The sequence below is a fragment of the Microbacterium trichothecenolyticum genome (assembly GCF_000956465.1).
In the GTDB taxonomy this organism is placed as follows: domain Bacteria; phylum Actinomycetota; class Actinomycetes; order Actinomycetales; family Microbacteriaceae; genus Microbacterium; species Microbacterium trichothecenolyticum.
Map to the genome: position 1 here is coordinate 1 of NZ_JYJA01000024.1, position 57,671 is coordinate 57,671.

At 71.6% G+C, this 57,671-nt stretch carries 49 protein-coding genes, 1 tRNA gene and 1 pseudogene (1 of these 51 running past the window's edge); 26 read left to right on the plus strand and 25 right to left on the minus strand.

What is annotated here, in order from left to right:
• Positions 1-247: pseudogene (locus tag RS82_RS21630) on the plus strand (hypothetical protein); the annotation flags it as partial.
• Positions 244-942, plus strand: a complete 699-nt coding sequence (locus RS82_RS03010; protein ID WP_045296823.1) for an alpha/beta hydrolase family protein — start codon at positions 244-246, stop codon at positions 940-942. The pseudogene RS82_RS21630 and the gene RS82_RS03010, both read left to right, overlap by 4 nt.
• Here RS82_RS03010 and RS82_RS03015 read toward each other — a convergent pair.
• Positions 918-2,117 (minus strand): citrate/2-methylcitrate synthase, encoded by a 1,200-nt coding sequence (locus RS82_RS03015; protein WP_045296824.1) that lies wholly within the window; start codon positions 2,115-2,117, stop codon positions 918-920. The genes RS82_RS03010 and RS82_RS03015 overlap by 25 nt on opposite strands.
• Before the next feature lie 115 nt (positions 2,118-2,232).
• On the opposite strand from RS82_RS03015, the gene RS82_RS03020 reads away from it, so the two are divergent.
• Entirely contained in the window at positions 2,233-3,381 is a 1,149-nt protein-coding gene (locus RS82_RS03020; protein ID WP_045296825.1) for a citrate/2-methylcitrate synthase, read from the plus strand.
• 6 nt (positions 3,382-3,387) lie between these two features.
• On the opposite strand, the gene RS82_RS03025 is transcribed toward RS82_RS03020, so the two are convergent.
• The 3 genes from RS82_RS03025 to RS82_RS03035 all read right to left on the minus strand — a co-directional run bounded on the left by RS82_RS03025 (position 3,388) and on the right by RS82_RS03035 (position 7,707).
• Complete coding sequence (locus tag RS82_RS03025; RefSeq protein WP_045296924.1) at positions 3,388-5,127, minus strand: gamma-glutamyltransferase family protein; 1,740 nt, start codon at positions 5,125-5,127, stop codon at positions 3,388-3,390.
• Between the two features lie 85 nt (positions 5,128-5,212).
• Entirely contained in the window at positions 5,213-6,646 is a 1,434-nt protein-coding gene (locus tag RS82_RS03030) for an aminopeptidase P family protein (protein ID WP_045296826.1), read from the minus strand.
• 38 nt (positions 6,647-6,684) lie between these two features.
• Positions 6,685-7,707 carry an endonuclease/exonuclease/phosphatase family protein gene (locus RS82_RS03035; protein WP_045296827.1) on the minus strand — a complete coding sequence of 341 codons (1,023 nt, stop codon included), beginning with the start codon at positions 7,705-7,707 and terminating at the stop codon, positions 6,685-6,687.
• A gap of 83 nt (positions 7,708-7,790) precedes the next feature.
• Between RS82_RS03035 and RS82_RS03040 the strand changes: the two genes are divergently transcribed.
• Entirely contained in the window at positions 7,791-8,654 is an 864-nt protein-coding gene (locus RS82_RS03040; RefSeq protein ID WP_045296828.1) for a PHP domain-containing protein, read from the plus strand.
• 68 nt (positions 8,655-8,722) lie between these two features.
• On the opposite strand, the gene RS82_RS03045 is transcribed toward RS82_RS03040, so the two are convergent.
• Together RS82_RS03045 and RS82_RS03050 are read right to left on the minus strand one after the other, a co-directional pair.
• Positions 8,723-9,154, minus strand: a complete 432-nt coding sequence (locus tag RS82_RS03045) for an SHOCT domain-containing protein (RefSeq protein ID WP_045296829.1) — start codon at positions 9,152-9,154, stop codon at positions 8,723-8,725.
• 107 nt (positions 9,155-9,261) lie between these two features.
• On the minus strand, positions 9,262-10,797 hold the full coding sequence (locus RS82_RS03050) for a DEAD/DEAH box helicase (RefSeq protein ID WP_045296830.1): 1,536 nt from the start codon (positions 10,795-10,797) through the stop codon (positions 9,262-9,264).
• Positions 10,798-11,008: 211 nt separating this feature from the next.
• Between RS82_RS03050 and RS82_RS03055 the strand changes: the two genes are divergently transcribed.
• The gene (locus RS82_RS03055; RefSeq protein ID WP_045296831.1) at positions 11,009-11,722 is read left to right on the plus strand and encodes a ferritin-like fold-containing protein; all 714 of its coding nucleotides are present in this window, start codon (positions 11,009-11,011) and stop codon (positions 11,720-11,722) included.
• 65 nt (positions 11,723-11,787) lie between these two features.
• Here the strand turns inward: RS82_RS03055 and RS82_RS03060 are convergent, their stop codons facing one another.
• Positions 11,788-12,078, minus strand: a complete 291-nt coding sequence (locus RS82_RS03060) for a hypothetical protein (protein ID WP_045296832.1) — start codon at positions 12,076-12,078, stop codon at positions 11,788-11,790.
• A 13-nt stretch (positions 12,079-12,091) separates the two neighbouring features.
• Positions 12,092-12,316, minus strand: coding sequence for a DUF3107 domain-containing protein (locus RS82_RS03065; RefSeq protein WP_045296833.1), 225 nt, complete (start codon positions 12,314-12,316; stop codon positions 12,092-12,094).
• A 181-nt stretch (positions 12,317-12,497) separates the two neighbouring features.
• Here RS82_RS03065 and RS82_RS03070 point away from each other — a divergent pair, with 181 nt between their 5' ends.
• A complete protein-coding gene (locus RS82_RS03070; RefSeq protein WP_045296835.1) occupies positions 12,498-15,719 on the plus strand; it encodes an ATP-dependent helicase in 3,222 nt (1,073 codons plus the stop codon).
• Positions 15,720-15,748: 29 nt separating this feature from the next.
• A complete protein-coding gene (locus RS82_RS03075; protein ID WP_245619496.1) occupies positions 15,749-19,063 on the plus strand; it encodes an ATP-dependent DNA helicase in 3,315 nt (1,104 codons plus the stop codon).
• Positions 19,064-19,109: 46 nt separating this feature from the next.
• Here RS82_RS03075 and RS82_RS03080 read toward each other — a convergent pair whose 3' ends face one another.
• The gene (locus tag RS82_RS03080) at positions 19,110-20,471 is read right to left on the minus strand and encodes a phosphotransferase (RefSeq protein WP_045296837.1); all 1,362 of its coding nucleotides are present in this window, start codon (positions 20,469-20,471) and stop codon (positions 19,110-19,112) included.
• A gap of 77 nt (positions 20,472-20,548) precedes the next feature.
• Between RS82_RS03080 and nudC the strand changes: the two genes are divergently transcribed.
• Both nudC and RS82_RS03090 read left to right on the plus strand, forming a co-directional pair.
• Positions 20,549-21,463: an NAD(+) diphosphatase gene (gene nudC / locus RS82_RS03085; RefSeq protein WP_045296839.1), complete on the plus strand. Its 915-nt coding sequence runs from the start codon at positions 20,549-20,551 to the stop codon at positions 21,461-21,463.
• Positions 21,460-23,238, plus strand: coding sequence for an ATP-dependent helicase (locus tag RS82_RS03090; RefSeq protein WP_045296841.1), 1,779 nt, complete (start codon positions 21,460-21,462; stop codon positions 23,236-23,238). The genes nudC and RS82_RS03090 overlap by 4 nt, the downstream gene beginning before the upstream one ends.
• Before the next feature lie 783 nt (positions 23,239-24,021).
• Here RS82_RS03090 and RS82_RS03100 read toward each other — a convergent pair.
• Positions 24,022-25,467, minus strand: coding sequence for a zinc-dependent metalloprotease (locus RS82_RS03100; protein WP_045296843.1), 1,446 nt, complete (start codon positions 25,465-25,467; stop codon positions 24,022-24,024).
• 146 nt (positions 25,468-25,613) lie between these two features.
• On the opposite strand from RS82_RS03100, the gene RS82_RS03105 reads away from it, so the two are divergent.
• Positions 25,614-26,741, plus strand: a complete 1,128-nt coding sequence (locus tag RS82_RS03105; RefSeq protein WP_045296844.1) for a YlbL family protein — start codon at positions 25,614-25,616, stop codon at positions 26,739-26,741.
• A gap of 94 nt (positions 26,742-26,835) precedes the next feature.
• Entirely contained in the window at positions 26,836-29,745 is a 2,910-nt protein-coding gene (locus RS82_RS03110; RefSeq protein WP_045296845.1) for a UPF0182 family membrane protein, read from the plus strand.
• A 57-nt stretch (positions 29,746-29,802) separates the two neighbouring features.
• Here RS82_RS03110 and RS82_RS03115 read toward each other — a convergent pair whose 3' ends face one another.
• From RS82_RS03115 to idi, 7 genes are read right to left on the minus strand one after another with little or no spacing between them, the layout of a single operon-like run.
• Positions 29,803-30,696, minus strand: coding sequence for a prenyltransferase (locus RS82_RS03115; RefSeq protein ID WP_045296846.1), 894 nt, complete (start codon positions 30,694-30,696; stop codon positions 29,803-29,805).
• Positions 30,693-31,016 (minus strand): lycopene cyclase domain-containing protein, encoded by a 324-nt coding sequence (locus RS82_RS03120; RefSeq protein WP_045296847.1) that lies wholly within the window; start codon positions 31,014-31,016, stop codon positions 30,693-30,695. Before RS82_RS03120 ends, RS82_RS03115 begins: the two co-directional genes overlap by 4 nt.
• Entirely contained in the window at positions 31,013-31,366 is a 354-nt protein-coding gene (locus tag RS82_RS03125; protein WP_045296926.1) for a lycopene cyclase domain-containing protein, read from the minus strand. Before RS82_RS03125 ends, RS82_RS03120 begins: the two co-directional genes overlap by 4 nt.
• A 2-nt stretch (positions 31,367-31,368) precedes the next feature.
• The gene (gene crtI / locus RS82_RS03130; RefSeq protein WP_045296848.1) at positions 31,369-32,934 is read right to left on the minus strand and encodes a phytoene desaturase family protein; all 1,566 of its coding nucleotides are present in this window, start codon (positions 32,932-32,934) and stop codon (positions 31,369-31,371) included.
• Positions 32,931-33,812: a phytoene/squalene synthase family protein gene (locus tag RS82_RS03135; protein WP_045296849.1), complete on the minus strand. Its 882-nt coding sequence runs from the start codon at positions 33,810-33,812 to the stop codon at positions 32,931-32,933. The genes crtI and RS82_RS03135 overlap by 4 nt, the downstream gene beginning before the upstream one ends.
• Complete coding sequence (locus tag RS82_RS03140) at positions 33,809-34,864, minus strand: polyprenyl synthetase family protein (protein WP_045296850.1); 1,056 nt, start codon at positions 34,862-34,864, stop codon at positions 33,809-33,811. The genes RS82_RS03135 and RS82_RS03140 overlap by 4 nt, the downstream gene beginning before the upstream one ends.
• A complete protein-coding gene (idi, locus tag RS82_RS03145) occupies positions 34,861-35,412 on the minus strand; it encodes an isopentenyl-diphosphate Delta-isomerase (protein ID WP_045296852.1) in 552 nt (183 codons plus the stop codon). The genes RS82_RS03140 and idi overlap by 4 nt, the downstream gene beginning before the upstream one ends.
• Between idi and RS82_RS03150 the strand changes: the two genes are divergently transcribed.
• On the plus strand, positions 35,395-35,967 hold the full coding sequence (locus RS82_RS03150; RefSeq protein WP_342666930.1) for a MarR family winged helix-turn-helix transcriptional regulator: 573 nt from the start codon (positions 35,395-35,397) through the stop codon (positions 35,965-35,967). The two genes, idi and RS82_RS03150, sit on opposite strands and share 18 nt — an antisense overlap.
• A 66-nt stretch (positions 35,968-36,033) precedes the next feature.
• Here RS82_RS03150 and RS82_RS03155 read toward each other — a convergent pair.
• A tRNA-Met gene (locus RS82_RS03155) sits at positions 36,034-36,107 on the minus strand.
• A gap of 93 nt (positions 36,108-36,200) precedes the next feature.
• Between RS82_RS03155 and RS82_RS03160 the strand changes: the two genes are divergently transcribed.
• Both RS82_RS03160 and RS82_RS03165 read left to right on the plus strand, forming a co-directional pair.
• Entirely contained in the window at positions 36,201-36,719 is a 519-nt protein-coding gene (locus RS82_RS03160) for a DUF6328 family protein (RefSeq protein WP_045296855.1), read from the plus strand.
• Positions 36,716-37,519, plus strand: a complete 804-nt coding sequence (locus RS82_RS03165; RefSeq protein WP_045296856.1) for a carbon-nitrogen hydrolase family protein — start codon at positions 36,716-36,718, stop codon at positions 37,517-37,519. The genes RS82_RS03160 and RS82_RS03165 overlap by 4 nt, the downstream gene beginning before the upstream one ends.
• 9 nt (positions 37,520-37,528) lie before the next feature.
• On the opposite strand, the gene RS82_RS03170 is transcribed toward RS82_RS03165, so the two are convergent.
• On the minus strand, positions 37,529-38,728 hold the full coding sequence (locus tag RS82_RS03170; RefSeq protein ID WP_045296857.1) for an aminotransferase class I/II-fold pyridoxal phosphate-dependent enzyme: 1,200 nt from the start codon (positions 38,726-38,728) through the stop codon (positions 37,529-37,531).
• 118 nt (positions 38,729-38,846) lie between these two features.
• On the opposite strand from RS82_RS03170, the gene RS82_RS03175 reads away from it, so the two are divergent.
• Genes RS82_RS03175 through RS82_RS03185 form a run of 3 tightly spaced genes read left to right on the plus strand, consistent with a single transcriptional unit; the run spans position 38,847 to position 43,319 of the window.
• Positions 38,847-40,538: a S1C family serine protease gene (locus RS82_RS03175; RefSeq protein WP_045296858.1), complete on the plus strand. Its 1,692-nt coding sequence runs from the start codon at positions 38,847-38,849 to the stop codon at positions 40,536-40,538.
• Positions 40,539-40,596: 58 nt separating this feature from the next.
• The gene (locus RS82_RS03180; protein ID WP_045296859.1) at positions 40,597-41,871 is read left to right on the plus strand and encodes a CDP-glycerol glycerophosphotransferase family protein; all 1,275 of its coding nucleotides are present in this window, start codon (positions 40,597-40,599) and stop codon (positions 41,869-41,871) included.
• Positions 41,868-43,319 carry a CDP-glycerol glycerophosphotransferase family protein gene (locus RS82_RS03185; protein ID WP_045296860.1) on the plus strand — a complete coding sequence of 484 codons (1,452 nt, stop codon included), beginning with the start codon at positions 41,868-41,870 and terminating at the stop codon, positions 43,317-43,319. Before RS82_RS03180 ends, RS82_RS03185 begins: the two co-directional genes overlap by 4 nt.
• A gap of 21 nt (positions 43,320-43,340) precedes the next feature.
• Here the strand turns inward: RS82_RS03185 and RS82_RS03190 are convergent, their stop codons facing one another.
• Positions 43,341-44,378, minus strand: a complete 1,038-nt coding sequence (locus RS82_RS03190) for a glycosyltransferase family 2 protein (RefSeq protein ID WP_245619497.1) — start codon at positions 44,376-44,378, stop codon at positions 43,341-43,343.
• 97 nt (positions 44,379-44,475) lie between these two features.
• Here RS82_RS03190 and RS82_RS03195 point away from each other — a divergent pair, with 97 nt between their 5' ends.
• Positions 44,476-45,756 (plus strand): CDP-glycerol glycerophosphotransferase family protein, encoded by a 1,281-nt coding sequence (locus RS82_RS03195; RefSeq protein ID WP_045296861.1) that lies wholly within the window; start codon positions 44,476-44,478, stop codon positions 45,754-45,756.
• Positions 45,757-45,779: 23 nt separating this feature from the next.
• On the opposite strand, the gene RS82_RS03200 is transcribed toward RS82_RS03195, so the two are convergent.
• The 4 genes from RS82_RS03200 to RS82_RS03215 form a co-directional block, all read right to left on the minus strand.
• Positions 45,780-47,168 carry a maltokinase N-terminal cap-like domain-containing protein gene (locus RS82_RS03200; RefSeq protein WP_045296862.1) on the minus strand — a complete coding sequence of 463 codons (1,389 nt, stop codon included), beginning with the start codon at positions 47,166-47,168 and terminating at the stop codon, positions 45,780-45,782.
• An 83-nt stretch (positions 47,169-47,251) separates the two neighbouring features.
• Positions 47,252-47,488: a hypothetical protein gene (locus RS82_RS03205; protein WP_045296863.1), complete on the minus strand. Its 237-nt coding sequence runs from the start codon at positions 47,486-47,488 to the stop codon at positions 47,252-47,254.
• 10 nt (positions 47,489-47,498) lie between these two features.
• The gene (locus RS82_RS03210; protein ID WP_045296864.1) at positions 47,499-48,449 is read right to left on the minus strand and encodes a hypothetical protein; all 951 of its coding nucleotides are present in this window, start codon (positions 48,447-48,449) and stop codon (positions 47,499-47,501) included.
• 64 nt (positions 48,450-48,513) lie between these two features.
• The gene (locus RS82_RS03215) at positions 48,514-49,206 is read right to left on the minus strand and encodes a phosphocholine cytidylyltransferase family protein (RefSeq protein ID WP_045296865.1); all 693 of its coding nucleotides are present in this window, start codon (positions 49,204-49,206) and stop codon (positions 48,514-48,516) included.
• Positions 49,207-49,401: 195 nt separating this feature from the next.
• On the opposite strand from RS82_RS03215, the gene RS82_RS03220 reads away from it, so the two are divergent.
• From RS82_RS03220 to RS82_RS03230, 3 genes are read left to right on the plus strand one after another with little or no spacing between them, the layout of a single operon-like run.
• Positions 49,402-51,072 carry an ABC transporter ATP-binding protein gene (locus RS82_RS03220; protein ID WP_342666931.1) on the plus strand — a complete coding sequence of 557 codons (1,671 nt, stop codon included), beginning with the start codon at positions 49,402-49,404 and terminating at the stop codon, positions 51,070-51,072.
• On the plus strand, positions 51,048-52,613 hold the full coding sequence (locus RS82_RS03225; protein ID WP_045296868.1) for a hypothetical protein: 1,566 nt from the start codon (positions 51,048-51,050) through the stop codon (positions 52,611-52,613). Before RS82_RS03220 ends, RS82_RS03225 begins: the two co-directional genes overlap by 25 nt.
• A 50-nt stretch (positions 52,614-52,663) precedes the next feature.
• Entirely contained in the window at positions 52,664-52,930 is a 267-nt protein-coding gene (locus RS82_RS03230; protein ID WP_045296870.1) for a DUF3039 domain-containing protein, read from the plus strand.
• Here RS82_RS03230 and RS82_RS03235 read toward each other — a convergent pair whose 3' ends face one another.
• A complete protein-coding gene (locus RS82_RS03235; RefSeq protein ID WP_045296871.1) occupies positions 52,931-54,256 on the minus strand; it encodes a nicotinate phosphoribosyltransferase in 1,326 nt (441 codons plus the stop codon).
• A gap of 41 nt (positions 54,257-54,297) precedes the next feature.
• On the opposite strand from RS82_RS03235, the gene murI reads away from it, so the two are divergent.
• From murI to RS82_RS03260, 5 genes are all read left to right on the plus strand, one after another.
• Positions 54,298-55,143 (plus strand): glutamate racemase, encoded by an 846-nt coding sequence (gene murI, locus RS82_RS03240; RefSeq protein ID WP_045296872.1) that lies wholly within the window; start codon positions 54,298-54,300, stop codon positions 55,141-55,143.
• A 28-nt stretch (positions 55,144-55,171) separates the two neighbouring features.
• The gene (gene rph, locus RS82_RS03245; protein ID WP_045296874.1) at positions 55,172-55,918 is read left to right on the plus strand and encodes a ribonuclease PH; all 747 of its coding nucleotides are present in this window, start codon (positions 55,172-55,174) and stop codon (positions 55,916-55,918) included.
• A 3-nt stretch (positions 55,919-55,921) separates the two neighbouring features.
• Complete coding sequence (gene rdgB, locus RS82_RS03250) at positions 55,922-56,533, plus strand: RdgB/HAM1 family non-canonical purine NTP pyrophosphatase (protein ID WP_045296876.1); 612 nt, start codon at positions 55,922-55,924, stop codon at positions 56,531-56,533.
• Positions 56,534-56,593: 60 nt separating this feature from the next.
• Positions 56,594-57,208, plus strand: a complete 615-nt coding sequence (locus RS82_RS03255) for a hypothetical protein (RefSeq protein WP_045296878.1) — start codon at positions 56,594-56,596, stop codon at positions 57,206-57,208.
• A 68-nt stretch (positions 57,209-57,276) separates the two neighbouring features.
• On the plus strand, positions 57,277-57,671 hold the 5' end (the start) of the coding sequence (locus RS82_RS03260; protein ID WP_045296880.1) for a cation diffusion facilitator family transporter. It continues 517 nt past the right edge of the window; only the first 395 of its 912 coding nucleotides appear in the window; it begins with the start codon at positions 57,277-57,279; its stop codon lies beyond the right edge, outside the window.

The window sequence follows — 57,671 nt, forward strand, 5'->3', positions numbered from 1 at the left end:
CCCACCGACGGCGCCGGTCGCCCCAGCCCCCGCCGCTCACTCCACCGAGCCGCCCAGATACGGCGAGCGGGTCGCGGCGAAGCCGGGTGCCGAGGGCGAACCCGGCGACGAATCCGCGCCGGATGCGCACGCCGTGGCTCCGGACCCCGGCGCGCACCCCGGGGACGCCGCCGAACCTGAACCGTCGACAGCCGCGGGGCAGGACGAAGCGGACCCGGTACGCGCGGACGACAGCGAGCGCGCATGAACGCAGACGGGGATTCCTCGCGGATCGCCGTCGCGCTCCCGAGCGGGAACGCCGAGGTATCAGCCGACCTGGTCATGCCGTCGTCGGCATGGGCGTTCGCGGCCGTTGCGCACGGTGCGGGCGCGGGGTATCGGCATCCGTTCCTCACCGGCTTCGCCGACGCCCTGGCACGGGAGGGCGTAGCCACCCTGCGGTTCAACTTCCCGTACGCAGAGGCGGGCAGACGGATGCCGGGACCCGCGGCGCACGCGATCGCGACGTGGGCGGCGGTCCATGCCGAGCTGGCGGAGCGCGCCGCGGGCGCCCCCGTGTTCGCGATGGGCAAGTCGTACGGCGGGCGCATGGCGTCGATGGCGGCGGCGGAGGGCGCGATCGATCCGGTCGGCTTGGTGTACCTCGGTTACCCGCTGCATCCGCCGGGCAGCCCCGACAAGGCCCGCACCTCGCACCTGCCCGACGTGCCGCAGCCGCAGCTCTTCGTCGAAGGGACGAACGACCCCTTCATCGACCCCCACGAACAGCTCGAAGCCGCCGTCGCGTCGTGCCGGGTCGCCGCGATCGCCTGGATCGACGGCGGCGGCCACTCGTTCGAAGTGAAGGGGCGCAAACGCCCTCCTGCCGAGATCGCGGCCGATCTCGCACCGGTGGTCGCGGACTGGCTGCGCCGGACTCACTCGGGAGCAGGACCGACGTAACGCCCTCGGGGTCGCAGGCGCATCGGGCGCTCGTCATACTCGTCAACCGCGTGCGAGATCCAGCCGACGATGCGTCCGATCGCGAAGATCACCGATCCGGCGTCGTCGGACATGTCCGCCCAGAGGGTCAGCGCGGCCAATGCGAGGTCGAGGTTCGGCCGCAGGTCGGCGCGGCGAGCCACCTCATCGCAGACGGCGTCGACCGCGGCGAGGATGTCCGCGCTGTCCGTCGCGTCCCTCAGCAGCTCGAGGAGCACGGTCGCGCGCATGTCGCCCGCGGCATAGAGCGGCTGTCCGAACCCCGGGATCCCGCGGCCGCCGTCCCGCACGGCGCGCGCGATGGCGAGCGACGGGCTTCGGCCGTCGCGGACGGCGCGCACGAGCTGCGCGGCCGCGCGGCTCGCCGTGCCGTGCAAGGGTGCATCGAACGCGCCGAGCGCCGCGGTGACGACGGCATATCCGGAGGCGCGGGCCGATGCCGCGACACGCGCGGCGAGTGTCGACACGGCGAGATCGTGGTCGATGACGAGCACCAGTGCCGCATCGAGCAGTCGTGGTCCGCCGGGGAGATCGCGCGGAGCGAGCGCGCGCCACAGCGTCCGCGCGACGCCCGCGGGCTGGTCGGCGGGGGCGAGCGCGGCGGGCAGGCCGGTGACGAGCCGCGCTCCCACGCGCACCAGCTGCGACGGATCGGGGTCGTCGCGCAGGGGATCGCCGGCAGCGAGAGCCGCCACCGCGACGACCAGCCTGTCCACAGGCGGCGCCTCCGGGCCCAGGGCGTCGATCGTGCGTCGCGCGACGGCGAGATCGGCGGGCGACGGGGCGCGCAGTGCCGGTACGTCCCACAGCCACCTCACGACCTCCTCGAACGTCGACTCGCGGGCGAGTCGTGCGGTGGATCGCTCGCGATAGTGCAGCTCGTCGTCCTCGATGTGGGCGAGTCTCGTGTCGAGCACCATGAGCGGGGTGCCCGGAGCCGGCGAGCCGGGGACAGCACTCGGAGAGCGTCGGCGCCGGCGCGAGAACGCCTCGACCTCCAGCGGATCGAACGACGAGCCCGCGGCATCGCGCTCCCGCGACAGCAGTCCCCGTGAGACGTATGCGTACAGGGATTCCGGCTTGACGCCGAGACGGGCCGCGGCCTCAGCCGCGGTGAGCCGGGGAAGGTCGCTCACGATGTTGATCCGATCAAGATTGACGAAAGCAGGATCAAGTTCCGACACTGAGTGTAGCGGGACCGACCGCCCACGGCGCGGTCGACTTCCCGGAACCCTCGAGCAAGGAGCCGACATGACGACGACACGCCTCACCCCGACAGACGCGCCGCGCGGCCTCGCCGGCGTGATCGTCGCCGAGACCACCGTGAGCGACGTCCGCGGGGCGGAGGGCTTCTACCAGTACCGGGATCGGTCGGCGATCGAGCTGGCGGAGACGGGGAGCTTCGAAGACGCCTGGCAGCTCCTCGTCACCGGACAGGACGCGACGGATGCCTCGCGCCCGGGGTTCGCCGCCCGCGTCGCCGATGCCACCATCCGGCGGCGCGGCGACCTCGACCCCGTCGTCGACGCGGTGTCGACGGCGACGCCGGAGGTGCTCGCCGGGCTCGCGGCCGCCTGGCCGCTGCTCGGCGCGAGGCGCGGCATCCGTCCTCTCTACGATCTCGACGAGGACGAACGCCTCGACGATGCGATCGCCCTCGCCGCCGCCACGCCGATGCTCGTCGGTGCCCTCTGGCGGCGCGGTCGCGGAGAGCGCGAGCTGCCCGTGCTGGAGGGCCGCGGCGTCGTCGCGAACTACCTCCGGCAGGTCACCGGACTCGTTCCGGACGAGGCGACCGAGAGCGCTCTGACCGCCTACCTGATCGCGGTCATGGATCACGGCTTCAACGCCTCCACCTTCACCGCCCGGGTCATCGCCTCGACCGGGGCCGACGTCGCCGCCTGCCTCGTCGGCGCCCTCGGAGCGCTCACCGGACCTCTCCACGGGGGCGCGCCGTCCCGTGCCCTCGACGGGCTCGATGCCGTCGGCGCCGACGACCGCATCGACTCGTGGATCCGCGGCGAGCTCGCGGCGGGGCGGCGTCTGATGGGGTTCGGTCATGCGGTGTACCGCACCGCGGACCCGCGCGCCGAGCTGATGAAGCGCGTCGCCCTGCGCACGGGCGGGCCGCGTGTCGAGCTCGCGCTGCGGTTCCAGCAGAGCGCCGAGCGGCTGCTGGCCGATGCGAAGCCCGGCCGTGAGCTGCATGCGAACGTCGAGTTCTGGGCGGCGCTGGTGATGGAGCAGTGCGGGATCCCGCGCTCGATGTTCACGCCGACGTTCGCGGTCGCGCGCACGATCGGGTGGACGGCTCACATCCTCGAACAGGCGCACGACCCGAAGATCATCCGGCCGTCGTCGCGTTACGTGGGACCCGCGGTCCGAGTGGCGGCGGCCTGATCGGGACTATCGTCCGGCGGCGTACCCCTGCATCCCGCGCGGGTTCGCCGCACCCCACAGGACGCCGGTGGCGGCATCCCGTCCGACGGCCGACACGCGGCCGAGCGCCCAGTCGCCCGCTCGTGTGACGCGGTGGCCGCGGCGCTCGAGCCCCTCGATCAGCGAGTCGCCCAGCCGGTTCTCGACGACGGCGCCGGCGGGCGTCCAGGTGCGGGGCCAGAAGGACTCGGGCATCGAAGTGGTGTGCAGCGCGGGCGCATCGATCGCCTGCTGCGGCGTATAGCCGCCGACGATGATGCGCAGCAGGGCAAGCACCTGCCACTGGTCCTGCTGATCGCCGCCGGGGGAGCCGATCGCGAACTCCGGCGTGCCGTCCCGAAGCACCAGCGTGGGTGTGAGGGTCGTCCGCGGGCGCCTCCCTGCGACGAGCGAAGACGGGTGCCCCGGCTCGAGCCATGTCATCTGCAGACGCGTTCCGAGGCAGAACCCCAGCGCCGGGACGGTGGGCGAGGATTGCAGCCACCCGCCCGAGGGAGTCGCCGAGACGATGTTCCCCCATCGGTCGATGACGTCGAGATGGCACGTGTCGCCGCGCGTCTCGCCGGTTCTGGCGACGGTCGGCTCGCCCGTGCCCACCGTGGGAGCGTCGTAGGTCGTGCGCAGCGGGGGACGGAACGGCGTACGCCCCGCCAGCGGACCCGGGCGGAACTCGGCCGAGGCCTGCGACGTGATCTGCGACCTTCTCGCGTCGAGGTAGTCGGCCGACAGCAGCGCGTCGAGGTCGACGTCGTCGTCCCCGAACCAGGCGTCGCGGTCGGCGTAGGCCAGCTTCTGCGCCTCGAGGATCGTGTGCGCGCCCTCCTCCTGCGACGGGTCGAGCAGGTCGTCGGCGAGGGGCTCGAGCAGGCCCAGCGTCTGCAGCAGCGCGGGGCCCTGCGTCCACGCGCCGGCCTTCGCGATCGTGCGGCCGCGGAACTCCCGCGTGATCGCGGGCTCGTAGCCGGCGTCGAAGCTCGCGAAGTCGTCCGCGGTGATGACCGCCGCGTGCAGGCCGCCGCCGGAGTGCCGGTGCGGCTGCGACAGGAACGCGGACGCCTCGTGCGCGACGATCCCGGTCTTCCAATCGCGCCGCGCGGCGTCGATGCGGGCGGCCCGTCCGACGGGCCCGTCGTCGCGCACGGTGCACGACGCGTGGACCAGCGAGTCGAGCACCTCGGCGTAGGCCGGGTTCCGCATGATCTGACCGGCGACCGGAATCTCGCCCCCGGGCATCCACAGGTCGGCGGATGTCGTCCAGCCTTCGCGGAAGAGCTCGGCGACGCGCGCGATCGTGGCGGCCGCGCCCGCCACGAGCGGGTGCCCGTCGCGCGCATAGCCGATGGCGTACGCGAGGACGTCGGTGAGCTCCCATGTCCCGTGGTCGCGCAGCAGCAGCAGCCATGCGTCCACGGCGCCGGGCACCGCGGACGCGAGGCCTCCGGCGCCGGGCGTGAGCTCGAGACCCTCGCTGCGGTAGTGCTCGATCGTGGCGCCGGCGGGCGCCGGGCCCTGGCCCATCAGCACGGTCGGGGCGGCGGCATCCACCGGCTGGAAGATCGCCACGAGATCGCCGCCGGGCCCGTTGAGGTGGGGCTCGACGACGTGCAGGACGAAGGCCGCGGCGACCGACGCGTCGAAGGCGTTGCCGCCCCGTTCGAGCACGGCCTGCGCGGTCGCGGTCGCGATCCAGTGCGTGGACGCGGCCATACCGAACGTGCCCGTCAGGGTCGGACGCGTCGTGAAGGACGACGGGGCGGTGTACTTCGACACGCTCGATGACCGATGAGGGCGTTCAGCGGCCGCCGCGGGCGATCCAGGCCTCGACCTCGTCGGCGGTGCGCGGGATCGCGGCAGACAGGTTGACCGGTCCGTCGGCGGTCATGAGGATGTCGTCCTCGATGCGCACGCCGATGCCGCGGTACTCCTCGGGAACGGTGATGTCGTCGATCTGGAAGTACAGGCCGGGCTCGATCGTGAAGACCATGCCCGCCTCGAGGATGCCGTCGTAGTACATGTCGCGGCGCGCCTGCGCGCAGTCGTGCACGTCGATGCCGAGGTGGTGGCTCGTGCCGTGCACCATGTAGCGCCGGTGGTGGCCGCCGTTCTCGGCGTCGAGCGCCTCCTCGGCGGTGACGGGAAGGAGACCCCATTCGGCCACACGCGTCGCGATGACCTGCATCGCCGCCTCGTGGATCGAGCGGAACTTCACGCCAGGCTTCGCCACGGCGAACGCGGCGTCGGCCGCCTCGCGCACGGTCTCATACACCTTGCGCTGCACGTCCGTGAAGCGGCCGCTCACCGGCAGCGTGCGTGTGATGTCGGCGGTGTAGAGGCTGTCGACCTCGACGCCGGCGTCGATGAGGATGAGGTCCCCGGGGACGACGGCGCCGTCGTTGCGCGTCCAATGCAGGTAGCACGCGTGGGGGCCGGACGCTGCGATCGTGTCGTAGCCGACGGTGTTGCCGTCGCTGCGCGCACGCTGGTGGAAGACACCTTCCACGACGCGCTCGCCGCGGGGATGCTCGACGATCGCGGGGAGGTTCGCGACGATGTCGTCGAAACCGGACGCGGTGACCTGGACGGCGAGTTCCATCTGACCGATCTCGTAGGCGTCCTTCACGAGCCGCAGCTCCGAGACGAACCGGGTGAGGTCGTCGTCCTCGTCGAGCACGACATCCCCGTCGCCGGCCTCGAAGTCGTCGATGTGCGCCGTCGCGAGGCCGAGGTCGGATGCGACGCCGGCAAGGGCGGGCCGGGGGCCGATCCAGAACTCGCCGATCGAGGCATCCGAGTAGAACTCGCTCGTCGTGCGGTCGGCGCGCTCGCGGAAGTACAGCGTGACGTCGTGGCCGCCTGACGAGCGGGGCTCGAATACCAGCACGGCGCCGGGCTCGGCGTCGGACGCCCAGCCCGTCAGGTGGGAGAAGGCGGAGTGCGCGCGGAACGGGTAGTCGGTGTCATTGCTGCGCTGCTTGAGCTCGCCCGCGGGGATCACGAGGCGCTTGCCCGGGAAGGCGGCAGAAACCGCGTCACGCCGCGCAGCCGTGAAGGCTGCCTGCGGGCGTGCCGGCGGAGCGGACTCCGGGCGTTCGGCCCATCCGGTCGAGATGGTGTCGAGGAAGCCCTGCCCGTACGGCTGACGGCGGTTCGTGCTGGTCGACGTCGGGGTCGAGGTCTCGGTGGTGCTCGTGGCGCCGGGGGACTGCTCGCTGGCTGCGCTGCTCATGCCTCCCAGTCTCGCACGCGCGTGGGAGCGCGGACAGTTCAGCCGGCGGGGTCGTACTGGACGATGAGCGGGCGGTGGTCGGACCCGGAATCGTCGAGCGAGCGCAGGACGAGCGAGCCCGTGGCCCGCCACTGCGGCGTCGCCATCACGTGGTCGATCGGGGCGCCGAGGATGGCAGGCATGTCGGCCGACCAGGTTCCCAGCGCGCCGTTGCCCGTCTCGGCTGCGGCATCGGTGCAGTGGCCCAGCGTGGCACCGTCGAGCCCGAGACCCGACATGTGATCGACCGTGGCGTTGAAGTCGCCGGCCATGATCACGTTGCCGTCGCCGCACTGGTCGGCCAGCCATTGGAGATCGTCGCGCCAGTTCTGCATGTAGCTGGGGCGCGGGGCGACCGCATGCACCGCCACGACGGTGGGTCCGTCGCCCGACACCGGCATCGCCACCGCGCTGGGCACGGTCGAGGTGTTGCTGCTGCCGTCGAGCGAGGACTCGATCACGGCGTAGTCGCCGAGCTCGGGTGAGATCAGGAGCGTCGTCGAGCCGGCGTCCCATTCCGTCGACGGGTCGGAGGCGTGGTGCGCCCACATGCGGTGGCCGAGGTCGCGCATCGCGATGGCGACGCTCTCTCCGGTCTCGATGGTCGTCTCGGGGAGCGCGACGATGTCGGCGTCCATCGCGACGGCGATCTTCGCGATCGTCTCGGGCGGCGTGGCGGCGCCGGCGGTGTTCCACGTCATGATGCGGATGGACGACTCGGTCTTCGCCGGGAGCGGGTCGCTGCCCAGCCCGCCGCGCGACGACAGCACGGCGACATTCGCGACGGTGGCGAGCCCCGCGACCACCGCGATCGAGAACGCGAACGCGCGGATCGGGCGGGCGATCGAGAGGAGGAGCGCCAACAGCGCCGCGCCGGCGAACGCCAGGGCGAGGAGGCCTCGGAACGACACGATCTGGGCGATGGGATAGATGCGCTCGACACGGAAGAAACCCGGGAAGGTCAGCACCGCGGCGGCGATGGCGCACAGCACGGCGAAGAGGATCCCGAGCAGGCGAAGCACGCCCGCGACTCTATGCGAGCAGGCTGTGAGATCCGTCAGCGCGCGCGGGCGTCGCGCGTTTCGCGCCGCGCTACGCTCGGAGGATGCCCAGACTGCAGCGGTTCGAAGGACCGAGCGACCTGCATCTGCACTCGGCGAACTCCGACGGCACGCAGCCACCCGCCGAGGTGATGGCGTCCGCCCACCGGCACGGGGTTCGCACGGCCGCCCTCACGGACCACGACACCACGTCGGGCTGGGCCGAGGCCGCGGAGGCCGCGACATCCCTCGGCATGACGTTCCTTCCCGGAATGGAGCTGTCGGCGCGGCACGAGTGGCGCAGCGTCCACGTGCTGGCGTACCTGCCCGACCCCGACGAGCCGGCGCTGCGAGCCGAGACCGCGCGCATCCGGTCCTCGCGGCTGGATCGGGCCCGCCTGATGGCCGACCGCATCGCGCGCGACTACGACCTGGTGTGGGACGACATCCTCGAGCAGACCACCGATGCCGCGACCGTGGGCCGGCCGCATATCGCCGACGCTCTGGTGGCACGGGGACTCGTCCGCGATCGCGCTGAGGCGTTCGCGGGCATCCTGAGCCCGCGGGGCGACTACTACGTCGCCCTTTACGCGCCCGACCCGGTGACCGCGGTGGGACTCGTCGCGGGCGCCGGGGGAGTGGCGGTCATCGCGCATCCGGCCGGGCGCGCAGGCCTGCTTCCCATGCGCGTGATGGAACGGATGCTGGACGCCGGCCTCGCGGGCTTCGAACTGGGTCACCGCGAGAACCGCGACCCCGCGCTCGCGACCCTGCGCGACCTGTGCCGCGAGCGCGACCTCGTCGTGACGGGCTCCAGCGACTACCACGGGCTGGGAAAGCCCAACCAGCCGGGCGAGAACACCACCACCGACGAGATGGTGGGGCGCATCATCGCCCGCGCGACGGGAAGCGCCCCCGTCTACCCGTGAGGGCGGACGAGGGCGCTCCGTGACCGCGGATGCCGCGGATCAGATCGTGACGATCGGCACGGTGCCGGTCAGCCGAGGGCCTTGGCCTTCAGCGCGTCGTACTCGGCCTGCGTGATCGTGCCGGCGTCGAGGAGACCCTTCGCCTTGGCGATCTCGTCGGCCGGGCTGGGGCCTGCGCCCGCGACGGACTTGATGTAGGCGTCCTGTGCGCTCTGCAGCTCCGAGGCCTCCTTCGCGCTGCGCTTGGCCATGCCGTTCCCGCGCGCGATGAGGTAGACCAGCAGCGTCAGGAAGGGCACGAAGATCAGGAAGATGATCCAGACGGCCTTCCACCAGCCGCTCAGCTTGTGGTCGCGGAACAGGTCGGCGATCACAGCGAACAGCGCGAACAGGTACGCCATGAAGAAGAAGATCCAGAGGAACCACCAGATGATGTCCCAGAAGGAGCCCCAGAAGCCCTGGTACTCATAACCGGTGGTCACGGCCTCGATGATGCGCATCGTGTGCCTTTCGTGAATGCGAGGTACCGGCGCCCTGTGCGCCGTCAGCGCTCACCATAGCGCTGTCGCGGCGCCGGATGACGGCGCCGCGACAGGAGAAGACGGATTCAGGCGCCGACGGCGGCGCCACCCGCGGGGGTCGACCCGCCACCGCTGCCGCCGCGACGGCGGCGACGGCGCCGCGGAGCGGGCTTGCCGTCGTGGTGCTCCTTGCCCCCGCCGTCGTGGGTTCCGCCCCCGTCGGTGGAGCGGTCGCCGTCCGCGCTCCCGGGCGCGCCGTGCTCCTGCGACCCGGCAGCACCCGCCTCGCCGGTCTGGAACGTGGAGCCGACCCGCTCGGTCGAGCCCGACCGGCGACGCCGGCGCCGGCTCCGCGGAGCCTGGCCGTTCGTCTCGACCTCGGCGGCGGCATCCGCCGCGCTCTCGGGCTGGACGCGGACGGCCTGGGTCTTCGGGGCCGTCACGATGCGGCCCTTCGTGCCCGCGGGGATGTCGAGGTCCGAGAACAGGTGCGGGCTCGACGAGTAGGTCTCGACCGGCTCGGGCTGGCCGAACTCGAGGGCGCGGTTGATGAGGGCCCACTTGTGCAGGTCCTCCCAGTCCACGAACGTGACTGCGATGCCGGTCTTGCCGGCGCGGCCGGTGCGGCCGGCGCGGTGCAGGTACGTCTTCTCGTCGTCGGGGATCGTGTGGTTGATGACGTGCGTGACGTCGTCGACGTCGATGCCGCGCGCGGCGACGTCGGTCGCGATCAGCACGTCCTTCTTGCCGGCCTTGAAGCCCGCCATCGAGCGCTCCCGCGACTCCTGGCTCATGTCGCCGTGGACCGCGCCCGCGTTGAAGCCACGGTCGTTCAGCTCGTCCACGAGCTTCTGGGCGGCGCGCTTGGTGCGTGTGAAGATCACGGACTTGCCGCGGCCCTCCGCCTGCAGGATGCGGGCGATGATCTCGTCCTTATCGAGCGAGTGCGCCCGGTAGACGAGGTGCTTGATGTTGGCCTGCGTGAGGCCCTCGTCGGGATCCGTCGCGCGGATGTGGATCGGGTTCGACATGAACCGGCGCGCCAGCGCGACGATCGGCCCGGGCATCGTCGCCGAGAAGAGCTGAGTGTGACGGATGGCGGGCACCTTCGAGAAGATCTTCTCGATGTCGGGGAGGAACCCGAGGTCGAGCATCTTGTCCGCCTCGTCGAGCACGACCTCGGTCGCGTTCGAGAGGTCCAGAAGTCGCTGGTTGTTGAGGTCGATGAGGCGGCCCGGGGTTCCCACGACGATCTGCGCGCCCGCCTTGAGCTGGTCGATCTGGCCCTCGTAGGCCTTGCCGCCGTAGATGGCGACGACGCTCGTGGAGCGGTTCGAGGTGAGCATGTCCATGTCTTCGTAGACCTGGACGCACAGCTCCCGGGTCGGGACCACGATGAGCGCCTTGACCCCGGGGGCCGGGTCGGCGCCGAGACGCTGGACGACGGGGATGCCGAAGCCGAAGGTCTTGCCGGTGCCGGTCTTGGCCTGGCCGATGATGTCCTGGCCGGGAAGGCCGAGGGGGATGGTCTGCTCCTGGATGGGGAACGCGTCCACGATGCCCTTTGCGGAGAGCGCGTCGACGATGTCCTGATCAACGCCGAGTTCGGCGAAGGTCGTCACGATGTGTGCCTGTCCGGCAGTGGGATGCTGCCTGGGTTCATGCCCTGGCGCGTCCGACGACTCAGAGCGGTCGCCGCGCGGGCGGAAGTGCGATCCACGCCCTTCTTTCCCACAGGCGCGGGCGCCCCGATCCGACGCCGGGGACGACACCCACGATACCGGAGGACCCCGGCGCGAGCGTGGAGGCTTGTCCCCTCGTAGGCTTTCGTCCATGGTGAAGTGGTTCTGGCAGCGTCGCGAAACGGGGCGCAGGCTGCAGCTGCGCTCGCGCGACGAGCTGAGCGGTGGCAATCGCGTCGACTTCGAGGAGCTCGCCCCGGACATCGACACCTTCCTCGGCCAGGCGGCTTATCTGCAGCTCAGCTTCTTCGAGACGCTCACCGAGCTGATCCAGTCGACCCCCGAGCTGGGCGAGAAGGAGGCGGTGTCCCGCGCCGCCGGCGCGGCTCTCACCAAGCACGAGGCGCTGGTCGCGCTGATCCGCGAACGCGGCGACGACCCCACCGAGATCATGCGGCCGTTCCGCGAGCCCCTGGACGCCTTCCGGGCGGCCACGCACGGCGTGCGACCGCAGGAGACGATGCTGTCGGTGCACATCACCGCAGGCATGCTCGACGACTTCTACCTGGCGCTGTCGGCGAGCTACGGGGAGACGGGCGACCGCGTGGCGCACATCCTGCAGGCCGATGACGACCGCCAGGCCATCGTCGAGCTGATCTCCCAGGCCATCGCGAGCGACCCGGAATGGAAATCGCTGCTGGCGCTGTGGGGGCGCCGCCTCGTCGGCGACACCCTGCTCATCGCGCGCGCCGCGCTGCGGCCGACCGACCTCGGCCCGGTGGCCGAGGAGAAGGTGGAGCCCGTCTTCACCGAGCTCATGGCCGCGCACTCGCGGCGCATGGACGCCATGGGCCTGGCGGCCTGACACGCCGAACGGATGCTTCGTGCCCCCGATCGCGGCGGGGTTCGGGCGCGCCCGGCCGAGCGCGATCAGCCGATGCCGAGGCGCGCCTTCTCGCGCGCGTCGTGGGCCACGCGCGCGCGAGAGGTGAGGGTGATCGCCGGGTAGGTGACCACCATCGGGACGATGAGCGCCGCGAGCCACGGCCACGGCGTGTCGATCCCCACACCGAGCCACGTCAGGATCGACCACGCCGCACCGGCCGACACGGCGCCGATCATCGGCGCCAGGACGACCCCGCGCGTCAGGCGCTGGTGCAGCTGGAAGTGGATGCCGATGCCGACGACCGCGCCGACGATGAACGCGATGAGGATCTGCATGCCCCGGGTCCGCTCAGGCGACGAAGCCGACGCGGCGGGACTCTTCCGAGCCGAGCTCGATGTACGCGAGGCCCGCGGTGGGGACGATGTACGAGTTCCCCTTCGCGTCGGCGAAGGTGACGTGCGTGGCGCCGGCGTCGAGCGCTGCGGCGACGGACTTCTTCACGTCTGCCGCCGGCTCGTTCGTCTCGAAGTTGAGCTCGCGGCCGGTGTTCGCGATGCCGATGCGGATCTCCACGTGACTGACCTCCTGCGCGGGGCGATAGTTGTGTGCCAGATGGCTGAGGGCTCCTCCTGGCGGAAAGGCTGAGGGTCCCCGGACGCATGGCAACTCTACGACACCGCGCAGGGGCATCCGCCCGCCGCCGGAACGCTCTGGGCGAACGGCCGATGTCGCGCCCTCGCGCTAGCGTCGGAGGGTGACTTCGGGCAGGGCAGATCGTGCGGCGTGGACCCCGGACGCCGCGCAGCGGCACGTGCTGGCGCTGCCTCCGCAGGCTTCGGGCGTCGTGGTGGGCGCACCCGGCACCGGCAAGACCGAGACGCTGATCGCGCGCGTGGCAGCCGTGATCCAGGCCGGCGTCGATCCCGATGCCGTGCTCGTGCTCACCCCGTCGCGGCAGACCGCGACGGCTCTGCGCGACCGCCTCGGTCTCGCGGTCGGGGTGGCGACGACCGGGCCGCTCGCGCGGTCGGTCGCCTCGTACGCGTTCCAGGTCGTTCGAGCGCACGCCGTCGCGGCGGACGCGGATCCGCCGCAGCTTCTCACCGGCGGCGACGAGGACCAGATCATCCGCGATCTGCTCGAGGGCGACGACGAGGATGAGGCGGCCGGCGCCGTCCGCTGGCCGGACTGGCTGGGCCCGGCGATCCGGGGCACGGCCGGGTTCCGGACCGAGGTGCGGACGTTCCTCGCCGAGTGCACCACCCTCGGCATCGAGCCGCGGCGCCTCCGCGAGCTCGGCGAGCGTCACGAGCTGCCGGCCTGGGTGTCGCTGGCGTCGTTCTTCGGCGAATACCTTCAGGTGCGCGCCGCCATGCGGGGGGCACACCGGGACGCGGCGGGTCTGGTCCGCGAAGCCGTCGGGCTGCTTCGCACGGCGCCGGCCGGAAGCCCTGCCGTCGACCGGGTGCGCGTGGTCATGGTCGACGATGCACAGGAGCTCACCCTCGGCGGAATCGAACTGCTCGAGGCCGTCGGCGCCCGGGGCGCCGCGGTGCTCGCGTTCGGCGATCCCGACGTCGGGTCGGGAACGTTCCGCGGTGCGACGCCCGAGAACTTCGCGCGGCTCGCGGCGTCACTGGGTGCCGTCCACGTGCTCACCGAAGGCCATCGCGGGAGTGCGTGGCAGCGCGAGCTGGTAGGTCGGGTCACGCAGCGCATCGGCGCGGTCGGCGTCGTGGCCCACCGCGGTGCGGCATCGGGTGCCGCAGCCGACGAGTCCGTGCGGGTGCTGACTCTGCGCTCCGCGGCCGAGGAGTATGACGCCGTGGCGCGGGTGCTCCGCGAGCGCCACGTGCACGACGGCGTGCCGTGGAGCGGCTGTGCCGTCATCGCCCACGACACCCGGCAGGTCGCGGCGCTCGAGGCGGAGCTGTCGGCGCGAGAGGTGCCGGCGCGCTCGAGCGGCCCGGGGCGCGCCCTCGGCGGGGTGCGGCCGGTCGCCGACCTGCTGAGGCTCATCGAGCTCGCGTCGCGCGACGAGTGGACGTTCGAGGAGGTGTCTGCGGCGCTCGTCGGCACCTACGGACGCCTCGACGTGATCGAGCTCCGCCGGCTGCGCTCGGCACTGCGGCACGCCGAGCTGCGGCGGGTCTTCGAGGGCGAGGCGGAGGCCACGGGCAGCCGGGTCGCCGTGGAGAGCGACGATGGCGCGGGCGTCGCCGAGCGCTCGGGTCGCGACCTCGTGCTCTCGGCGATGCGCCGGCCGCTCGAGTTCGACCTGCTCGACACGCGCGAGGCCCGGCGCGCGGCATCGCTGGCGCGGACGCTCGAGGTGCTGCGCGAGGACCTCGAGCGCGGTGCCACGGCGCACGAGCTGCTCTGGACCGCGTGGGACCGCAGCGGACTCGAGCGCTCGTGGGGCGAGCTCGCGCGCGGCAACGGCCCGCTGGCCGAGCAGGCGCACCGCGACCTCGACGCCCTGGTCGCGCTGTTCCAGGCCGCGAAACGATTCGTCGAGCGCTCGCTCGACGCCGATCCGCGTGTGTTCGCCCGGTCCATCCTCGACAGCGGCGTCGCCGAGGACCGTCTCGAAGCGCCGACGCGCGACGACAGCGTGCGCGTCATGACTCCGGCCGGAGCCCTCGGCCTCGAGTTCGACACGGTGGTCGTGGCCGGCGTGCAGGACGGTGTCTGGCCGAACACGAGACTGCGCGGCAGCCTTCTCGACACGTGGCGGCTCGCGGACGCCGCCACCCGCGCCGACGGCGAGACGCTGGGTGCGTTCGACCGCCGCCGCGGGGCGATGCACGACGAGCTGCGCCTGCTCGCGCGAGCGTTGTCGCGGGCAACGGCCCGCGTGATCGTGACGGCCGTCGATGACGACGACACGGGCCCGAGCGTATTCTTCGAGCTGCTGCCGGATCCGGAGCCCTTCGAGCTCGACCACCCCGTGTCGCTTCGCGGACTCGTGGCTCGGCACCGGCGCACCCTGACTGCCGCAGGCCCGCGCACAGCCGCCGCCCCGGGGCCGCTCGCCGCGCCTGCGGCCCGCGCCGCGGAGCAGCTCGCCCTGCTGGCGGATGCGGGGGTGCCGGGCGCGTCGCCGCGCGAGTGGTACGGCGTCGCCGGGCCGACGTCGACCGGCCCGCTGCGCGATCTCTCGCGAGAGGACATCCGCGTCTCACCCTCCCGGCTGCACGCCCTGGAGGAGTGCGAGCTCAACTGGGTCATCGCCGATCTCGGCGGCGACCCGGGGGGCACCACCGCCGGCCTCGGCACGATCATCCACGCGGCGCTCGAGCACGCGGCCGATCACGATGAAGCGGGACTGTGGGCCGAGGTCGAGTCGCGCTGGGGCGAGCTGACGTTCGAGGCCGCGTGGCGCGACCGCGCCGAGCAGACCCGTGCACGCGACCTGGTGCGGCGCCTGCACCTCTACCTGCGACGCTTCGACGACGCCGGCGGCAGGCTCATCGGCGCCGAGCCGCACTTCGAGGTCGTGATCCCGATGGAGGACCAGCCGCAGGCGGCCGCCCCCGAGGCAACTGAGCACCGCGTCATCCTCTCGGGCTACATCGATCGCGTCGAGCTCACGCCGGAGGGAACCGTCGTCATCATGGATCTCAAGACCGGCAAGCGCGAGCCGCAGACCGACGCCAAGGTGCTCGACAACCCCCAGCTGGGCGCATACCAGCTGGCCTTCGAATCGGGCGCGATCCCGGAGGCGAACGGCCATGCGCCCGGTGGCGCGAAGCTCCTCGTGCTGCGGCCGACCGCGACCAGGTCGGACTACGTCACACCGTGGCAGCCGCCGTTCGACGACGAGCGTCGTGACGCGTTCGTCGGCCGCATCCGCACGGCCGTCGCGGTCATGCGCGGCGAGACCTTCACGGCACCGTACGAGGAGCACTGCCGCGACGAGCACTCGTACGGACTGTGCCGGATCCACACCGTGGGTGCGGTGAGCGCCTCGTGACCATCGCGCAGCCCGTTGACACGCAGGCCGTGTCCCCGCCCCCCATCTTGTCGGCACGCGTGATCGCGTCCGCACTGGGGCAGTTCCCGCCGACCGACGAGCAGATCGCGGTCATCGAGGCGCCCATGGCGCCCGCGCTCGTCGTCGCCGGCGCCGGCAGCGGCAAGACCGAGACGATGGCCGCCCGCGTCGTCTGGCTCGTCGCCAACGGCATCGTCCGCCGCGACGAGGTGCTCGGCCTCACGTTCACCCGCAAGGCCGCCGGCGAGCTCGCGGAGCGCATCCAGAAGCGGCTCGCGCGCCTGGGCGAGTTCGAGCGCCGCGGCCTGCTGCCGTCGCTGCCCGCACTCGCGGACGAGGGACGGCTCGAAGTGTTCGGCGAGCTCGAGCGCTCCGGCGTCGATGGGGCGCGCTCGACGGCGGAGCGACACCGTCTGCTCGACGCGCTCGCGCACGCCGTCGACGCCATCCCGCAGGATTCCGTCGACGACGCGCTGCTGCACCGGCCGAGCGTCGCGACCTACAACAGCTTCGCCGACCAGATCGTGCGCGAGCACGCGCTCCGGATCGGCCGGGATGCCGAGGCCGCCGTCCTCTCGGAGTCCGCGGCCTGGCTGCTCATGCGTCGCGTCGTGTTCGCCTCCGACGACCCGCGCCTCGAGGAGCGGGGCGAGGCGGTGCGCACGATCGTCGACGCAGCGCTGCGGATCGCCCGTGACGGCGTCGACAACCTCGTCGACTTCGACGCTCTCGCCGCATTCCCCGAGCGCTTCGGTGCCGTGCGCGAGCTGCCGTCGACCAATCGGCGCACCACGGTCTACGCCGACGTGGCCGACGCCGCCGACCGCGTCGATGCGCTCGCGCTGCTCGCCGACCTCGCTCGCGAGTACGCCGCCGAGAAGCTCCGTCTCGGGGTCATCGACTTCTCCGATCAGGTGGCGGGCGCGCTCGAGGTGGTCGCCGGCCACCGCGCGGTCGCCGACGAACTGCGCGACCGCTACCGCGTCGTCCTGCTCGACGAGTACCAGGACACCTCCGTCGTGCAGACGGATCTGCTGGCCACGCTCTTCGCCGGCACCGGGGTGATGGCGGTCGGCGATCCGCACCAGGCGATCTACGGCTGGCGTGGCGCCAGCGCGGGCAACCTCGGCGGCTTCGCTGCGGCGTTCGCGCCGGGCGCGGCATGCGCGCAGTTTTCGCTGCTCACGAGCTGGCGCAACAGCGCCGCGGTGCTGACGGCGGCGAACGCGGTGCTCGCGCCGCTCGCGGCGTCGGCTTCCGTCACGGTCGGAGAGCTGCAGCCGCGACCGGGAGCCCCTGTCGGCGTGGTCGAGCTGGGCTTCGACGCCGACCTCGACACCGAGGCCGACCGGGTGGCGGAGTGGTTCGCGCGGGTGCGCGCCGGGCGTGCCGACGGCGGCCGATCGACCACCGGAGCCATCCTCTTCCGCAGCAAGAAGCACATGGTGCGCTTCGGCGATGCGCTCGGGCGCCGCGGCATCCCGCACCGCATCCTCGGACTCGGCGGCCTGCTCTCGACTCCCGAGGTGGTCGACGTCGTCTGCGCGCTGCGTGTCATCAGCGACCCGTCCGCGGGCTCGGCGCTCATCCGGCTGCTGTCGGGCCCACGGTGGGCGATCGGCCTCCCCGACCTGCGCGAGCTCGTGGCGCTGTCCCGCCGCCTCGCACGTCACGACACCGCGCTGCAACCTCTCGCACCCGAGGTGGTCGAGCGCATCCGGGCCAGCGCGGGCGACGATGACGGGTCGCTCGTCGACGCGCTCGACTTCGTGCTGCGCCAGAAGCCGGATCACGGCTGGCTCGAGGGCTTCACACCCGAGGCGCGGGAGCGGCTGCGCGACGCGGCATCCGTCTTCGCGGGACTCCGGCAGGCCGGCGGCATGCCGATCCCCGAGCTGGTGCGACTGATCGAGCTGGAGCTGCGCCTCGACATCGAGCTCGCCGCGAACGAGTCACGCGGGCCCGCGCGCGTCGCATCGGCACAGCTGCGGGCCTTCGTCGACGAGGTGCACGCCTTCCTCGCCGCTGACGAGACCGGGTCGCTGTCGAGCCTGCTCGCGTGGCTCGACCACGCCGAGCAACTGGACGAGTTCGCGCCGCGCACCGAGCCGCCCGAGGACGACGTCGTGCAGCTGCTCACGATCCACGGGTCGAAGGGCCTCGAGTGGGACGCCGTCGCGGTCGTGCGTCTCGTCAAGGACGAGCTGCCGAGCGCTCCGCGCGACACCAAGGCGTGGCTCGGGTTCGGCGTCCTGCCGTACGCATTCCGCGGTGATTCCGCCTGGCTGCCGGCGCTCGGCTGGCAGTCGGCCGACACGCAGCAGGCGCTCAAGGAGGCGATCGAGACGTTCGTCGAGGCGAACCGTGCCCGGCAGCTCGAAGAGGACCGCCGCCTCGCATACGTCGCGGTCACCCGCGCCCGTGATCACCTGCTGCTCACCGGTGCGACCTGGTCGGGCACCAAGCGCCCGCGCACCCGTAGCACGTTCTTCGCCGAGATCGCCGAGGCGCTCGAGGTGCCGTTGCCGGAAGACGAGCCCGGCGACGACCCGTATCAGGGGGAGCGGCGCGTGCTCCAGTGGCCGATCGATCCGCTGGGTGCCCGCCGCACGGCGGTGGCCGTCGCGGCGGGCACCGTCGAGGCAGCGCTCGACGCACCGCGTGCGGGGATCGATCCCCAGGCCGCGCTGCTGCTCGCTGAGCGCGAGGCGCGCCGTGCCCGCCCGGTGCACACGGCGCCGACGCGCATCGCGGCTTCGCGCTACAAGGAATACGTGGCCGACCTTGAGGGCACCCTCGCCGGCATCGCGCGGCCGATGCCGGAGCGACCCTTCCGTCAGACCCGCCTCGGCACGCTGTTCCACGCCTGGGTCGAGCAGCGCTCAGGACACGCGGGGCTCGGCGGCTCGCTCGATGACGCGCTGTGGGAGACGGACGAGGACCTTCCGGGGACGGAGGCCTCGGTCGAGGACGCCGCCGCGCTGGCTGCCCTGCGCGAACGCTTCCTCGCGTCGGAGTGGGCCGCGCTGCAGCCGATCGAGGTCGAGACCGAGATCGACTTCACCACCATCGGCCCTGACGGCCTGCCGCACATCGTGATCTGCAAGCTCGACGCCGTGTACCGGCGCGACGACCGCGGCGGGCGCATCGAGATCGTCGACTGGAAGACAGGCGTCGCGCCGCGCACCTCGGCCGAGAAGGACGAACGGATGCTGCAGCTCGAGCTCTACCGCCAGGCCTATCACTCGAAGCACGGCGTGCCGCTCGACGAGATCGACGTCGCGCTCTACTACGTCGCCGAGGACGTCATCCTGCGGAGCTGAGTCCGCGAGGCGTCGCCCACGCCGCGAACCCTGGCGCGGCGCCGCCTCAGTCGGCCAGCCAGCGGCGCAGCGCCGCCTCGGACGCGCGCTCCGCCTCGGCGGCGGCATCCAGTCCGCCGTCGCGGTCGTCGTCACGCGCACCCGGTGCGTTCGCCGCGGTGCCGGCCGGCAGCGTGATGGGCGCGGTGGAGAGGTCGTCGTCCGGGTGGATCGCGGGCAGCTCCACCGGGGCCGCGTCGAGATCGACGGGCCGGAAGGCGGCGAGCTCATCTGCGGTGATCTCCTGCGTGTCGAAGGACTCCGGCGCACGAGGCACCGGCCCCGTCTCCCGTCGCGCGTCGTCCTCGTCGGCGACCCACTGCGCCAGCTCCTCGGGGTCGTATGCGTCGGTCTGCATCGACGTGTCGATGGTCGGCGCACCGGCGCCGGGCGTGCGCTCGAGCAGGGCGATCGCGTCGTCGACGTCGAGTGAGTCCGCCGAGAGGATGTCGTCGCCGGCGACCCCGCCGGCGAGGGATTCGAGCAGTTCGACGGCGTCGGCGACGATGTCGTCGCGGTCGACGTCGTGGCCGTGCACCAGCCACTTCGCGAATTCGAGCTCGGCGTACAGGCGCGCGCGCTCGCGCGCCCGGGCGTCGGGAGCGCGGCCGCTGTCGGCGACGTAGGCGGCGTAGACGTCGTCAGCGGCGTCGGGGGCCGACGCGAGCCACTGCAGGTCGGTCGCAGGGTCGCCGATCGACAGCCCGTGCCACTCGAGCAGTCCGGTCACGGTCGGCACGCCGTCGAGATCCTCGAAGAGGAACGACGCTGCCCCCGCGCCTCCGAGCACGACGGCGGACTCGAAGCGCCAGAGCTCGTCGGCGTCGGCGGCCCGGTGCCAGCGCTCGGCCAGAGTCACGGGCAGGCGGCGGGTCGCGACAGCGCGTTCGATCAAGCGGGTGACGTCGGCGCGCACCTGCTGCGGGGTGCGCGCAGGCAGACCCTCGCTCTTGACGATCGAGTGGGGCAGTGCGTGCAGTGCTGCGAGCGAGGCTCCCAGCGAGGTCGCCGCGCCGCGTCCGGGCGGAAGGTGGGCCGCATCGACGCGGTAGCCGGGAAGGAAGTCGACGACGACGACACGCGTGTCTCCGAGGCCCGCCTCGCCCAGCAGCTCAGGCGCGCGGAAAGGGAGCAGGCCCCGCACGCCGGGAGTGAGTGCGCGCAGCGCGCGCACCTCCGCGGCGAGTTCGGGAGCGGACGACGCGTCGGCAGGGACACGCACGACCACCCTGCGCCCATCGTCGAGATCCGCGACCGCCGCGTCGAATCGGCCGGCCGCTCTCTCGGTGAGGGCGCCGACTCCGACGACGCCGACCCGCGGGAGAGCCGACGTGACCGACGCGGCTAGAGTGAGGGGTGAGCGTGCCATGTGCCCAGGGTAGGTCGGTCGCGCTCGTCCGTCCCCGCGCCACGCCCGGCCCTGAACGACGAAGGGGAGCATGTTCGATGACGGCGCCCGACAGCACCAGCCTGAATCCGCTGGCGCAGCCCGGACTTGATCGCGCGGCCGATGAGAGGCTGATTCGCGGCCTCCTCGAGACGGCGAAGACGGATGCCGACTCCCGCGTCCTGGTCGTCGTCGGCGACTCCGCGCCGCTCGCCGCACCCGACGCCCTCCAATGGCGCACCCCGGCGAGCGTTCCACACGGAGCCGAGTGGGCCTTCCTCGGGCGTGATGAGGACGGCGCAGCCCTGCTCGCCGCGGTGTTCGCGACGCAGGACGACGAGCTGTTCGCCGCCCCGTCAGGATGGGCGGGCCTGCGCACGGTGGGGGCGTTGCTGACGCCTCTCGACGCCGGCGCGTTCGTCGAGGCGCTGAGCCTTGGACGATGGCTCATCGACGCCCCGTTCTGCCCGGCGTGCGGCACCCGCACGATCCTCGGAGACGCGGGCTGGTCGCGCCGATGCCCGAACTGCGGGCGGCAGCACTTCCCCCGCACCGATCCAGCGGTGATCGTCGCGATCACGAGCATCGCGGACCCCGATCTGCTGCTCCTCGGCTCGAACGCCCTGTGGGGTGCGGACCGGTTCTCCTGCTTCGCCGGGTTCGTCGAAGCCGGCGAGTCGCTCGAGGCGGCCGTGCGCCGCGAGGTGGCCGAGGAGTCCGGCATCGACGTCGGCACGGTGACCTACCGCGGATCCCAGGCTTGGCCGTACCCGCGCTCGCTCATGGTCGGCTTCCTCGCCGAATCCCGCGACGACGCGATGGCGCGCGCGGACGGCGAGGAGATCGCTGCGGTCCGCTGGTTCACGCGCGACGAGATCGGCCGGGCGCTCGCCGGCGACGGCGACGTCGTGCTGCCCGGGCGAGCGTCCATCGCGCACCGGCTCATCGCCGACTGGCACGCGGAGCGAGTGTGAGCGCCGGCGCCCTCGCAGGGCTCGACGAGCATCAGCTCGAAGCGGCGACCGCGTTGCGCGGACCCGTCGCGGTGCTGGCCGGCGCCGGCACGGGTAAGACCCGCGTCATCACCCACCGCATCGCCCACGGCGTCGACACCGGCGCATACTCGCCGGGGCGCGTCATGGCGGTGACCTTCACGACGAAGGCCGCCGGTGAGATGCGAGGGCGTCTGAGGGCGATGGGTGTCGGCGGGGTGTCGGCCCGCACCTTCCACGCGGCCGCTCTGGCACAGCTCAACTTTTTCTGGCCGACGCTCGCGGGTGACAGCGCTCCGGGCATCATCGACAACAAGGTGCGGATGCTCGCCCACGCGGCGGACGGCATCGGGCTCGCGCCCGACGTCGCCACCCTGCGCGACGTCGCGTCCGAGATCGAGTGGCGCAAGGTCTCGATGCTGAGCGTCGACGCGTACGCGGCGGCCCGCCCGAACGGCGTCGGTCGCCTCGGCGTCGAGCGCGTCGTGGCGCTGCAACACGCCTACGAGAAGCTGAAGGACGAACGCCGTCAGCTCGATTTCGAGGACGTGCTGCTCGCCTGCGCCGGCATGCTCGAGGCCGAGCCGCAGGTCGCCAAGGCCGTTCGCGAGCAGTACCGCCACTTCACCGTCGACGAGTTCCAGGACGTCTCGCCGCTCCAGAATCGCCTGCTCGAGTTGTGGCTGGGGGATCGCCGCGACCTCTGCGTCGTCGGCGACGCCAGCCAGACCATCTACTCGTTCGCCGGCGCCGACGCCGCGTACCTGCTCGACTTCCCGTCGCGCTACGAGGGTGCCCGCGTCGTGCGCCTCGAGACGAACTATCGATCGGATGCCCCGATCCTGGCGGTCGCGAACGAGCTGATGCGCGGGCGTCCCGGCGCGCTGCACCTCTCAGCGGCCGCCGATCGCGACGCCGGAGCCGGCTCTGCCCCCGTTCCGACGGTGACCGCGTTCGAGGACGACCGGGACGAAGCGCGCGCGGTGGCGGCGCGGATCGCGGCGCAGATCGCAGACGGCGCGGACCCGCGCCACATCGCCGTGCTGTACCGCGCGCATGCGCAGTCCGCGGAGCTCGTCGCCGCCCTCTCCGACGCGGGGATCGCGACGACGGTCCTCGGCGGCCGCCGCTTCTTCGACATGCCCGAGGTGCGGCAGGCGGTCATGGAACTGCGTGCGGCCTCGGTCGCACCCATCGAGAGCGCGTTCGTCGACACGGTGCGCGACATCCTTCGTTCGCGGGGTCTCACGGACGAGCCGCCCGAAGCGGGCGGCGCCCTCCGTGACGCCTGGGAGGCACGAGCTGCGCTGCTGCGTCTCGCCCAGGAGGCGCCCGAGGGGACCACCCTCCGAGCGTTCGCCGACGAGCTCACCGCCCGGGCCAAGGCGCACGACGAGCCCGCGATGCGGACGGTGACCCTTGCGACGCTGCACGCGGCCAAAGGCCTGGAGTGGGAGCACGTTCACCTCATCGGCGTCGCGGAGGGCCTCCTTCCGATTTCGTACGCCACCACGTTCGAGCACGTCGACGAGGAGCGGCGCCTCGCGTACGTCGGCATCACGCGGGCTGGGCGAACGCTGTCGCTGTCATGGGCTCGAGGCGTACGGGAGCGGCAGCCGTCGCGGTTCCTGCGAGAGATCGGCAACGGCACTCTGCGTGCGGGCGGTGCGACCTCACGTGCCGGTGCAGCGACCCGGCGCGCAGGATCACCGACCGGGTCCGGTCGGCCGAGGGGTTCCGCGCGCGCTCCGCGATGAGGCGTCCGGCCACGATCCCCGCCTCCCAGAGCACCGAAGGCTCGCTCTCGACGGGACGACCGAGCAGCTGCGCCGCGACCACCGGCCACGAGGGGTCACTGTCGCGACGGTGAGCCGCGACGCAGGCGAGACAGGCGCTGCGGCCGGGCTCCACGAACGGTCCGACCTCCGCACCCGAGCCGGTGAGCGCGATCGGCACGTGATCGACGTCGGCGCCCATGAGCGCGGCGGCCGCACCGGGCGCCACGACGCGATGGACGATGAAGACGACGGCTTCGGCATCCGTGCCGGCGCTGCCGATGCCATCGAAGCGGTGGGCCGTGTGGATGTCGACTCCCTCCGCGGCGAGGCCCGCGGCGATCGCGTCGCGATGGCGGTCGGGCACGCCCTCGGCGCACTGGATCGCGACGCGGGGTCTGGTCGCCCGATCCGTCAGGAGTGCGCGGCGGATGCGTGAGAGGAACCGCGACGCGGCGAGGGCGTCCGGAGCTCCGAGCGCCTGTGCGAAGGGGACTGCGGCCCCGTCGGGGATGCCGCGCTCCAGTTCGCGGAGCAGACGCTGCTGCCACGGGAGCGGATCATCGAGGACCGCGACCGGCTCGGCGCCGAACTGGATCGTCGAGTCGGTCCGCCACACCGGGGGATACGCGGGGTCGAGTCGCAGCATGCGCCCGATCCTGTCGCGCCGACGGGGTCCGCAGCGGATATCCACAGGCCGCGAGGTGTCTTCGGGGTGCTCCGGCCGTCTGGGGAGGAACCGGCGATCCGGCCCGGACCCGCCGCCTACACGGGCCGGTGGTCGTCGGGCGCGCCGCTCTCGCCCTCCTCGCCCGATCCGTCGGACTCGGAGGGGGAATCGGATGCCTCGTCCGCGGCCGATCCTCCGGGCTCCTCGCCCGCGAGGAGGCGCGCCAGGGCGTCGTCCATCTCGTCGCGCGCCGGCTCCTCGCCGCGGGCGCGGGCTTCCAGGCGGGCGACGAGTGCTGCGGGGTCGTCGATGTCGGAAGCGCTCGGCATGAGATCGGGGTAGTCCCACAGCGCGTCGCGCGCGGCCGGGCCCACCGCAGCCGTCACGGCGCGCCACATCGCGGCGGCCTCGCGCATGCGGCGCGGCCGGATCTCGAGGCCGACGAGCGAGCCCAGAGCACGCTCGGCGGGACCGCCGACCGCGCGGCGGCGGCGAACGGCCTCCGAGATGCGCTGTGCCGAGGGGAGTCGCGAGGTGGCGTCCTCGGTGACGACTTCGACCCAGCCTTCGACCGTCGCGAGGAGGTTCTCCAGGCGGGCGAGAGCCGCCTCCTGGGCCTCAGAGCGGGCGGGCAGCAGTGCACCGCTCTCGATCGCGCGGCGGAGCTCCTCGGGCTCGGACGGGTCGAAGCGCGTGGCGAGATCCTCGAGGGCGTCGGTGTCGACGTGCACGCCCCGCGCGAAGTCGGTGACCTGCGAGATCACGTGCAGGCGCAGCCAGCGCGCGTGACGGAAGAGGCGGGCATGCGCGAGTTCGCGCGTCGCGACGTACAGCGCGAGCTGGTCTTCGGGCACCTCGAGGTCGCGCCCGAAGTCGGCGAAGTTCTGGGGAAGGATCGCGGCCTGGCCGTCGGGCATCAGCGGGATGCCGACGTCGCCGCCGCTCACCACCTCCTTGGACAGGTTGCCGACCACCTGACCGAGCTGCGACGCGAAGAGCGAGCCGCCCACCGTGCGCATGAGGCGCCCGGCGCCCTGCACGAGTCCCTGCATGTCTTCGGGCGCCTGCTCGCTCAGCGCGGACGTGAGTGCGTCTGCGATGCTCGTGGCCACCGGAGCGGCGAGCTCCTGCCATACGGGCAGCGTCGCCTCGACCCAGGCACCACGCGTGAGCGTCGCGGGGGGAGCCGACAGCTCCGAGATCGTGGTCGCCTCGCTCAGCCACAGCGTCGCCAGCGAGAACGCCTGGTCGAGGTCCGTGCGCTGACCCGCGGTCACACCCAGGCCCTCCTGGTTGGCGATGTGCAGCGCCTGCCGCTTCGCCATGTCCCACGAGATGCCGGTCTCATCGGCGCCCTCGAACGCCCCCTGCAGCTGACGCATGACCGCCTGCATCATCGCGGGGTCGATGTTCATCCCCGACAGCCGCGACAGCTGCTCGGGGTCGAAGTCGCCCGCGGCGCCGCCGAACAGCTGGCGGATGAGTTCCTGGAAGTCGTCCTCGGGGCTGGGGTCGCCCCCGCCAGTGACGTCGTCTGCCACTTCAGCCGCCTTTCAGCCGGTCGATGAGGTTGCGTTCTACGCTAGTCGCAGCATCCGTCGCACTCCCCGGCAAGGACGCCGAACGCCTTACGCCGGTCGCGAACGACCAGGCGCAACACCGACAAGGCACGGAAGAGAGGTCCCGCGTGGCCCTGTTCGACGAGAACACGACGATCGAGCCCGCCCCACGGCCGCGGATGTCCCGCCGCACGCTGGCGGGCGTATGGTCGCTCGCCGTCGCGATGGTGGTGCTCCTCGTCATCACGTTCCTGCCGACCTCCTACGTCATCCAGCGGCCGGGTCCGGTATACAACACGCTCGGCACGGCCCAGAACGCCGACGGCGACGAGGTGCCCCTGATCTCGGTCGAGGGAGCCGAGACCTACCCGACGGACGGATCGCTCGACCTCCTCACCGTGCAGGTGCAGGGCAACCGCGAGCACACGCCGTCGTGGTTCGAGCTCGCCATGGCGTGGTTCGACCCGAGCCGGGCCGTCATGCCGATCGACGCGATCTTCCCCGAGAACCAGACGACCGAGCAGCGCAACGAGGAGAGCGCGCAGATGATGGTCGACTCCCAGCACGAGGCGACGGCGGCCGCGCTGACCGAGCTCGGCTACGACGTCGGCGGGACCCTGTCGGTCTACTCGGTCATCGACGGCGCCGCGGCCGAGGGGATCCTCGAGCAGGGCGACCTGATCCTCGAGGCGAACGGCGAGGAGCTCGCGGATGTCTCGAACCTCCGCTCGGTCATCAACCAGGGGGAGGGCGCTCCGGTCGAGCTCCTCATCGAGCGCGACGGCGAGCAGCAGACGGTGGAGGTCGCGCCGAAGGAGATCACCGACGACGATGGGAAGACGACCTGGATCCTCGGGGTCAACCTCACGACGGACTACGACTTCCCGATCGACGTCACCATCCAGCTGAACAACGTCGGCGGACCCAGCGCCGGCATGATGTTCGCGCTCGGTATCATCGACACGCTCACCCCGGGCGAGCTCAACGGCGGGGAGCAGGTCGCGGGCACGGGCACGATCACCGCCGATGGCGAGGTCGGGCCGATCGGAGGCATCCGTCAGAAGATGTGGGGCGCGCTGGATGCGGGCGCCGAGTGGTTCCTCGCTCCCGAGGCCAACTGCGACGAGGTGGTGGGTCACATCCCGGGCGACCTGCGAGTGTTCTCGGTCGAGGATCTGGACGATGCGCTGGCCGTGCTCGACGCGGTGAGCTCGGGCGGCGATCTCGACGCGCTCCCGACCTGCACTCTCAAGTGAGCGTGCGGATCGTGCCCGAAACGTTGCGAGTTTCTTAGAGTTCGCCCAGGGAGGACAAGGCGGGCGCCGAGAATCGCGCGCCTAGGATGGGAACGTGACCACGACCTCCGCGCCGACTCCGGCCACACCCTCTCGCACCCGACGCGTCATCGCCATCAGCCTGGCGATCATCGCCGCGCTCGTGGTGGCCTTCTTCATCTTCGCCAGCCTCTACGCGGACTGGCTCTGGTACGACCAGCTCGGTTTCTCGGAGGTGCTGCTCACCCAGTGGGTCGCGCGCGTCGTGATGTTCGCGGTCGGCTTCCTGGGGATGGCGGTGCCGGTGTGGCTCTCCATCCAGCTCGCGTACCGGCTGCGCCCCGTCTACGCACGGCTGAGCTCGCAGCTCGACCGCTATCAGGAGGTCGTCGAGCCGCTGCGCCGGCTGGCGATGTGGGGCATCCCGATCTTCTTCGGCTTCTTCGCCGGCTTCGCCGCCTCGGCGCAGTGGGAGACCACGTGGCTGTGGTTCAACGGCGTCGCCACCAAGACGACCGACCCCGAGTTCGGGCTCGACACCGGCTTCTACATGTTCGCGATGCCGTTCTGGAGCTCGCTCATCGGCTTCGCCTCGGCGGTGCTGCTCATCTGCCTGCTCGTCACGGCGCTCGTCTCGTACCTCTACGGCTCGGTGCGGATCGGTCAGCGGGAGCTGCGGATCTCGAAGTCTGCCCGCATCCAGCTCGCGGTGACCGCGGGCCTGTACCTGCTGGTGCAGGGCGCGAGCCTGTGGCTCGACCGGTACAAGACGCTCGTCGAGCCCGGCGACCGCATCACCGGTCCCGGCTACACGGGCGTCAACGCGATCATCCCCGGCCAGACGATCCTCGCCTTCGCCGCCGTCATCGTCGCCATCCTGTTCTTCGTGACCGCGATCATCGGCCGCTGGCGCTACCCGCTCATCGCGACCGCCCTGCTCGTCGTGTCGGCGATCGTCGTCGGCGTCGGCTACCCATGGGTCGTCAACACCTTCCAGGTGCAGCCGAACCGCTTCGCCCTGGAAGAGGATTACTACCAGCGCAACGTCGACATGACCCACGAGGCGTACGGCGTCGCCAGCCTCGACCAGCAGGACTTCACGGCCGTGACCGATGTCGAGGCCGGCCAGCTGCGCGACGACGCGGCGACCACGGCCCAGGTGCGCATCATGGACCCCGCGATCATCTCGCCGAACGTGCGCCAGCTCGAGCAGTACCGGTCCTACTACCAGTTCGCCGACCCGCTCGACGTCGACCGGTACGACATCGACGGAGTCTCGCAGGACACGGTGGTCTCGGTGCGTGAGCTGAACCTCGCGCAGCTCGGCAACGCCGCCGACTGGCAGAACTCCGCCGTCGTCTACACGCACGGCTACGGCCTCGTCGCCGCGAAGGGCAACGACCGCACGAATGAGGGCGACCCCGTGTTCCTCGAGCGCGGCATCCCCGCCGCAGGGTTCCTCTCCGACCAGGAGGACTTCCAGCCGCGGGTGTACTTCGGTGAGTACTCGCCGACGTATTCCATCGTCGGGGCACCCGCCGGGGCGGAGCCGGTCGAGCTCGACTACCCCTCGGGTGAGGACGGCTCCGGCGAGACGAAGACCACGTTCGACGGCGAGGGCGGGCCGAGCCTCGGCAACGTCTTCAACAGGCTCATCTACGCGCTCAAATTCCAGGCCGAGCAGATCCTGTTCTCCGACTACGTCAACGAGGACTCGCAGATCCTCTACGACCGCAATCCGCGCGATCGCGTCCAGAAGGTCGCCCCTTACCTGACGCTCGACAACGACGCCTACCCGAGTGTCGTCGACGGGCGGATCGTGTGGATCATCGACGGCTACACGCTGAGCGCCAACTACCCGTACTCGTCGACCGTGAGCCTGACGTCGGCGATCTCGGATTCGAGCAACCCGGCTCCGCGCTTCGCTCTCGACGACATCAACTACATCCGCAACTCGGTCAAGGCCACCGTCGACGCGTACGACGGCTCGGTCACGCTGTACGCGTGGGACGAGAGCGACCCGGTGCTGGAGTCGTGGCAGAAGGTCTACCCGTCGACGATCAAGCCGATCAGCGACATGTCGGCCGACCTGATCAGCCACGTGCGATACCCGACCGACCTGTTCAAGGTGCAGCGCACGATCCTCGGGGTGTATCACGTCGACGACGCGCGCTCGTTCTACCAGAGCGACAACCGCTGGCAGACGCCGAACGACCCGCAGGAAGAGACGGCGCTGCAGCCGCCGTACTACCTGACGATGCAGATGCCCGACCAGGATGAGCCGACGTACTCGATGTTCACGTCATTCATCCCGGCGGCGACGGCAGGCAACACCAGAAACGTCCTGATGGGCTACCTCGCGGTGGACTCGAACGCCGGAAGTGAAGCGGGCGTCAAGAGCGAGGACTACGGAAAACTCCGGATGCTGGTGATCGACGCCGAGACGACGGTGCCCGGTCCTGGCCAGGTGCAGAACACGTTCAACTCGGATCCGCAGATCTCGGCGCAGATCAACCTGCTGAAACAGGGGCAGTCCGAGGTGCTCAACGGCAACCTGCTCACCCTGCCGGTCGGCGGCGGCCTGCTGTACGTCCAGCCGGTGTTCGTGCAGTCGTCGACGGGCACGAAGCTGCCGAAGCTCCAGAAGGTGCTGGTCTCGTTCGGCGACAAGATCGCCTTCGAAGACACACTGAATGAGGCCCTCGACACTCTGTTCGGCGGCGACTCGGGTGCCGACGCGGGCGACACCGACGTGCAGCCGACCCCGGGTGCCACGCCGGCGCCGACTCCTGAGCCGACTCCGACCGAGCCGACGACCCCGACCGCGCCCACCGACGAGTACCAGGCTGCGCTGCAGGACGCGCAGCAGGCGATGCTCGATCGCCAGGCGGCGCTCGAGAAGGGCGACTGGGCGGCGTACGGCGCGGCCGACGAGCGTCTCACCGCGGCGGTCGAGAAGCTCATCCAGCTCGGCGAGCAGCCGTAACCCGCGCACGCGCGAAGGCCGGTCCCCGAGGGGGCCGGCCTTCGGCGTTTCCGAGAGCTATGCCGTGAGGATCGCGTACCAGATGAGCAGCAGCGTGACGGCGAAGCCCGAGAACTGGTTGAGCCACAGGAACCGGCGCCATCCGGTGGTCGCGGCCGCGGCGTCGGCGTCGGCGATCGAGCGGTAGGGCCAGACCGTCACGAGGTAGGGCACGACGAGCACTGCCGCGAGCGGCCCCGGCCAGGTCGTCGCGAGCATCGCGACCCCCGCCGCGGCGTAGCAGGCGAGGGAGAAGCGCACCGTCCAGCGCGCGCCGCGTGCCGTGGCGATCGATGCGATGCCCGCTTCGCGGTCGGCGACGACGTCCTGCACCGCTCCGTACGCGTGGGAGGCGATGCCCCACAGCGCGAACGCGACGATGAGGGCGACGAGGGCGGGCGTCCACGTCGCTCCGGCCAGGACGATTCCGTACACGGCGGGGGAGAAGAAGTGGATGCTGCTGGTCACGGAGTCGAGGAACGGCCGCTCCTTCAACCGCAGCGGTGGCGCGCTGTAGAACACGACGAAGAACAGGCTCGCGGCGAGGACGACCCACGAGACCGCGGAGCCGACCACCGCAAGATAGGCGACGAACGGCAGGCACAGCAGTGCGGAGGCCCACAGGGTCACGCGGTGCATCCGCCGATCGAGCACGGCGCCGTGGGCGCCGCCCTTGCGAGGGTTGCGGAGGTCCGACTCGTAGTCGAACACGTCGTTGATGCCGTACATCGCGAGGTTGTACGGCACGAGGAAGAACAGTGTGCCGACCACGAGGGTGAGGTCCACCTCGCGCGTGGTCAGGACGTAGGCGGCGGCGAACGGATACGCGGTGTTGATCCAGCTCACCGGCCGCGAGGCGATGAGCAGCTGCCGGGCGACGGTGTTGGCGCGCAGGGGCGCGTCGGTGGTCACGAGGCCGTCTCCTCACGATGCGAGCGCGTCGGCTCCAGCAGCGTGAAGACCGCAGGTACGAGGAATGCCGCGCACACGGGGTAGGCGAAGTCCTCGATGGGGGCGAGACCGATGCGCAGTCCGGAGATCAGCGTCTCGGGGTACGTGAAGAGTCCCGCGGCGATCATGACGTTGTCGAACACGGCGGTGAGCACCACCAGCACGCCGGCGGCGATGGCGGATGCTGTCATCCTGCGCCCGAACGCCGGGCGGCGGGCCGTCAGCAGCGCCACGATCACGGTGATGACGACGAACGGGACGACGATGAGGGAGTAGGTCATCGGCTCGCCTCCGAGCGCGGGGACGCAGCATCCGCTCGTCGTCGTTCCGTCAGGCGCACGGCGCCGGACCACGCGACGAGCGCCAGGTAGCTCAGGAATGCGAGGAACACGGGTTCTTCGAGGGGGAGGTGGGGGGCGAGGTCGACGCCCAGCAACAGGGCGCTGTCGCCCTTGACGAAGACACCCGTGGCGATGCCCACGGCGTCCCACGCGAGGAAGAACGCCGTGCCGATGCCCACCGCGAGGGCTGTGCGTGCGGGCGCCTGCCATGCCGCGAGGCGCCAGCGCCGGTCGATCAGCAGCACGCCTGCGGCGGAGGCGAGGATCGCGATGAGGTAGATCCCCGGCACCGTCACACCCTCGCCGGCTCAGCGACGGGACCGGGGGAGCGATCCCCTCGCAGACGCTTGACGACGAGCTCGGCCGAGATGAGGCACATCGGCAGGCCGATGCCGGGCAGGGTGGAGGCGCCGACGTACGACAGGCCCTCGATCCTGCGCGAGGCGTTGCGTGGGCGGAACACCGCGCTCTGCCCGAGCGTGTGGGCGAGACCGAGCGCGTTGCCGCGCCAGGCGCCGAAGTCGTCGGCGAAGTCGCCGGGCGCGACCGTGCGGCGCACCACGATGCGTCCCGCCAGGTCGGGGATGCCGCACCACTCGGCGATCTGCGCGATCACCTCGTCGGCAGCGGCCTCGATCGAAGCGTCTCCGCCGCCGTCGATGCCCCCGTGCCCCAGCTGGGGGTCTGCGGGCACGGGGACGAGCACGAAGAGATTCTCGTGCTCCGGCGGCGCCACGCTGGGGTCCGTGGCGCTGGGACGGCAGATGTAGAGCGACGCGGGGGCAGGGATGCGCGGGCGGGCGCCGAAGATGTCGGTGAAGTTCGCGCGCCACTCGCGGGCGAACAGCAGCGTGTGATGGGCGAGCTGAGGCAGTCGCCCCTCGACGCCGAGCATCACCAGCAGCGCGCCGGGGCTCGGCGTGCGCGAACGCCACCACTCCTCGGGATACGTCTGTTCGGCGCGAGGGAGCAGACGGGTCTCGGTGTGGTGCAGATCGGCGCCCGACACGACGAGGTCGGCGGGCACTCGGTGTCCGCCGACGAGCTCGACGCCGGTCGCGACGCCTGCCTCGGTGGTGATCGCGGTGACTCGCGCACCGGTCTCGATCGCGACTCCGGATGCCTCGGCCAGGCGCGCGATCGCGCTCACGAGCTCGGTGAATCCACCGCGCGGGTAGAGCACGCGATCGCCGAGATCGAGGTGGCTCATGAGGTGATAGAGGCTCGGCACGCCGTAGGGGGATCCCCCCAGGAAGACCGCGGGGTACTCGAGGATCTGACGCAGCCGTGGATCGGTGAACCGACGCTCGACATGGCTGGCGAGGCTGCGCGTCAACAGGGGCGCGAGCCGCGGCACCCGTCTCAGCACTGCCGGGTCTCGAAGGCCCGCGGTCGTCTCGTACGTGTCGTAGAGGAAGCGCGAGACCGCGAGGTCGTACGCGTCGGCGGCGGAGTCGAGGTAGGCGTCGAGGCGAGCGCCCGCGCCGGCCTCCACGCTCTCGAAGAGGGCGGTGGCCTCGGCGCGGCCGGAGCGCACGTCGAGCGGGGCGAGACCGGTCGAGGGGTCCGAGTACACGCGATACGCCGGGTCGAGCGGGACGAGATCGAGCTCGCGCTCCGCCGTCGTCCCGAGCAGCCGGAAGAAGTGCTCGAACACTTCGGGCATGAGATACCAGCTCGGGCCCGTGTCGAAGCGGAACCCGTCGCGCTCCCAGGAACCTGCGCGGCCCCCGATCTCATCGCGCGCCTCGAACAGCGTCGTGTCCCACCCTTCGCTGCCCAGCAGTGCGGCCGCGGCGAGCCCGCCGACCCCGCCGCCGATGACGACCGCGCGCCGCGGTCCGTCGATGAGAGTCATGCGCGCACCTCCCGTGGTGCGAAGCCCAGCAGCGCGCGGGCCGCGAGACGCGCCTTCACGGCGTCGGGCACGCGCACCCGCTCCTCGGATCCGTCGCACGCGCGCAGGCGCACGGCGAGCTCGGCGAAGAGGTCGTGCGCGGCGGTCACCGCGCGGCGGCAGTCGGCGGGAAGCGCCGGGATGGCGCTCGCCGCGACGGCCAGGTCGCGGTCGATGCGGTCGAGCACTGCAGCACGCTCCCCGTCGGCAGAGGACAGACCGAGGTAGTCGCGGCCGAGCACGGCTTCGTCGTGGTGGAGGTCGCGGAGGAAGTTCACGTCCTGGAAGGCCGCACCGAGGCGCCGGGCTCCGTCGACGAGCTGAGGAGAGGGGGCGACCGGATGCTGCGCCCCGGCGTTGACGAAGACCTGCAGGCACATCAGTCCCACGACTTCCGCCGAGCCGTACACGTAGGCGTCGTGCGAGGCGGCATCGTGGCTGCGCGTGCCGAGGTCGGTGCGCATGGACGCGAAGAAGGGGCGCACGAGATCCTCCCCGATGCCGCACTCGCGCGCCGTGCGGGCGAACGCGTGGACCACGAGGTTCGAACTGAAGCCGCGCTCGATCGCCGACAGTGCCTCCTGCTCGAGCTCGTCGAGGATCTCGCCCGCGACCTCCGGAGGCAGCCCGGCCTCTTCGGCGGGGCCGTCGACGATCTCGTCGGCGACGCGCACCAGCGCGTAGACGTTGCGCACGTGCGGTCGCGGTCGCGGACCGAGCAGCCTGCACGCGAGCCCGAACGACGTCGAGTACCGCGCGATCACGGTTGCCGCGGCATCCGCCGCCGCCTGGTTGTAGAGGGCGAGACCCGTGGGGGTCGCGGTGCGCACGGTGCTCATGGGATCCGTCTTTCGATGCCGTCGGCGAGGGTGCGCAGGAGTGCGCCGGCCCGGTCGGGGAGTGCGGGATCGTGCGATGCCGCCCGCACCGCGGTCAGCGTCTCCTCGACGAGCTGCACCAGGCGCTGGCGTGCTCCGGTCTCCTCCAGCACCGCCTGCGCCTCGCGCACCGCGACAGGGCCGGTACGCGCGAGCGCGAGCGCTTCGTCGACGCGCGGCGCGGCGCCGGACTCCCGCGCCAGCGCAACGAGCGGGGTGCGCTTGTTCTCGCGGAGGTCGGGTCCGGTGTCACGCCCCGTCTGCGCCGTGGTCCCGAACGCGCCGATCAGATCGTCGACGAGCTGGAAGGCGAGCCCGAGGCGTCCGCCTGCCTCACCGAGCACGCGCAGCGCGTCGCCGTCGGCGCCCCCGAGCAGCGCGCCCGCCTGCAGCGGCGCGCGGAATGTGTACACCGCGGTCTTGTTGAACGCCGTATCGAGGGTCGAGAGGCGCGACGGATGCCGCGCCGCGACGCTGTTCTCGACGTCGGCGAGTTCGCCCGCCGCCGAGATCAGGACGGCGTCGTCGAGCAGGGTCAGGAGCCGATCCCTCGTCGCGTCGTCGGTGTGGGCCATCGCGATCAGGCGGAAGGCCTCGTGCAGGAGGATGTCGCCGGCCAGGATGGCGGCGGCGTCGCCCACCAGGGCCGCCCCGTCGGGGTCGGCGCCGTCGTCCTGTGCCCGCCGCCGGAACTCGCCGCCGATGTTGGGCACCCCGCGCCGCATCGTGTCGTGGTCGATCACGTCGTCGTGCACGACGAACGCCGTGTGCAGCAGTTCGAAGGCCGCGGCGACGGAGAGGACGGCGGACGTGTCGGCGTCGTCGGCGCGGAACGCGTCGAAGGATGCCGTGACCAGGGCGGGACGCAGTCGTTTTCCGCCCTGGGCCGCGCGGGTGATCGCGTCGCCCAGGACGCCGAACGCGGGGCCCAGCTCCGACGCGCGCTCGCGGATGCGCGCGAGCGCGCCGTCGATCGCGATCCGAAGGTCGGGGTCGGACGCCGCGGGGATCATGACGCGCGTCTCTCGCGCGATGACGTCTCGAACAGGTGGAGCTGCTGGGCCTGGAGCACGAGCCACGGGCTGAACGCCCACGGTGTCGCCTCGAGCGAGACGGCGAGCGCTTCGGGCTCGACCCACCGCGCGTCGACGACCTCGAGCGGGTTGAGCACGGGCTCGTCGTCGGTATAGGCGGTGTACACCGGGCACACCTCGTGCTCGACGATGCCGTTGGCGTCGGTGGCGCGGTACCGGAAAAGCGGGAGCGCGACGCGGAGGTCGGTGAGGGTGAGCCCCAGTTCGAAGTCCGCGTGGCGACGCACCGCCGAGAGCACCGGTTCGGCAGGACGGGGATGCCCGCAGAACGAGTTGGTCCAGACCCCGGGCCAGGTGCGCTTCGTGAGGGCCCGCCGGGTGATGAGAACCTGGCCGTCGCTGTTGACGACGTGGCAGGAGAACGCGAGGTGCAGGGCGGTATCGGGGCCGTGCACGCTGGATTTCGGGGCCGTGCCGATGGCTCGGCCGTCATCGTCGAGCAGGACGACGTGGTCGGTGTCGGGCATCCCATCATTCCTCTCAGATTGCTAGCTAAGCTAGCAATACCTCTTGTGCGATGCTACAACGGGTCGGAGGGAACGTCCACGATGTCGGAACGCTGGCTGCCACAGACCGAGCATGAGCATGCGGTGATGCGTGTGCTCACGTCCATCCGTGCCGTCAGTGACGCCATGGAGCGCATGCACAGCGGCATGAAGGGCGACATGGACATGAACGCGTCCGATGTCGCCGCTCTTCGGCTGCTCATCATCCGCGAGCGGCAAGGCCGCTCGGTCAGCCCGCGCGACATCGCCCGACACCTTCGCATCTCGACCGCATCGACCACCAAGCTGCTCGATCGACTCGTCGATTCCGGCCACGTCCAGCGGCGACCGCATCCCAGCGACGGGCGCGGGCGCGTGGTGGTGCTCACCGAGGATGCGCGCAATGCGTTCTTCCGGGTCTTCGGCGACAGGCTGCGGGCGATGCGGGCCGTCGCGTTGGACTACGACGAGGTGGAACTCGCCGTGATCGCGCGGTTCTTGGACGACCTGTGCGGCGCGATGGACCCGGAGGAGTGAACGCGACGGCTCGCGGAACAACAGAAGAGGGCGACCCTGTCGGGACGCCCTCTTCTGTGTTTTCTGTTGCGGGGACAGGATTTGAACCTGCGACCTCTGGGTTATGAGCCCAGCGAGCTACCGAGCTGCTCCACCCCGCGGCACAAGGAATAGCCTAGCACGGGGTTTGGGGTGGTCGTGACACAGGGGTGGTCGGCTTGCCCCGACCGCGGGCGGCGGGCAAGGATGAACCCATGTCCACCGAGCGCGACACCGACGCTGCAGGCGGCCGCGTCGAAGGCCGCGACGAGACGCCGGAGGAGCGTGCGGACCGCAACTGGAGCGAGGTGCTGCAGGAGGTGCGCGTCCTGCAGACGGGCACGCAGATCCTGACCGGCTTCCTGCTCGCGCTGGCCTTCCAGCCGGCCTTCGGCGACCTCACCGATTCCCAGAGGTCGTTCTATCTGGGGCTCGTCGTGCTGTCAGCGCTCAGCTCGATCGTCGCCCTCGCACCGGTGGCCCTCCACCGGGCCCTGTTCCAGCAGCGTGCCAAGGCCGAAGTCGTGCGGTACGGACACCTCGCCCTCGTCACGGCGCTCGGGACCGTCGCCGTGCTCCTCGTCGGTGTCGTGGCCTTCGTGTTCGATGTCGTGCTGGGTGGGTCGGCGTTCTGGTGGGCCCTCATCCCGCTCGGGCTGCTGGTCTTCGCGATGTGGCTGGTCGTGCCCGCGATCCTCCGCGCGCGCCGCCGGACGAACGGAGTACGACGATGACCGAGACACTCCCCATCGGGGTGGCGCAGTTCGCACCGACGGCCGATGCCGCGGTGAACCTCGAATCCATCGCGCAGCTCGTGGCGACGGCATCCGCCCGCGGAGCGCGCGTCGTGGTCTTCCCCGAGTACTCGAGCTACTTCGTCGACCCGTTCGACGAGTCCCTCGCCGCGAACGCCCAGGCGCTGGACGGCCTGTTCGTGCAGGCGCTCACGCGACTTGCGGCGCAGCACGACCTGACGATCGTCGCGGGACTGCTGGAGCGCGGCAGCGACGGCGAGCGCGTGCGCAACACCGCGGTCGCCGTCGATGCGACGGGCCTGATCGCGCACTACCGGAAGCTGCACCTCTACGACGCGTTCGGCCAGCGGGAGTCGGACTGGGTCGAGCCGGGGGAGCCGGAGGCACCGCAGACGTTCGAGCTCGGCGGACTCCGGTTCGGCCTCATGACCTGCTACGACCTCCGGTTCCCCGAGGTCGGACGGCTGCTCGTCGACGCCGGGGCCGACGTGTTCGTCGTGCCGGCGGAATGGGTGCGCGGTCCGCTCAAGGAGCACCACTGGCGCACCCTGCTGCACGCCCGCGCGATCGAGAACACCGTGTTCGTCGCCGCCGCGGACCACCCGCCGCCCCTCGGAGTAGGCAACTCGCTCGTCGTCGACCCGCAGGGCGTCGAACTGGCCGCGGTCGGCACGTCGACCGACGTGGCGGTCGCCCACCTCGACGTCGGCGCGATCGAGCGTGTGCGCCGGGTCAACCCCGCCCTGACGCTCCGGCGCTTCGGCGTCGGGCCGCGCTGACCCCGAGGCTCACCCGAGGGCGGCGAGGCGGGAGGCCGCTTCCTCGAGCACCTCGACGCGTTTGCACGCCGCGAAGCGCACGAGCGTGGCGTACTTCTCGAGCCGGTCCGGCGTCGCGAACGCGGTGAGCGGGATGGCCACGACCCCGGCGCGCTCGGGGAGAGCGCGGCAGAAGGCCGCGGCATCCGTCGCTCCGAGCGGCGCGGCGTCGACGACGGTGAAATAGGAGCCGGCGGGCATCGACACGTCGAATCCGGCGGCGCGCAGCCCCGCGCCGAGCAGGTCGCGCTTCGCACGCAGCGTGCCGGCGATGCCTTGGAAGAAGTCGTCGCCCAGGCGGAGTCCGGTGGCCATCGCAGGCTGGAACGGGCTGCCGTTGACGTACGTGAGGAACTGCTTGACCGCGAGCACCGCATCGACGAGCGGGGCGGGGCCGGAGATCCAGCCGATCTTCCAGCCGGTCGTCGAGAACGTCTTGCCGCCCGACGAGATCGTCAGCGTGCGCTCCCCGGCGCCGGGGAGCGTGGCGATCGGCACGTGCGGCTCGTCGAAGACGAGGTGCTCGTACACCTCGTCGGTCACGATGACGGCGTCGTGGTGCTCGGCGAGGCGCACGACCTCGTCGCGCACCGCGGCGCCGAAGACAGCCCCGGTGGGATTGTGCGGATCGTTCACGAGGATGACGCGGGTGCGATCGCTCACGGCGGCGCGCAGTTCGTCGAGGTCGGGCTGGAAGTCGGGCCACCGCAGCGGCACCGTCACGAGCCGAGCGCCGGCGAGAGCGACGACCGCGGCGTACGAGTCGTAGTAGGGCTCGAACACCACGACCTCGTCGTCGGGACCGTCGATGAGGGCGAGGAGCGCGGCGGCGAGCGCCTCGGTCGCCCCGGCCGTCACGAGCACCTCACGGGCGGGATCCAGCCGCAGTCCGTAGAACCGCTCCTGGTGCTCGGCGACGGCCGAGAGGAGATCAGGGATGCCGCGACCCGGCGGGTACTGATTGACGCCGTTCGCGATCGCCGAACGTGCCGCCTCGAGCACCTCGGCCGGGCCGTCCTCGTCGGGGAAGCCCTGCCCGAGGTTGATCGCGCCGGTACGCGCCGCAAGGGCCGACATCTCGGCGAAGATGGTGGGGTGGATCGACCCGTCGGAACCGACGAGTCCGGCGCCCGCGGCCGTGCGGCGCCATGCTCCGGAGATCTGTCGCATCGCTTCACCGTAATACCGGGCGGGCTCATCTCTGTTGCATAGGCGAGTCCCATTCGCGACATAAGAAACGCACAGCATCGGTGGGCACAGTGGTGAGTGCTTGGCAGAAGGAGCAACCATGAGCGACATCCAGGGCGATCGCCCGGAAGACCAGACCCCCGCCGTCCCCTCGCAGTCGGCCGCGGAGGCCGCCGCGCAGACGCCCGCCCAGCCCGAGACCCCGGCCCCCGCCGCGGCCGCGCCGGAAGCCGTCGAGCCCGCGCAGTCATCCGCGCCCGCCCAGCCTGCGCCGCCCGTGGCCTCGGCCGCGCCCGCCGCCGCGCTGCCCCCGGTCCCGCCGAGCGCACCCGCCGCGCAGCCCGCGACCCACGTGCAGCCCACCGCGCCGACCCAGCCCGTGCCGCCCGCCGGTTATCCGGCAGGGGCGCACGCGTACGCCCGTCCGCAGGGTTACGCCGGCCAGCCCGCACCCTACCCCCACTCCTACGCGGGCCAGCCGACGCCCGGCGCCCCCGGTGCCGCGTTCGGCGTGCCCGCTGCGGACGCCCAGCAGACGCTGCCGATCGCCGGCTCGACCGGCGCGGTGCCGACGGCGACCAAGGCCCCCAAGAAGTCGTCCGGAGCGGGCAAGGTCGTCGGCCTCATCGTCGCGGCCGCCATCGTCGGCGGCGCTGCGGGCCTCGGTGGCGCGTACGCCGGCGTCACCTGGTTCGCCCCGGTGAGCGCATCGCCCGCCGCGGGACCGTCGACGGTCACCGTCAACGACACCGACTCGGTCAACCAGACCACCGCGATCGCCGCGAAGGTCGTGCCGAGCGTCGTCACGATCGAGGCGACCGGCTCGTCGGCAGCCGGCACCGGTTCGGGCGTCGTGCTCACGAAGGACGGCTACGTCGTCACCAACACGCACGTCGTGACCCTCGACGGCGCGACCGGTGACGCGACCATCCGCGTGACCACGTCCGATGGCCGCGTCTACGACGCAGAGGTCGTCGGCACCGACCCGACCTACGACCTGGCCGTCATCAAGCTGAAGGACGCCGAGGACCTCACCCCGATCGAGATCGCCGACTCGAGCAAGCTCAACGTCGGCGACACGACCGTCGCGGTCGGGGCGCCGCTGGGGCTCGCGAACTCGGTGACGGAAGGCATCGTGAGCGCGCTCAACCGCTCGATCTCGATCGCGTCCTCGGCGGCGCCCGACTCGGGCGGCGACAGCCAGGACCAGCAGGACCAGAACAGCCAGGAAGGCCCGTTCCGCTTCGACTTCGGTCAGGGCGACCAGCAGTCGACGGCGACCGAGAGCATCTCGATCTCCGTCATCCAGACCGACGCCGCCATCAACCCCGGCAACTCGGGCGGCGCGCTGGTCGACTCCGACGGCAAGCTGATCGGGATCAACGTGGCGATCGCGACCGCTGGCGGCTCGTCGTCCGACGGCTCGGGCTCGATCGGCGTCGGCTTCTCGATCCCGTCCGACATCGTCAAGCGCATCACCGGCGAGATCATCGACAGCGGCGAGGCGACCCACGGTCTGCTCGGCGCGAACGTGAAGGCCGCGGCATCCGTCGAGGGCTCCACCATCACCGGCGCCTACATCGATGCCGTCACCGACGGCGGCGCGGCTGCCGCCGCCGGCCTGCAGAAGGGCGACATCGTCACTGCTTTCAACGGCGTCCCCGTCACCGACGCGACCGACCTCACGGCGCAGGTGCGCGCGGCCGCGGCCGGCAGCGACGCCGAAGTGACGTACGTCCGCGACGGCAAGACGCAGACCCTCCAGGTCACGCTGGGATCGCTCCAGCAGTAGTCCGCACGCCCGTCCACACCCCCAGGGACGCCATTGCGCGAGCAGGTAGGCTCGCGGGATGGCGTCCTTCTCGTTCGGCGCGGGGAACGCCCGAAAGCTCGCGACCATCCCGCTCTATGCCGCCGGACGCCTCCTCACCCTCCTGGTGCCCCGCTCGCGCGACGAGTGGGTGATCGGCTGTGCGGTCGGCATCGGTGACGGCGCGCTGGCGCTCTGGGAGGTGGCGGCCGCCGACGGACGCAGCCCTGTCTGGCTGGTCGGCTCGGCGAAGGAGGCGGCGGATGCTGCGGCCCGCGGCATCCGCACCGTTCCGAAGCATTCCCTGCGCGGGCTGTGGCGCACCGCGCGCGCCCGAGTGGTCGTCGTCACGCACGGATTCGGGGACGTCAACCGCTACGCGGTGTCGGGTGCGTTCGTCGTGCAGCTGTGGCACGGCATCCCGCTCAAGCGGATCGGGGTCGATTCGCCCGAGACGCTGAGGGTGCCCGGCGTCGTCGCTGCGACGCCGGCTGCCGGAGCCGTGCGCGGGCTGCTGAGATCGATGTACCGCGGCGCCGCGCGCCGCATCCGTGTGATTCCAGCCGCCTCGCATCTCGTCCGCGGCCGTCTCGAATCCGCCTTCGCATTGCCCGATGCGAGCGTGCCGGTGACCGGCGAGCCTCGCGTCGACGTGCTCTCCCGTGGCAGCGCCGAGGATCGCCGCGTGCAGGCCCGCGCCGCCATCGGGCGCGCCGTGCCCCGCGGGGGCCTCTCGACCCGCTTCGTGCTCTACGCGCCGACGTGGCGCGACGGCGCGGTCGACCCGGCGGTGCCGACCACGCAGGAATGGTCGCACATCGTCGATGTGCTGAGGCATCACGACGCGACGCTCCTCGTCCGGTCGCACCCGCTCGGCGCCGGCGACTACACCCCGCCGTTCCCGACCGACCGCGTGCACCTGCTCGGCAGTGACCTGGTCGCGGACGTGACCCCGCTGCTGCCCGGCCTCGACGCCCTCGTCACCGACTACTCGTCGCTCGCGTTCGACGCGTCGCTCGTGCCGCTGCCGACGCTGTTCCTCGCCCCCGACGTCGAGGAGTACGCACGAAGGCGCGGCTTCTACGGCACATACGCCGACGTGGCGGGCGCGGACTGGGCGATCGACTGGACGCAGGCGGCGACCCAGCTGGACGCGGTGCTCGGAGACGATGCCGAGCGTGCACGCCGCGTCGATCGGGCGATCGCGCTGGATGCGCGGGTGCACGCGTTCCGCGACGGGCGCAATGCCGAGAGGGTGTACCGTGCGATTCTGGCCGGAACGGTGCACGACGACCCGAGGGAAGGAACCGGATGACCGACGCGCGCTTCACGACGGAGGGGAGCCCGGCTCTCGTGCTCTCGGGCGAGGGGGAGCGGCCGGAATCCGTCGAGATCGTCGGTGCCCGTGCCCGCGTCACCGCGCGCCTCACCGGACGCGGCAAGACGTGGACGGCGACGCTGCCGCTGCGCGCCGCGCGCTGGGGCGGGCCCGAGCTGCCACTGCCCGCGGGCTCGTACGAGGTGCGGATCGAGGATGCCGCGGATCGCGGCATCCGTCCCCCCGAAGCGCTCCCGCTCACGCAGCTCGGAACCCTCCGAGCGAGCCTGGAGGGATGGACCTTGCGCGTCGGGCCCCCGATCGACCCCGCGTACGACTCCGGCGAAGGGCAGGACGCCCTCGAACGCCGCTATGCGACCCGACCCGCCACAGGTTTCGAGAACGCCGTGTTCTTCGAGAGCTTCTACGGCCGCAACGCCAGCTGCAACCCGCTGGCGATCGACCGGGAGGTCGCGCGCCGCGCGCCGGGCGTGACCCGCTACTGGAGCGTCGTCGACCTGTCGGTCGCCGTGCCGGACGGCGCGATCCCGGTGGTCGAGGGGAGCCCGGAGTGGTGGCGCGCCCGTGGCGCCGCCCGACTGCTCGTGGTCAACGACTGGCTGCGCCGCCGGTTCTCGCGGCGCAAGGGGCAGATCGTGCTGCAGACCTGGCACGGCACTCCGCTCAAGCGCCTCGCGCTGCACCGGCCCGGGTTCGACCCGCGCCGTACGGCGGCGGTCGTGCGCGAGTCGCGGCGATGGAACATCCTGTTGGCGCAGAATCCCTATGCCGCGCGCATCCTCGGCAAGGCGTACGCGTTCCTCACGCGTCCGGTCTGGGTCGAGGGGTATCCGCGCAACGATGTCCTGACCACGGGCGACGGCACCGCGACGCGCGAGGCCCTCGGCATCCGCCCCGGCGAGCGCGTTCTGCTGTACGCGCCGACGTGGCGTGACGACCGCGACCAGATCGTGGACTTCATCGACCCGGTCTCGCTCGCCGCGGCCACCGACGCGGTGGTGCTCGTGCGCGGGCACTCGCGCACGCTGCTGCCGGGACGTGACGCGGAAGGCCCACGGGTGATCGACGTCACAGGCTTCCCCGACACCTCGCTGCTGCTGCTCGTCGCCGATGCGCTCATCACCGACTACTCGTCCGTGATGTTCGACTACTCGGTGACCGGGAAGCCGATGTACTTCCTCGTCCCCGACATGGAGCACTACCGCGGCGAGCTGCGCGGGTTCTACTTCGACCTCGCCGCGCACGCGCCGGGCCCGATGGTGCGCACGCAGGAGGAGCTCGTGGCCGCGCTCGCCGCGGGCGACACCGCGAAGTATGCGTCCCGCTACACGCAGTGGCGCGACAAGTTCAACGCCCGCGATGACGGCCACGCCGCCGAGCGGGTCGTGGCACGCATCCTGGACCAGGGCTTCATCGACGCCTGACGGCGGGTTGCGCGGTGCACGTCACGGCAGCGGCGTGTTGCGGCTTCCGAGGCGGGAGGTGTCGACGGTGTCGTGTGCGCCGCCGATCACTCCGAGCAGGAAACCCCAGCCCCACGCGAGGTGCATGGACGGCAGCACCGCTGCGGTCCACAGCTTGTCGCGCCACCCGTGCCCGCCACCTCGGCCGAGAGCGACGGCGGCGATGAGGACGGCGTACGCGAGCACGGGGAGGTAGACGACGGATGCCGCCACCGACCACCATCCCTGCAGCAGACCGGTGAGCTGGAGCACGCCGACGATGATCCCCAGCAGGATCGTCAGCACGAGCGCCGGCGGCGCGAAGAACCTCAGCGAGTTGCCGCGCCCGAATCGCCGGACGAGCTCTCCCCGCCACCGGCCCGTCGCCGAGAACTGACGGACCAGGCGCGCCCAGCTCTCACGCGGCCAGTACGTCACGGCGAGTGAGGGATCGAACCAGACGCGGTAGCCGGCGCGGCGGATGCGCAGATTCAGCTCCCAGTCCTCGCCGCGCCGGATGCTCTCGTCGAACAGCCCGACCTCTCCGAGCACCTCGCGGCGCATGACGCCGAGGTAGGCGGACTCGGCCTCGCCCTCCTGCGTGCCGCCGTGGTACGCGCCGCCGCCGAGGCCGATGGGGGAGTTGTAGGCGCGCGCGACGGCCCGCTGGAACGGTGTGCGGCCGTCGGCGCGCATCACGCCGCCCACGTTCGCCGCGCGCACACGGTCGAGGGTCGCCAGCGCGCGTCGCGCGTAGGTCGGATCGAGTTCGGAGTGCGCGTCCACACGCACGACCGTGGGGTGCCGCGCGGCGCGGATCGCCAGGTTGAGGCCGATGGGGATGTCGGCGCCCGGGTTCTCGACCAGCACGATGCGGTCGTCACCGGCGGCGAGTTCGGCCGCCAGCGCGTTCGTGCCGTCCGTCGAGGGGCCGAGGGCGAGGATCAGCTCGGTCGGGCCGGGGACGTCCTGCGCGAGCACCGTCTCGACCGCACGGCCGAGGTAATCGCGCTCGTTGAGCACCGGCATCACGAAGCTCACGCCGGAACCCGGCGGAGGGACTGGAGCGTCCCTGCGCCCGTGTTGCTCGACATGCACGCGTCGATCATGTCACGAGAGCCCTGGGTAGGCTGGAAGCGTGGGTCTGGTCTCGGATGGAAAGAAGGCGGTCGCTCTCGTCCGCAAGGCGGTGCGGAATCGTTCGGCCGTGATCGACGTGCGGCGCACCCTCGCTGCGCGGCCGCCGCACCCGCCGTTCCAGTACCGGGTGGCCGTCTACTTCGCCGACGGCGCGGTCAACATGTACCAGATGCGGCAGTGGTACAAGCCGCTCGCCGACCTCGCCAAGACCTGGCCCGTGGTGGTGCTGAGCAGGGCCGCCACCGGCGCCGAGGCGCTGCTGGCAGACGGCGCGCTCCCGGTGGCGTTCGTCCCGACGGTGCGCGATCTCGAGCGCTTCATCGCCAAGCAGGACATCCGCGTCGTCCTGTACGTGAACCAGAACACGCGCAACTTCCAGATGTTCCGCTACGGCCGGCGCTGGCACGTGTTCATCAACCACGGCGAGTCCGACAAGATGTACATGACCACGAATCAGTACAAGGCGTACGACTACGCGATGATCGCGGGCGACGCCGCGCGCGAGCGGCTCTCGCGGGTGCTGTGGGACTACGACATCGAGCGCCGAACGATCCAGATCGGGCGCCCGCAGGCCGACCACTACTCGGGCACCCTGCCTTACACGCCTGACGAGCGCACGGTGGTGCTCTACGCGCCCACGTGGGAGGGGGACCGGCCGTCCGCCCACTACGGCTCGATCGCCACGCATGGCGAAGCGCTCGTGACCGCGCTCGTGGCCACGGGGCGCCATCGCGTCATCTACCGGCCCCACCCGCGTTCGGGAGTCGTGAACCACGAGTACGGGGCGGCGAACAAGCGCATCATCGCGGCCCTCAACGCGGCGAACGCCTCGGATCCCTCTGCCCGGCACGTCTTCGACGACGGGCCCGAGCTCGGCTGGCAGCTGGCCGCGGCGGACGTCGCGATCGTCGACATCTCGGCGATGGTCTACGACCGGCTCGCGGCCGACAAGCCGCTCATGGTCACGCGACCGGCTGACCCCGCCGCCGCGATCGACACGCACGGCTACCTGTCGGCCTGCGAGTGGCTCGACGCCGCCGCCGCGCCCGACATCGTCGCCCAGACCGAACGCGTGCTCGGCGACCCCGATGCCGTCGCGCGCCTGGAGGAATGGGTGACCCGCTACTTCGGCGACACCGCTCCGGGGGCGGCGACGGCACGGTTCCACGGCGCCGTGCAGCGCCTCATGGACGACTGGGACTCCTGGTACGCGCGGTCGGTCGCCGACGCCGAGGACGACGAGCCCGAAGACGAAGCGGAACTCGACGACGAGGGCTGAGCCCGGGCGATCCTCCGGCGGCGTCAGGCCACCGGGGTAGGACGCTCGACCAGGCGCGCGATCGCGCGCAGCGGGATCGCAACCCACGTCGGCCGGTTGCGGGCCTCGTAGATCGCCTCGTACACCGCTTTGTCGAGTTCGAGCGCGGCGAGGAGCGGATGCCGGGGGTCGAGCCCGCCCGCCGACGCGGCGTACCCGTCGACGAACGCCCCGCGGGCATCGCGCGCCCACGCGCGCACCGCGTCGGCGGAGCGATCCGGGTCGTCCAGGCGCAGCGAACCCGCGACGTAGTCGAACGAGCGGAGCATTCCCGCCACATCCCGCAGTGCGAGATCGGGCTGCGTGCGCTCGGCCATCGGGCGCAGCGGCTCGCCCTCGAAGTCGACCATGATCCAGCCGCGGTCGGGGGAGTGCAGCACCTGCCCGAGGTGGAAGTCGCCGTGGATGCGCTGCAGCGGCGGCCAGGGCACCTCGAGCGCGCGACGGTACACCGCCGCCGCGGCACCCCGCTGACCGGCGATCTCGGGAACCTCGGCCATGGCGATCGCGAACCTTCGCTCCCACGTGGCCGCCGTCGCCTCACGGTCGGCGTCCGTCGCGGTGCGGGTCGGGAAGCACTCCGCGAGGGCGACATGCACCTCCGCCGTCGCGGTGCCGAGGGCGCGCGCCGCGTCCTGGAAGTCGTCCGCTTTGGCGGCTGCCTGCAGCGCGGCGCGCCACGCGTCCTCGACCCCCGGCAGGAACTCCTGGGCGGAGGCGAGGGACCCGTGCACGGTGCCGTGCGCGGTGGCGAGGTCGGGCCACGTCCCCTCGATCGAGCCGACGGGGCGCGGCACATGCGGCGATCCGGCCCCGGCCAGCGCTTCCTGCAGCTCGATGTCGGGATTGAGTCCCGCGTGCAGCTGCCGGTAGACCTTGCAGATCACCGGAGCGCCGTCGCCCTCGAAGATGAGCGAGGTGTTCGACTGCTCGCCGGTGATCACGCGCGACGTCGCACCGGACGGAGCTCCGCCTGAGCCCGCGGCCCGCCCGATCGCCGTGGTCTGCGGCCCGTGAGCGGTGCCCCCGGCCGAGATGAGCCGCAGCAGAGCCCGGGCATAGGTGGGGTCGAAGGGGCCGTCGATGAAGGTCGTTCCCGGCACCGGGCTGCCGATGACGTGGTCGGGGTCCGCGCCCACGGTCTCCGTCGCACGCTCCACGACGGGGATCTGGTACAGGACGGCCGGGAGAGCCCCCTCATCCGCGACGAGGAATGTGCGGATGCGCGCGCCGACGTCCTCGTCGTCGGCGTCGCCGGATACCGTGCTCAGATCCCACCACGAGAGCAGGCGCAGGCTGGGCGGTCTCCCCTTCGCCGCGTACCACCGCTGCCGCGGCATCCACGCTGCAAGGCACGCCAACGTGCTGTCCATACCTGTGAGCGTATGCCCGTGGTCGGGGGCGTGTCGAGGACCCGCTGCAAGCGCTTGCAGAAAGCGCAGTGGAATTCCGCCTGCTACCCGTCCTCGCCGGATTCCTGGGCCTCGGCGATCTCGATGACCGGCGCCACCGGGATGACGATCGATTCGACGGCTCCTCCTCCGCCGACGGCGAGGTCGCCGAGGCCGAGGCCGCCGGGATCGACGGCTGCGCCATCCGTCAAGCGCTCCGCCCGCGTCTCGGCGCGCGCCGGCTCCGACGGGAGACCCGCCCACTCGACGGGCTCTTCGGGGAGCTTGCTGAACAGTCCCATGACGCCATTGTCACCCTGCGGGCGGGGAGGAGGCTCCGTCCTCGGTCGGAACGGGCGCTTCGATCGCCTGCGGCGGCCGACGGATCACGCGGGCCGTGATGCGGCGGGCACCGGACGCGCCGCGCGCGACACCGCCGACGACCGCCTCTCCGGCACGACGGATGCTGCGTCCGGCGAGGCGTTCGATCCGGTCGGCGCCCGGGCGCGGCTCGAGTTCGGGCGGGAGCACCTGCGGAGGCATCCCGAAGGCCCGCCGGGAGCCGGTGAGCACCCGTCGCCCGAGGATGTTGTTGCCGGCGCCGCCGATGGCCGCGCCGATGCCGAACGGCAGAGCCTTGCCGATCCACGACGCGCCGCCCCGCGCGGCGAACTGGCGGATGAACGTCGTCTTGAGCCGGTCGACGAGCGGCCCGACCGCGGCGCGGGGGAGCGATTTGGTGATCAGTTCGCCCCAGTAGCCCGAACGGGAGGGACCGCGACCGGCGGCCTGCCCGGCGAGCTGCGCGACGAGGTCGACGCCCTCCTTGCCGAGCATGAGCGTCAGCACCAGGGCTCGCGCCCTGTCAGGATCCGACACAGGGATGCCGTGCACCTCGGCGACCGACTGCGCGAACAGTGTGGTCGCCTCGAGGAACGCCACCGTCTCGACGCCGCTGAGCGCCAGCGTCACCCCCGTCCCGATCCCCGGAACGACCGCGGTCGCGCCGACCGCGGCGCCGCCGGAGGTCACCGCAGCGAGATAGCGCCGTTCGAGGATGCGGACGATGTCGGCGGGGGAGGAGTCCGGATGCCGTAGACGGATGCTGCGCAGGTGCGCGAGGACGACCGGCCGCTGGATCGCGAGCACCCGGTCGAGCGCACGGATCGTGAACGGATGCTCATCGGACCCAGCGGGCGGCAGCCCTCCCTGCCACGGCGCGTCGCCGGGGAGGGAGTGGATCTGGTGCACCTTGTCGGTCATCGCGCCGAGTCTATGCGGCCGAGTCTGAGCGCAGGACCGGGGTTGACAGCCTCGCGGCGTTGAGTCAGACGAAGAGGTTGGCGCGCTCGAGGTCCTCGGCGAAGTCCACCTCGACGGCGTACAGGTCCGAGATGTCGAGCGGCTCGAGCAGCACGCCGTCCTCGGCGATCGCGAGCTCGAGGCCGCGCTCGAAGTAGTCCTGGTCGTCGACGCGCGTCAGGTGGCGCATGAACGCCTTCTTGTCGCGGCTGGAGATGTAGTTGATGCCGACGGCCTCGCCGATGCCGCCCTTGACGGTCTTCGACAGCTCGTCGATGAAGCCCTCCGGCGTCACCGTGTACTTGACCTCTTCGTCGCTGACCTTGGAGGTGTTGACCGTGACGAACGACCGGTCGCGCTCGATGAGCTCGATGGCGCGTCCGAGCACGCGCGGGTCGAAGACGACGTCGCCGTTCATCCAGAGCACGCCGCCCTTGCCCGTCTTGGCGAGGGCGCGCAAGAGGCTCTTGGAGGTGTTGGTCTGGTCGTAGCGGTCGTTGTAGACGTAGTCGACGTCCGGGAACGCCTCGACGATGGTCTCGGCGCGGTAGCCCACGACGGTCGTGATCCTGGCTTCGCGGCCGAACGCGGCACGGATGTTGTCGTGCTGCTGCTGCATGATGCTGCGGCCGTCGCCGAGCTCCGTGAGGGGCTTGGGCAGGCTGCGGCCGAGCCGCGAGCCCATTCCGGCTGCGAGGATGACGGTCTGAAGGGTCAAAATCTGCTCCTGAAGTGCGTGATTCACTGCCGGTTCACCGGCGCGACACCCCTTCGTGCCTCGACCATGGTAGCGATGAGGCCTGGGAAGGCGCATAATGGGCGGCTCCCGTTGCCGATTTGTGACATAACGCGAATGCCGCGACGCGGCGAGACCAACTCCGCCGCGATCGGGCCCGCTTGATACGTTGGTTCAGTGACAGCCTCCCTCCCGGTGCCGAATGACATCGATCCGGAAGAGCCGGACCGTCACTCCAGCGCGCGCGTCGTACGCCTCGCAGATACGGTCTCACCGGTTCCCGACAAGCCCCGCCGCCCGCCGCGCAAGCCGCGCACCGACGAGAGTCGCGAACCCGCGCCCGCTCCGCGCAAGAAGCGCACGCCGGCTGCATCCAAGCCGAAGCCCAAGCCGAAGCCGGCGCCCGCTCCGGACCCGGGGCCGCCGCCGCCCCTTCCGAGCGATCTCGAGCTCGCGGCCAGCGCCGCCGCCGGCATCGTCGTTCCGCCGCGCCCGCCGCTTCCCGGTGCGGGCGATGGTTCGCCGGCGGATGCTGCCGAGGCGGCGTCCGTCGACCACGCGACGCCCGTCGACGACAGCGCGGCAACGGAGGACGCCGCGTACGAGACGGAGGCACAGGCCCAGCCGGAGGCCGAGTCCGCGCCCGTGGCCGAGCCCGCGGCTGAGCCGGAGGCCGTGATCGAGCCCGCGGCTGAGTCGGAGGCCGTGATCGAGCCTGAGCCCGAGCCGGAGCCCGCGATCGAGCCCCTGATCGTGCCCGAAGCCTCGATCGGGCCCGAACAGGCGGCCGAGCCCGAGGCCCCCGTCGAGAGCACGACCCTTGCCGAAACCGCGGCGGTGGTCGATGCTGAGCCCGTGGTCGAGTCCGCGCCCGTGGCCGAGCCCGCGGGGGTCGTCGAGCCCACGCCAGCGGTCGAGCCTTCTGATGCGCCCGCCGAGCCGGCCGGCGCCGCGGTGGAGCAGAGCGCCTCGCCTGCTCCGCTCGAGCCGACGCTCGCGCCGGCCCCGGAGGCGGCGACGACCCTCGACCCCGAGGCCCTGGCCGCGGCCGTCTCGCTGGACGCGGTCGCGTCGGCGGCTGCGGCATCCGCCGACGCCCTCGTGCTGCGCGGCGTCACCAAGCGGTTCGGCAGCACCCACGCCGTCGACGGCATCGACCTCACGATCCCGGCGGGCACGTTCTACGGTCTCGTCGGACCCAACGGCGCGGGCAAGACGACCACGCTCTCGATGATCGCGGGCCTGCTCGAGCCCGATCGGGGCACGATCCATGTCGGAGGAGTGGACGCGGCGGCCAAACCGCTCGCGGCCAAGCGGATGATGGGGGTCCTTCCCGATCGACTGCGCACCTTCGACCGACTCACCGGCCGCCAGCTCCTCTACTACTACGGGGTGCTGCGAAAGCTCCCGCCGGCCGTCGTCGAGAGCCGCACCGCCGATCTCGCACGCGCCTTCGACCTCGAGGACGCGCTGGGCCGGAGCGTCTCGGACTACTCGGCGGGCATGCTCAAGAAAGTCATGCTCGCGGGCGCGCTGATCCACTCGCCACGTCTGCTCGTGCTCGATGAGCCGTTCGAAGCGGTCGATCCGGTCTCGAGCGCGATCATCCTCGACATCCTCTCCACCTACGTCGCCCACGGCGGCACGGTGATCCTCTCGAGCCACGGCATGGACCTCGTCGAGCGCGTCTGCACGCGCGTCGCGGTCATCGTGGCCGGCCAGGTGCTCGCGGAGGGCACCGTCGACGAGGTGCGCGGCGAGCTGACGCTCGAGCAGCGCTTCGTCGAGCTGGCCGGAGGACTCAGCGACGTGGAGGGCCTCGAGTGGCTGCACACATTCTCCGACTGAGGCTCGCGCTGCTGGTCGGCACGTTCCGCGGTCACGCCGGCCATGTCGTGCGCGTGGTCAGTGCGCTGCTGATCCTCGCCGCCGCGACGGTGGCGGCCTGCTGGGCGCTGCTGACGCTGAAGGATGCCTCCACCGAGGAGGTGCTCGCCGTCACCGTCCTCGGGGGCTCGGCGGTGACCCTCGGCTTCGCGCTCGCCCCGTTGTTCGGCTCCGTGGAAGACCCGCTGGATCCGCGGCGATTCGCCCTGTTCGGCCTTCCGCGGGGCAGCCTCGCCCTCGTCCTCGCGGTCGCCGGATTCCTCAGCGTGCCGATCCTGGTGCTGCTCGCCGTCGCGGTGTGCTCCGCCATCGTGTGGGCCGACCACGGCGTGCCGGTGATCGTCGGAATCCTGAGCGTGCTGCTCGGGGTGCTCACGTGCGTCCTGCTGGCGCGCGTGTGCATGGCGCTGGCCTCGCTGTTCCTCCGCGACCGTCGATCGCGCGAGCTCTCGGGCGTCTTCGTGCTCGTGGTGCTCGTCGTCGTGGTTCCGGTGGGCGTCTTCCTCGCCTCGCTCGAATGGCAGGGGAGCGTCCCGCCGCAGCTGCTCGAGGCCGTGGACTGGCTGGCCCTCACTCCGCTCGGCGCCGCCTGGGCTCTTCCCGGCATGCTGATCACGGGTGGCGACGCGTGGCTGTCTGCGCTCATCGCGGTCGGAACCATCGTTCTGCTGGCGATGCTCTGGGTGTGGGCGGTCAATCGGCTGCTGACCACGACCGAGCGTCCGGGCACCGGTCGTGAGCGAGGCGGACTCGGCTGGTTCGGCGTCGCCCCGGGCACGCCCGGTGGTGCGATCGCGGCGCGCAGCCTCGTCTACTGGTTCGGCGACAGACGCTACGTCGTGAACGGCCTCGTGATCCCGTTCGCGGCCGCGATCACGGTGGTGCCGCTGCTCATCGCCGGCGTTCCGCCCGAGCTGGTCGCCCTCGTGCCGGTGCCGTTCGCGGCGCTCTTCCTCGGCTGGCTGCCGCACGACGACGTCGCCTACGACTCCACCGCTGTCTGGATGCACATCGCCAGCGGTGTGCGCGGCGTCTCGGACCGCATCGGCCGGCTGGTGCCCGTGCTGCTCGTCGGCGTCCCGCTGCTCGCCGTCGCGATCCCCGTGGCGACGCTGCTGCACGGGCGATGGGCGGTGCTCCCGGCCCTCACCGGTGTGTGCGCTGCGCTGTTCCTCTCGGGCCTGGGGCTCTCCAGCATCTCGTCGGTGGTCGCGCCTTACGCGGTGTCGCGGCCCGGTGAGAGCCCGTTCCAGCAGCCGCAGCGCACCGGCGCGAACGGCGCGATCGCGCAGGGGAGCGTCATGGCCGGCGCGCTCGTGGTGTCGGCACCGGTCCTGTGGTGCGGCTGGCTCGCTCTGCAGGGGGACACGGATGCCGCGGACACGGCGCTGTGGGCAGGCCTGGCAATCGGACTCGGCGTGCTCGTGGTCGGCATCGGCGTCGGCGCCATCGTCTTCGAGCGTCGCGGCGGGCGGCTCATGGAGTTCGCGGAGTCCACCTGACTCCCGCGGACGGGCCCCAGCCGTGCCCGCCCCGACTACACTGGCAGACCATGAGCACCCCGCTGGACAGCCCTGACCAGGGCGGCATCGCGACCCTCGATCGCGAGCTCGAAGAGCTCCTCAAAGAAGAGAACATCGAGCCGGGTGACCACGAGCGCTTCTCTCATTACGTGAAGAAGGACAAGATCCTGGAGTCCGCCATCACGGGCAAGCCGGTGCGCGCACTGTGCGGCAAGAAGTGGACACCGGGCCGCGACCCCGAGAAGTTCCCCGTGTGCCCCACCTGCAAAGAGATCTACGAGTCGCTCCAGGGCTGATCACTCCGCGTCGGCGTAGACCGTCGGGATCGCCGGGTCCGATCGGCTGAGGGCGAGCCCGCGCACGGGCAGCTCTTCGCGCACGCGCGAGTGATGCGCGCGCGCCGCTTCGACGCCGTCGGGTCCCTCATATGCGGCATCCGGTTCGCCGTCGACCACGAGCTGCACCTGCAGGGCACGGGAGTCGGGGTGGGCCGACGCGGTGTCGAGGGCTTCGAAGCCGTCCGACACGACGATGAGCTCGCTCGTCGCGGTACCCGCGTCGAGCGTGCGGAATGCGGCCTTGCGGCCCCCCTTCGACGCCTTGTCGGTCGAAGCCTTCGCCACACCGACCCATCCGCCGTCCGAGTCCTGCCGCGCGACGAGCTTGTAGACCATGCCGGCGGTCGGCGTTCCGGATCCGGTGACCACCGATGTGCCGACACCGTAGGAGTCGACGGGGGATGCCGCGAGCGCGGCGATCGCGTACTCGTCCAGGTCGCTCGTCACGGTGATGCGCGTGCCGGTCGCGCCGAGCTCGTCGAGTTGCGCGCGCACCTCGGCCGCAACGGTGGGCAGGTCGCCGGAGTCGATCCGGACCCCGCCGAGCCCGGTCCCGGCGACGCGGATGGCCGTCTGGACGCCCTGGTGGATGTCGTAGGTGTCGACGAGGAGAGTGGTGCCGGCACCGAGGGCCTCGATCTGCGCGCGGAACGCGTCCTCTTCGGTGTCGTGCAGCAGCGTCCATGCGTGGGCGGCCGTGCCCATCGTCGGGATGCCCCATCGCCGACCCGCCTCGAGGTTCGAGGTGGCGCTGAACCCGGTGATGTAGGCCGCACGCGCCGCTGCTACGGCGGAAGACTCACCGGCCCGCCGCGAGCCCATCTCGGCCAGTGGACGGTCTCCGGCGGCGATGCTCATGCGGGCGGCGGCGGTCGCGATCGCGGAGTCGTGGTTGAGGACGCTGAGCGCGAGGGTCTCGAGCACGACGGCCTCGGCGAAGGTCCCCTCGATCGTCAGGATGGGCGAGCCCGGGAAGTACAGCTCGCCCTCGCGGTAGCCCGTCACAGACCCGGTGAACTGGTAGCCCTCCAGGAAATCGAGGGTCGAGGCATCCACCACCTTCTCGTCGCGGAGGAAGCGCAGCTCCTCGTCGCCGAAGCGGAAGTCGCGGATCAGCGACAGCAGCCTGCCCGTGCCCGCGACGACGCCGAACCGTCGGGCGCCGGGGAGGCGCCGCCCGAACAGCTCGAACACGCAGCGGCGGTGGGCGGTTCCGTCGCGGAGTGCCGCGTCGACCATCGTGAGCTCATAGCGGTCCGTCAGCAGGGCAGTCGAGGCGGCCATGCGGGTCAGCCTAGTGACCCGCTGGCGTAGGGTTGATTCTCGTGAACGACGCGCCGATCGGAATCTTCGACTCCGGGGTCGGCGGGCTCACCGTCGCGCGGGCCGTCTCTGCGCTGCTGCCGCAGGAGTCGATCCTGTACATCGGCGACACCGCACGTTCGCCGTACGGGCCGAAGCCGATCGCCGACGTACGGCGCTACGCGCTCGAGGTGCTCGACGACCTCGTCGCCCAGGGCGTGAAGATGCTCGTGATCGCGTGCAACACGGCGTCCGCGGCAATGCTGCGCGACGCGCGCGAGCGATATGACGTCCCGGTGGTCGAGGTCATCAACCCCGCGGTGCGCACGGCGATGTCGACCACCCGCAACGGGCGTGTCGGCGTCATCGGCACGGCCGGGACCATCAGCTCCGGTGCGTACCAGGACATGCTCGGGGTCAACGAGCGTCTCACCGTCTTCGCGCAGGCTTGCCCGCGGTTCGTCGAGTTCGTCGAGGCCGGCGTCACCGGTTCGCCGGAGGTGCTCGCCGTCGCCGAGGAGTACCTCGCGCCGCTTCGCGCCGCCGACGTCGACACGCTCGTGCTGGGCTGCACGCACTATCCGTTCCTCGAGGGCGCCATCAGCTATGTCATGGGCCCGGATGTGAGCCTGGTGTCGAGCGACTCCGAGACCGCGAAGGACGTCTACCGTCAGCTGGTCTCCCGCGACCTGCTCGCCGGGCCGGCTGCCGAACCCCGCCACGTCTACGAAGCCACCGGTGCATCGGCAGACGAGTTCCTGCGACTCGCGCACCGCCTGATGGGCCGCGAGGTCACCGACGTGCGCCTGGTGCAGACCGGCGCCATCGACCTTCCCCGTGCCTCGAACCCTGCCCGCCGCCTCGGCTGAGGCATCCGTCCCTCCGGAGGAGAACTGCATGACCGACATCACCCGTGCCGACGGCCGTTCCGTCGACCAGCTGCGTCCCATCACGATCGAGCGCGGCTGGTCGAGCCAGGCCGAGGGGTCCGCCCTGATCTCGTTCGGGAACACCAAGGTGCTGTGCACGGCGTCGTTCACGAACGGCGTGCCGCGCTGGCTGACAGGCAAGGGCAAGGGCTGGATCACCGCCGAGTACGCGATGCTGCCACGCGCCACCAACGAGCGCAACGACCGCGAGAGCGTCAAGGGCAAGATCGGCGGCCGCACGCACGAGATCTCTCGCCTCATCGGACGGGCGCTGCGCGCCGTCGTCGACACCAAGGCCCTCGGTGAGAACACGATCGTCATCGACTGCGACGTACTGCAGGCCGACGGCGGCACACGGACGGCGGCCATCACCGGTGCCTACGTCGCACTCGCCGACGCGATCGAGTGGGGCCGCGGGAAGAGGTTCATCGGCCAGAAGGCACAGGTGCTGTTCGACTCGGTGGCCGCGGTGTCGGTCGGCATCATCGACGGCGAGCCGATGCTCGACCTCGCGTACGTCGAGGATGTGCGTGCCGAGACCGACATGAACGTCGTCGTCACGGGCCGCGGACTCTTCGTCGAGGTGCAGGGCACGGCCGAAGGTGCGCCCTTCGACAAGCGCGAGCTCGACGCCCTCCTCGAGCTCGGCGTGAACGGCTGCGCGGACCTGCGGACGCACCAGCTCGCGGCGCTGCAGCCCGCGGAAGGGGAGTGACGGATGCCGCGACAGATCGTCCTCGCGACCCACAACCCGCACAAGGTCGAGGAGTTCCAGGCGATCGTCGCGGCGACTCGCCCTGACCTCGAGGTGGTCGGATACGACGGGCCGGAGCCCGTCGAGGACGGCGTGACCTTCGCCGAGAACGCCCTCATCAAGGCGCGTGCGGCGGCCGAGCACACCGGACTTCCGTCGCTGGCGGACGACTCGGGCGTGTGCGTCGACGTGCTCGGCGGGTCCCCCGGGGTGTTCTCGGCCTACTGGGCAGGACATGCGAAGGATGCCTCCGCCAACCTGGACCTGCTGCTCGACCAGCTCTCCGACATCGGCGACCCGCACCGCACCGCGCAGTTCGTCTCGACGATCGCGCTCGTCGTGCCGGTGGCCGGGAGAGAGGCTGTCGAGCACGTGGTCGAGGGGATCTGGCCCGGACGCCTCGCGTCGGCGCCTTCGGGTGCCGGCGGGTTCGGGTACGACCCGATCTTCGTGCCCGACGGGCAGCAGGCAGGGGCCGAGCGGACGGTCGGCGAGTGGACGGCCGACGAGAAGAACGCGCAATCCCACCGCTCGCGTGCGTTCGTCGCGCTGGCCGGGCTGCTCGCCGAGCTCTGATCTCGCCCTCGTCGCCCGCGAGGGGCATGCTGGGATGAGAGCAGCCATCCGGAGCGGCCGATGTTCTTCGTGCGATGGATCCCCACCTTCCTCGCGTTCCCGCTGGGGGAGCTGATCGCCTCCGCCCTCGTGGGAACGAACCGCGATCCGCTGGGCGCGCTCGTCACGGGCGCGGTCATCGGCGGTGTGGTGGGCGCGGCGCAGTGGCTCGCGCTCGGCCGGCTGGTCGACTGGCGGTGGGCGGTGGCGTCGCTCGGCGCCACGGCGGCGGGTGCCGCCGTCTGCGCGCTCCTTCTCGGCGCGATCGCGGCCACGATCGCGGCGGGCGTCACAGGGCTCGTGACCGGGCTGCCGGTCGGAGCCGCGCAGGCACCCCTGCTGGGGCGCGGCTGGCGCATCGTGCTCGTGTGGGCGGCGAGCGTGGGAGCCGCGTGGGGCGCGGCCGGACTGGTGAGCGGCCTCGATCGCGATCCGGCCGTGTTCGGTTCGAACGGCGCTCTCGTCGCGACCGTCGTCAGCGGGATCGTGCTCCGCGTCATCCTCGCTCCGCGTCTGAGACGCCCGCCGCGGGATCAGCAGGAGTCGGCGCGCACGATCGAGGTCGCCGCGAGCATCATCGAGGTGAGGCGGGAGGCCGGCCGCAAGGACGACAAAGATCGGCCGGGCCGGGAGTGAGAATCACACTCATTCCCGACTGGGCGCGACGGCCCTCTGCGGGGCAGTCCCGGGCTTAGCCTGGGCTCATGCACGACCACGCGCCGACCGGGATCCGAGGGACGGGCAACCGTCGCCTCCTCGCGATCTCGCTCGCGATCACCTCCACCGTCATGGTGGTGCAGATCGTCGGCGCGGTGCTGTCGGGCTCCCTCGCGCTTCTCGCCGATGCCGCGCATATGTTCACGGATGCCGCGGCCCTCGTCATCGCCCTCATCGCGAGCACCGTCGCGGCCCGGCCGGCGAACGACCGCCGCACCTTCGGGTATCAGCGCGCCGAGGTGTTCGGGGCCCTGGTCAACGGCGTCATCCTGATCGTGCTGTCGGGATGGGTGGCGTTCGAAGGCATCTCCCGCCTGCTCGACCCGGGGCAGACCCAGGTCGCCGGTGGCCTCATGCTCGTCGTCGCGATCGTCGGGCTCGT

Coding starts and splice junctions, on each gene's coding strand:
- RS82_RS03010 (WP_045296823.1), top strand. CDS start 244: ATGAACGCAGACGGGGATTCCTCGCGGATCGCCGTCGCGCTCCCGAGC.
- RS82_RS03020 (WP_045296825.1), top strand. CDS start 2,233: ATGACGACGACACGCCTCACCCCGACAGACGCGCCGCGCGGCCTCGCC.
- RS82_RS03025 (WP_045296924.1), bottom strand. CDS start 5,127: ATGGCCGCGTCCACGCACTGGATCGCGACCGCGACCGCGCAGGCCGTG.
- RS82_RS03030 (WP_045296826.1), bottom strand. CDS start 6,646: ATGAGCAGCGCAGCCAGCGAGCAGTCCCCCGGCGCCACGAGCACCACC.
- RS82_RS03040 (WP_045296828.1), top strand. CDS start 7,791: ATGCCCAGACTGCAGCGGTTCGAAGGACCGAGCGACCTGCATCTGCAC.
- RS82_RS03045 (WP_045296829.1), bottom strand. CDS start 9,154: ATGCGCATCATCGAGGCCGTGACCACCGGTTATGAGTACCAGGGCTTC.
- RS82_RS03055 (WP_045296831.1), top strand. CDS start 11,009: ATGGTGAAGTGGTTCTGGCAGCGTCGCGAAACGGGGCGCAGGCTGCAG.
- RS82_RS03060 (WP_045296832.1), bottom strand. CDS start 12,078: ATGCAGATCCTCATCGCGTTCATCGTCGGCGCGGTCGTCGGCATCGGC.
- RS82_RS03080 (WP_045296837.1), bottom strand. CDS start 20,471: ATGGCACGCTCACCCCTCACTCTAGCCGCGTCGGTCACGTCGGCTCTC.
- nudC (WP_045296839.1), top strand. CDS start 20,549: ATGACGGCGCCCGACAGCACCAGCCTGAATCCGCTGGCGCAGCCCGGA.
- RS82_RS03120 (WP_045296847.1), bottom strand. CDS start 31,016: ATGACCTACTCCCTCATCGTCGTCCCGTTCGTCGTCATCACCGTGATC.
- crtI (WP_045296848.1), bottom strand. CDS start 32,934: ATGACTCTCATCGACGGACCGCGGCGCGCGGTCGTCATCGGCGGCGGG.
- RS82_RS03135 (WP_045296849.1), bottom strand. CDS start 33,812: ATGAGCACCGTGCGCACCGCGACCCCCACGGGTCTCGCCCTCTACAAC.
- RS82_RS03140 (WP_045296850.1), bottom strand. CDS start 34,864: ATGATCCCCGCGGCGTCCGACCCCGACCTTCGGATCGCGATCGACGGC.
- idi (WP_045296852.1), bottom strand. CDS start 35,412: ATGCCCGACACCGACCACGTCGTCCTGCTCGACGATGACGGCCGAGCC.
- RS82_RS03160 (WP_045296855.1), top strand. CDS start 36,201: ATGTCCACCGAGCGCGACACCGACGCTGCAGGCGGCCGCGTCGAAGGC.
- RS82_RS03165 (WP_045296856.1), top strand. CDS start 36,716: ATGACCGAGACACTCCCCATCGGGGTGGCGCAGTTCGCACCGACGGCC.
- RS82_RS03170 (WP_045296857.1), bottom strand. CDS start 38,728: ATGCGACAGATCTCCGGAGCATGGCGCCGCACGGCCGCGGGCGCCGGA.
- RS82_RS03175 (WP_045296858.1), top strand. CDS start 38,847: ATGAGCGACATCCAGGGCGATCGCCCGGAAGACCAGACCCCCGCCGTC.
- RS82_RS03180 (WP_045296859.1), top strand. CDS start 40,597: ATGGCGTCCTTCTCGTTCGGCGCGGGGAACGCCCGAAAGCTCGCGACC.
- RS82_RS03185 (WP_045296860.1), top strand. CDS start 41,868: ATGACCGACGCGCGCTTCACGACGGAGGGGAGCCCGGCTCTCGTGCTC.
- RS82_RS03200 (WP_045296862.1), bottom strand. CDS start 47,168: ATGGACAGCACGTTGGCGTGCCTTGCAGCGTGGATGCCGCGGCAGCGG.
- RS82_RS03205 (WP_045296863.1), bottom strand. CDS start 47,488: ATGGGACTGTTCAGCAAGCTCCCCGAAGAGCCCGTCGAGTGGGCGGGT.
- RS82_RS03210 (WP_045296864.1), bottom strand. CDS start 48,449: ATGACCGACAAGGTGCACCAGATCCACTCCCTCCCCGGCGACGCGCCG.
- RS82_RS03230 (WP_045296870.1), top strand. CDS start 52,664: ATGAGCACCCCGCTGGACAGCCCTGACCAGGGCGGCATCGCGACCCTC.
- RS82_RS03235 (WP_045296871.1), bottom strand. CDS start 54,256: ATGGCCGCCTCGACTGCCCTGCTGACGGACCGCTATGAGCTCACGATG.
- rph (WP_045296874.1), top strand. CDS start 55,172: ATGACCGACATCACCCGTGCCGACGGCCGTTCCGTCGACCAGCTGCGT.
- rdgB (WP_045296876.1), top strand. CDS start 55,922: ATGCCGCGACAGATCGTCCTCGCGACCCACAACCCGCACAAGGTCGAG.
- RS82_RS03255 (WP_045296878.1), top strand. CDS start 56,594: ATGTTCTTCGTGCGATGGATCCCCACCTTCCTCGCGTTCCCGCTGGGG.